This window comes from Pantoea sp. GW821-FHT03E06, assembly GCF_059420725.1.
The window spans coordinates 3156158-3213828 of record NZ_JBWKUG010000001.1; the positions used below are offsets into that span (position 1 = coordinate 3156158).

The 57671-nt window shown below is 51.6% G+C and carries 48 protein-coding genes, 7 tRNA genes, 3 rRNA genes and 1 other annotated feature (2 of these 59 running past the window's edge); of the genes, 20 read left to right on the forward strand and 38 right to left on the reverse strand.

Annotated elements, in window-relative coordinates; all coding sequences use genetic code 11:
- The 4 genes from proX to emrB form a co-directional block, all read left to right on the forward strand.
- Positions 1–554 carry the 3' portion of a glycine betaine/L-proline ABC transporter substrate-binding protein ProX gene (gene proX, locus AC07WB_RS14745; protein WP_370659793.1) on the forward strand. 448 nt of this gene lie to the left of the window's left edge, so the window shows 554 of its 1002 coding nt (coding positions 449–1002); its start codon lies beyond the left edge, outside the window; the stop codon is at positions 552–554.
- 716 nt (positions 555–1270) lie between these two features.
- Positions 1271–1801 carry a transcriptional repressor MprA gene (mprA, locus tag AC07WB_RS14750; RefSeq protein WP_400456985.1) on the forward strand — a complete coding sequence of 177 codons (531 nt, stop codon included), beginning with the start codon at positions 1271–1273 and terminating at the stop codon, positions 1799–1801.
- Positions 1802–1948: 147 nt separating this feature from the next.
- Positions 1949–3121, forward strand: coding sequence for a multidrug efflux MFS transporter periplasmic adaptor subunit EmrA (gene emrA, locus AC07WB_RS14755; protein ID WP_097096331.1), 1173 nt, complete (start codon positions 1949–1951; stop codon positions 3119–3121).
- 17 nt (positions 3122–3138) lie between these two features.
- Positions 3139–4674 carry a multidrug efflux MFS transporter permease subunit EmrB gene (gene emrB / locus AC07WB_RS14760; RefSeq protein ID WP_097096330.1) on the forward strand — a complete coding sequence of 512 codons (1536 nt, stop codon included), beginning with the start codon at positions 3139–3141 and terminating at the stop codon, positions 4672–4674.
- A gap of 36 nt (positions 4675–4710) precedes the next feature.
- Here the strand turns inward: emrB and AC07WB_RS14765 are convergent, their stop codons facing one another.
- On the reverse strand, positions 4711–5841 hold the full coding sequence (locus AC07WB_RS14765) for a tRNA/rRNA methyltransferase (RefSeq protein ID WP_097096329.1): 1131 nt from the start codon (positions 5839–5841) through the stop codon (positions 4711–4713).
- Positions 5842–5997: 156 nt separating this feature from the next.
- Between AC07WB_RS14765 and trxC the strand changes: the two genes are divergently transcribed.
- The 6 genes from trxC (at position 5998) to AC07WB_RS14795 (ending at position 12550) form a co-directional block, all read left to right on the forward strand.
- On the forward strand, positions 5998–6417 hold the full coding sequence (gene trxC, locus AC07WB_RS14770; RefSeq protein ID WP_007886387.1) for a thioredoxin TrxC: 420 nt from the start codon (positions 5998–6000) through the stop codon (positions 6415–6417).
- Between the two features lie 89 nt (positions 6418–6506).
- Complete coding sequence (locus AC07WB_RS14775; RefSeq protein WP_097096328.1) at positions 6507–7199, forward strand: tRNA-uridine aminocarboxypropyltransferase; 693 nt, start codon at positions 6507–6509, stop codon at positions 7197–7199.
- Between the two features lie 83 nt (positions 7200–7282).
- A complete protein-coding gene (locus tag AC07WB_RS14780) occupies positions 7283–8053 on the forward strand; it encodes a YaeF family permuted papain-like enzyme (RefSeq protein WP_345828614.1) in 771 nt (256 codons plus the stop codon).
- Positions 8054–8096: 43 nt separating this feature from the next.
- Complete coding sequence (locus AC07WB_RS14785; protein ID WP_494940737.1) at positions 8097–10754, forward strand: bifunctional acetate--CoA ligase family protein/GNAT family N-acetyltransferase; 2658 nt, start codon at positions 8097–8099, stop codon at positions 10752–10754.
- A 116-nt stretch (positions 10755–10870) separates the two neighbouring features.
- Positions 10871–12226, forward strand: coding sequence for a CDP-diacylglycerol--serine O-phosphatidyltransferase (gene pssA, locus AC07WB_RS14790; RefSeq protein ID WP_097096325.1), 1356 nt, complete (start codon positions 10871–10873; stop codon positions 12224–12226).
- Positions 12227–12229: 3 nt separating this feature from the next.
- Positions 12230–12550 carry a YfiM family lipoprotein gene (locus AC07WB_RS14795; RefSeq protein ID WP_494940738.1) on the forward strand — a complete coding sequence of 107 codons (321 nt, stop codon included), beginning with the start codon at positions 12230–12232 and terminating at the stop codon, positions 12548–12550.
- On the opposite strand, the gene AC07WB_RS14800 is transcribed toward AC07WB_RS14795, so the two are convergent.
- The 9 genes from AC07WB_RS14800 to rluD all read right to left on the reverse strand — a co-directional run bounded on the left by AC07WB_RS14800 (position 12551) and on the right by rluD (position 24202).
- The gene (locus AC07WB_RS14800; protein ID WP_494941078.1) at positions 12551–13855 is read right to left on the reverse strand and encodes an MFS family transporter; all 1305 of its coding nucleotides are present in this window, start codon (positions 13853–13855) and stop codon (positions 12551–12553) included.
- A gap of 231 nt (positions 13856–14086) precedes the next feature.
- A 5S ribosomal RNA gene (gene rrf / locus AC07WB_RS14805) occupies positions 14087–14202 on the reverse strand.
- A gap of 102 nt (positions 14203–14304) precedes the next feature.
- Positions 14305–17210 (reverse strand): 23S ribosomal RNA (locus AC07WB_RS14810).
- Positions 17211–17411: 201 nt separating this feature from the next.
- Positions 17412–17487 (reverse strand) — tRNA-Ala (locus tag AC07WB_RS14815).
- A gap of 143 nt (positions 17488–17630) precedes the next feature.
- Positions 17631–17707: transfer RNA gene (locus AC07WB_RS14820), tRNA-Ile, on the reverse strand.
- 73 nt (positions 17708–17780) lie between these two features.
- Positions 17781–19321, reverse strand: a 16S ribosomal RNA gene (locus tag AC07WB_RS14825).
- The 16S, 23S and 5S rRNA genes sit together here with 2 tRNA genes alongside, the layout of an rRNA operon.
- A 475-nt stretch (positions 19322–19796) precedes the next feature.
- A complete protein-coding gene (gene clpB / locus AC07WB_RS14830; protein WP_097096322.1) occupies positions 19797–22370 on the reverse strand; it encodes an ATP-dependent chaperone ClpB in 2574 nt (857 codons plus the stop codon).
- 126 nt (positions 22371–22496) lie between these two features.
- Positions 22497–23225, reverse strand: a complete 729-nt coding sequence (gene yfiH / locus AC07WB_RS14835) for a purine nucleoside phosphorylase YfiH (RefSeq protein ID WP_494940739.1) — start codon at positions 23223–23225, stop codon at positions 22497–22499.
- Positions 23222–24202: a 23S rRNA pseudouridine(1911/1915/1917) synthase RluD gene (gene rluD, locus AC07WB_RS14840; protein ID WP_097096320.1), complete on the reverse strand. Its 981-nt coding sequence runs from the start codon at positions 24200–24202 to the stop codon at positions 23222–23224. Before rluD ends, yfiH begins: the two co-directional genes overlap by 4 nt.
- 130 nt (positions 24203–24332) lie before the next feature.
- Between rluD and bamD the strand changes: the two genes are divergently transcribed.
- The 4 genes from bamD (at position 24333) to pheA (ending at position 27085) form a co-directional block, all read left to right on the forward strand.
- On the forward strand, positions 24333–25073 hold the full coding sequence (gene bamD, locus AC07WB_RS14845) for an outer membrane protein assembly factor BamD (RefSeq protein ID WP_097096319.1): 741 nt from the start codon (positions 24333–24335) through the stop codon (positions 25071–25073).
- A gap of 277 nt (positions 25074–25350) precedes the next feature.
- Positions 25351–25677, forward strand: coding sequence for a ribosome-associated translation inhibitor RaiA (raiA, locus tag AC07WB_RS14850; RefSeq protein ID WP_097096318.1), 327 nt, complete (start codon positions 25351–25353; stop codon positions 25675–25677).
- Between the two features lie 97 nt (positions 25678–25774).
- Positions 25775–25899: a sequence feature (Phe leader region), on the forward strand.
- Positions 25776–25823 carry a pheA operon leader peptide PheL gene (pheL, locus tag AC07WB_RS14855; protein ID WP_100703679.1) on the forward strand — a complete coding sequence of 16 codons (48 nt, stop codon included), beginning with the start codon at positions 25776–25778 and terminating at the stop codon, positions 25821–25823. It overlaps the preceding feature by 48 nt.
- 22 nt (positions 25900–25921) lie before the next feature.
- Positions 25922–27085 carry a bifunctional chorismate mutase/prephenate dehydratase gene (gene pheA, locus AC07WB_RS14860; RefSeq protein WP_494940740.1) on the forward strand — a complete coding sequence of 388 codons (1164 nt, stop codon included), beginning with the start codon at positions 25922–25924 and terminating at the stop codon, positions 27083–27085.
- 32 nt (positions 27086–27117) lie between these two features.
- On the opposite strand, the gene tyrA is transcribed toward pheA, so the two are convergent.
- On the reverse strand, positions 27118–28239 hold the full coding sequence (tyrA, locus tag AC07WB_RS14865; protein ID WP_097096316.1) for a bifunctional chorismate mutase/prephenate dehydrogenase: 1122 nt from the start codon (positions 28237–28239) through the stop codon (positions 27118–27120).
- Positions 28240–28245: 6 nt separating this feature from the next.
- On the reverse strand, positions 28246–29325 hold the full coding sequence (locus tag AC07WB_RS14870) for a 3-deoxy-7-phosphoheptulonate synthase (RefSeq protein ID WP_097096315.1): 1080 nt from the start codon (positions 29323–29325) through the stop codon (positions 28246–28248).
- A gap of 286 nt (positions 29326–29611) precedes the next feature.
- Here AC07WB_RS14870 and AC07WB_RS14875 point away from each other — a divergent pair, with 286 nt between their 5' ends.
- Entirely contained in the window at positions 29612–30133 is a 522-nt protein-coding gene (locus AC07WB_RS14875; RefSeq protein ID WP_494940741.1) for a GNAT family N-acetyltransferase, read from the forward strand.
- A gap of 56 nt (positions 30134–30189) precedes the next feature.
- On the opposite strand, the gene rplS is transcribed toward AC07WB_RS14875, so the two are convergent.
- The 5 genes from rplS to ffh all read right to left on the reverse strand — a co-directional run bounded on the left by rplS (position 30190) and on the right by ffh (position 33702).
- Positions 30190–30540 (reverse strand): 50S ribosomal protein L19, encoded by a 351-nt coding sequence (gene rplS / locus AC07WB_RS14880; RefSeq protein ID WP_007893316.1) that lies wholly within the window; start codon positions 30538–30540, stop codon positions 30190–30192.
- Positions 30541–30582: 42 nt separating this feature from the next.
- Complete coding sequence (trmD, locus tag AC07WB_RS14885) at positions 30583–31347, reverse strand: tRNA (guanosine(37)-N1)-methyltransferase TrmD (protein WP_494941079.1); 765 nt, start codon at positions 31345–31347, stop codon at positions 30583–30585.
- Positions 31348–31382: 35 nt separating this feature from the next.
- Positions 31383–31931, reverse strand: coding sequence for a ribosome maturation factor RimM (rimM, locus tag AC07WB_RS14890; protein WP_097096313.1), 549 nt, complete (start codon positions 31929–31931; stop codon positions 31383–31385).
- Between the two features lie 18 nt (positions 31932–31949).
- A complete protein-coding gene (gene rpsP / locus AC07WB_RS14895; RefSeq protein ID WP_007893313.1) occupies positions 31950–32198 on the reverse strand; it encodes a 30S ribosomal protein S16 in 249 nt (82 codons plus the stop codon).
- A 142-nt stretch (positions 32199–32340) separates the two neighbouring features.
- Entirely contained in the window at positions 32341–33702 is a 1362-nt protein-coding gene (gene ffh, locus AC07WB_RS14900; RefSeq protein WP_097096312.1) for a signal recognition particle protein, read from the reverse strand.
- Between the two features lie 167 nt (positions 33703–33869).
- Here ffh and AC07WB_RS14905 point away from each other — a divergent pair, with 167 nt between their 5' ends.
- Both AC07WB_RS14905 and AC07WB_RS14910 read left to right on the forward strand, forming a co-directional pair.
- A complete protein-coding gene (locus AC07WB_RS14905) occupies positions 33870–34664 on the forward strand; it encodes a cytochrome C assembly family protein (RefSeq protein ID WP_400458549.1) in 795 nt (264 codons plus the stop codon).
- A 10-nt stretch (positions 34665–34674) separates the two neighbouring features.
- A complete protein-coding gene (locus AC07WB_RS14910) occupies positions 34675–35961 on the forward strand; it encodes an HlyC/CorC family transporter (protein ID WP_345828580.1) in 1287 nt (428 codons plus the stop codon).
- Positions 35962–36025: 64 nt separating this feature from the next.
- Here AC07WB_RS14910 and luxS read toward each other — a convergent pair whose 3' ends face one another.
- The 15 genes from luxS to tam form a co-directional block, all read right to left on the reverse strand.
- Complete coding sequence (luxS, locus tag AC07WB_RS14915; protein WP_097096310.1) at positions 36026–36541, reverse strand: S-ribosylhomocysteine lyase; 516 nt, start codon at positions 36539–36541, stop codon at positions 36026–36028.
- A 150-nt stretch (positions 36542–36691) separates the two neighbouring features.
- Positions 36692–38296, reverse strand: a complete 1605-nt coding sequence (gshA, locus tag AC07WB_RS14920; protein ID WP_097096309.1) for a glutamate--cysteine ligase — start codon at positions 38294–38296, stop codon at positions 36692–36694.
- Positions 38297–38327: 31 nt separating this feature from the next.
- Positions 38328–38756, reverse strand: a complete 429-nt coding sequence (locus AC07WB_RS14925; protein WP_097096308.1) for a YqaA family protein — start codon at positions 38754–38756, stop codon at positions 38328–38330.
- Complete coding sequence (gene yqaB / locus AC07WB_RS14930; RefSeq protein ID WP_097096307.1) at positions 38753–39319, reverse strand: fructose-1-phosphate/6-phosphogluconate phosphatase; 567 nt, start codon at positions 39317–39319, stop codon at positions 38753–38755. Before yqaB ends, AC07WB_RS14925 begins: the two co-directional genes overlap by 4 nt.
- 375 nt (positions 39320–39694) lie before the next feature.
- Positions 39695–39771 (reverse strand) — tRNA-Arg (locus AC07WB_RS14935).
- 189 nt (positions 39772–39960) lie between these two features.
- A tRNA-Arg gene (locus AC07WB_RS14940) sits at positions 39961–40037 on the reverse strand.
- Between the two features lie 55 nt (positions 40038–40092).
- Positions 40093–40169 (reverse strand) — tRNA-Arg (locus AC07WB_RS14945).
- A gap of 85 nt (positions 40170–40254) precedes the next feature.
- A tRNA-Arg gene (locus AC07WB_RS14950) sits at positions 40255–40331 on the reverse strand.
- Positions 40332–40339: 8 nt separating this feature from the next.
- Positions 40340–40432: transfer RNA gene (locus AC07WB_RS14955), tRNA-Ser, on the reverse strand.
- A gap of 326 nt (positions 40433–40758) precedes the next feature.
- Positions 40759–40944, reverse strand: a complete 186-nt coding sequence (csrA, locus tag AC07WB_RS14960; protein ID WP_004155916.1) for a carbon storage regulator CsrA — start codon at positions 40942–40944, stop codon at positions 40759–40761.
- A 249-nt stretch (positions 40945–41193) separates the two neighbouring features.
- Positions 41194–43821 (reverse strand): alanine--tRNA ligase, encoded by a 2628-nt coding sequence (alaS, locus tag AC07WB_RS14965; protein ID WP_400458542.1) that lies wholly within the window; start codon positions 43819–43821, stop codon positions 41194–41196.
- 135 nt (positions 43822–43956) lie between these two features.
- A complete protein-coding gene (locus AC07WB_RS14970; protein WP_494940742.1) occupies positions 43957–44469 on the reverse strand; it encodes a regulatory protein RecX in 513 nt (170 codons plus the stop codon).
- Between the two features lie 116 nt (positions 44470–44585).
- The gene (recA, locus tag AC07WB_RS14975) at positions 44586–45656 is read right to left on the reverse strand and encodes a recombinase RecA (RefSeq protein ID WP_345828557.1); all 1071 of its coding nucleotides are present in this window, start codon (positions 45654–45656) and stop codon (positions 44586–44588) included.
- A gap of 92 nt (positions 45657–45748) precedes the next feature.
- Positions 45749–46243 (reverse strand): nicotinamide-nucleotide amidase, encoded by a 495-nt coding sequence (gene pncC, locus AC07WB_RS14980; protein WP_345828556.1) that lies wholly within the window; start codon positions 46241–46243, stop codon positions 45749–45751.
- A 102-nt stretch (positions 46244–46345) separates the two neighbouring features.
- Positions 46346–47122, reverse strand: coding sequence for a trans-aconitate 2-methyltransferase (gene tam, locus AC07WB_RS14985; protein WP_494940743.1), 777 nt, complete (start codon positions 47120–47122; stop codon positions 46346–46348).
- 164 nt (positions 47123–47286) lie between these two features.
- On the opposite strand from tam, the gene AC07WB_RS14990 reads away from it, so the two are divergent.
- A complete protein-coding gene (locus tag AC07WB_RS14990) occupies positions 47287–48174 on the forward strand; it encodes a dihydrodipicolinate synthase family protein (RefSeq protein WP_400458535.1) in 888 nt (295 codons plus the stop codon).
- A gap of 32 nt (positions 48175–48206) precedes the next feature.
- Here the strand turns inward: AC07WB_RS14990 and AC07WB_RS14995 are convergent, their stop codons facing one another.
- Together AC07WB_RS14995 and mltB are read right to left on the reverse strand one after the other, a co-directional pair.
- Entirely contained in the window at positions 48207–48542 is a 336-nt protein-coding gene (locus AC07WB_RS14995) for a zinc ribbon domain-containing protein YjdM (RefSeq protein ID WP_400458533.1), read from the reverse strand.
- An 85-nt stretch (positions 48543–48627) separates the two neighbouring features.
- Positions 48628–49710, reverse strand: a complete 1083-nt coding sequence (gene mltB, locus AC07WB_RS15000) for a lytic murein transglycosylase B (protein ID WP_400458531.1) — start codon at positions 49708–49710, stop codon at positions 48628–48630.
- A gap of 450 nt (positions 49711–50160) precedes the next feature.
- Here mltB and AC07WB_RS15005 point away from each other — a divergent pair, with 450 nt between their 5' ends.
- Complete coding sequence (locus AC07WB_RS15005) at positions 50161–51102, forward strand: fimbrial protein (RefSeq protein ID WP_494940744.1); 942 nt, start codon at positions 50161–50163, stop codon at positions 51100–51102.
- Between the two features lie 557 nt (positions 51103–51659).
- Complete coding sequence (gene mutS, locus AC07WB_RS15010) at positions 51660–54221, forward strand: DNA mismatch repair protein MutS (RefSeq protein WP_400458527.1); 2562 nt, start codon at positions 51660–51662, stop codon at positions 54219–54221.
- 108 nt (positions 54222–54329) lie between these two features.
- Here the strand turns inward: mutS and rpoS are convergent, their stop codons facing one another.
- From rpoS to surE, 4 genes are all read right to left on the reverse strand, one after another.
- Positions 54330–55328 carry an RNA polymerase sigma factor RpoS gene (gene rpoS, locus AC07WB_RS15015; RefSeq protein ID WP_097096268.1) on the reverse strand — a complete coding sequence of 333 codons (999 nt, stop codon included), beginning with the start codon at positions 55326–55328 and terminating at the stop codon, positions 54330–54332.
- Between the two features lie 48 nt (positions 55329–55376).
- Positions 55377–56492, reverse strand: coding sequence for a murein hydrolase activator NlpD (nlpD, locus tag AC07WB_RS15020; protein ID WP_097096267.1), 1116 nt, complete (start codon positions 56490–56492; stop codon positions 55377–55379).
- A gap of 172 nt (positions 56493–56664) precedes the next feature.
- Positions 56665–57291: a protein-L-isoaspartate(D-aspartate) O-methyltransferase gene (locus tag AC07WB_RS15025; RefSeq protein WP_061719940.1), complete on the reverse strand. Its 627-nt coding sequence runs from the start codon at positions 57289–57291 to the stop codon at positions 56665–56667.
- Positions 57285–57671 carry the 3' portion of a 5'/3'-nucleotidase SurE gene (surE, locus tag AC07WB_RS15030; protein WP_494940745.1) on the reverse strand. 375 nt of this gene lie beyond the right edge of the window, so only the last 387 of its 762 coding nucleotides appear in the window; its start codon lies off the right edge, out of view; the stop codon is at positions 57285–57287. Before surE ends, AC07WB_RS15025 begins: the two co-directional genes overlap by 7 nt.

Here is a 57671-nt window from a genome sequence, read left to right on the forward strand (position 1 = left end):
GCGATGGTAAAGCGGATTTGACCGGCTGTACGCCGGGCTGGGGTTGTGAAGCGGTGATTAATCACCAGATCGATGCTTATAAGCTGAGCAACACCGTTGAACATAATCAGGGTAATTATTCGGCGATGATCGCCGATACCATTACGCGCTTTAAGCAGGGTAAACCGGTGTTCTATTACACCTGGACCCCGTATTGGGTCAGCGACGTGCTGAAGCCGGGTAAAGATGTGGTGTGGCTGCAGGTGCCGTTCTCCTCTCTGCCAGGCGAGCAGAGCAAAGTGGATACTAAATTGGCCAATGGTGCCAACTACGGTTTCCCGGTGAACACCATGCACATCGTGGCCAACAAAGCCTGGACCGAGAAGAACCCGGCAGCGGCGAAATTGTTTGCAGAGATGAAGTTGCCGATTAGCGATATCAACGCTGAAAACGCAGCGATGCATGCTGGTCACGCTTCTGAAGCCGATATCAACGGCCACGTCGATGGCTGGATTAAAGGTCATCAGGCGGAATTTGATAAGTGGATTCAGGACGCGCTGGCGGCGGCTAAATAACGCATTGAAACGCCGGATTTACATTAGCGTTTGTAGTGTGGCGGCGCGATTTTTCGCGCCGTTTTTTATGAGAAAAAGGCTCCACCAGCCAAAGACTGGATAAACCGTGCCGCTACAAAGCGTGAAACCTTTCTCGTTTACCCTTCTCGATAAGCGAAGCGTGCGCTATAGCGCACTGGTACGTCCTGTTAATTAACCCATCAATGAAATAATTTTTTGGGTTACTATTACCCACAAATGATTATCTCTCTCACTTCCGCGCAATGAACGCTCCTGCTTTGACTGTTGAATTTCAGCCTGTGGATAGAACCGGGTTGCGTGGGCTTTGTTAAGAACATGTTAATCAAGCCGTTGATTTACCTGCATTCCCTGGGCAGAAAAAGTGTTTAGAAATCGTAAAGATGGGCACTATCTGATGAGCGATACTGTTCATTAATGATTGGGTTTGTTATGGTTAGCAGAGCAGTTATTCACCAGAGTTATTTTTTCGCGCGAAATTATTTATCTGCAAAAAGGTTTCCCGAAACGAATTGATGACATCATCCGTCTTATTATCCGGCGGTATGTCAGGGCCAGATGCCCAGGGTTAAGGAATAACCTGGAATGTCAGATGTTGACAATGTGATCGTGCGAACAATCACGCACGGAAAATATGACTACGCTTTATCTGTCACCATCATTACTATACCAGTTGCAACTAAGAGGTTTTTTTAAAAATGGAAAGTTCGTTTACTCCCATTGAACAGATGCTAAACATCCGTGCTAACCGCCATAAAGATTTTCCGCTGCAGGAGATCATTCTGACCCGCTTGTGTATGCATATGCAGGGTAAACTGCTGGATAATCGCAACAAAATGTTGAAGGCGCAGGGAATTAACGAAACCTTATTCATGGCGCTGATTACCCTTGATGCGCAGGAAAATCAGAGCATTCAGCCATCGGAACTTAGTTCTGCATTAGGCTCCTCCCGTACCAACGCCACACGTATCGCCGATGAGCTGGAGAAGCGTGGCTGGATTGAACGCCGTGAAAGCGAGAACGATCGTCGCTGCCTGCACCTGCACCTGACCGAAAAAGGCAATGAGTTCCTGCGTCAGCTGCTGCCACCACAGCATCAGAGCCTGCAATATCTGTGGTCTTCGCTCTCGACTCACGAGCAGGATCAGCTGGAAACCATCACCCGTAAGTTACTTAACCGTCTGGATAAAATGGACGAAGATCAGGTTATCGCCTCTCTGTCGCGCTAATAGCAAGAAGTGCGACACAATCACCTTCCGAAATCGCTATTTTAATCCCCTTTTATCCGGCCAGCGCTTCAGCGCTGGCTTTTTCGACTCGGGCATCCGTGTTGAAGGATCAACGCATCCCGACTAAATGGCAACCTGGAGAACAACATGAGTGCGACAGCGGAAGCTCAAAGCCCGCAACAGCCAGCAAATAAAAAGAAGAAGCGCAAAGGTGTGCTGATCCTGCTGGCTATCGTGTTTGTAATTATTGGTATTTCGTATCTGGCTTACTGGTATTTGGTGCTGCGTCACTTCCAGGAAACCGATGATGCCTATGTGGCGGGTAACCAGGTGCAGGTGATGGCACAGGTTTCTGGCAGCGTAAATAAAGTTTGGTTTGATAATACTGACATGGTCAAAAAAGGTGACGTGTTGGTTTCGCTGGATAAAACCGATGCGCAGCAGGCGTTTGAAAAAGCGCAGACCGCATTGGCCACCAGCGTGCGTCAAACCCATCAGCTGATGATCAATGGCAAGCAATATCAAGCCACCATCAAGCTGCAGCAAACCGCGCTGGATCAGGCCGAAGCTGACCTGAAACGCCGCGAGCCGCTGGGTGCATCAAACCTGATTGGTCGCGAAGAGCTGCAACACTCGCGTGATGCTGTCGCCACGGCGAAAGCCCAGCTGGATGTTGCGGTGCAGCAATATAACGCCAATCAGGCGATGATCCTGAATACTTCGCTGGAAAATCAGCCTGCGGTACAACAAAGTGCGGCTGAGCTGCGTGATGCCTGGCTGGCGCTGCAGCGCACCGACATCCGTAGCCCAATTGATGGCTTTATATCACGTCGTAGCGTGCAGGTTGGCTCGCAGATCTCTTCTACTACTCCGCTGCTGGCGGTAGTTCCGGCCACCAATCTATGGGTGGATGCCAACTTTAAAGAGACGCAGCTTTCTGGCGTACGTATTGGACAATCGGCCACGGTAATCAGCGATATCTACGGCGATGACGTGGAGTATCACGGTAAAGTGGTGGGGCTTGATATGGGTACCGGTAGCGCCTTCTCTCTGCTGCCGGCGCAAAACGCCACGGGTAACTGGATCAAAGTGGTTCAGCGTCTGCCGGTACGTATTGAGCTGGATGCACAACAAGTTGCCGAGCATCCGCTGCGTATTGGTCTCTCTACGCTGGTGAAAGTGGATACGCAGAACAAAGATGGCGCTACGCTGGCGAGTGTTGTACGCCCACAAGCCGCTTATGAAAGTAATGCTTTGGCAATCGACCTTGCGCCGGTTAACCAGCTGATTACTGACATCGTTCGTGCCAACGCTGACTAACGCCGCGGGAGGCTGGTATGGCACAAAAACCGCTTGAAGGTGCGCCGTTAGTCCTGATGACCATCGCCCTGTCGCTGGCGACGTTTATGCAGGTACTCGACTCCACCATCGCTAACGTGGCGATTCCGACTATCGCCGGTAATCTCGGTGCCTCGAACTCACAAGGTACGTGGGTGATTACCTCTTTCGGGGTGGCGAATGCCATCTCGATTCCTATTACCGGCTGGCTGGCGAAACGCATCGGTGAAGTGAAGCTGTTTACCTGGGCAACCATCCTGTTTGTGCTCGCGTCCTGGGCTTGTGGCATGTCCGAAAGCCTGGAAATGCTGATCTTCTTCCGCGTCATTCAGGGCGTGGTGGCCGGCCCGTTGATTCCGCTGTCGCAGAGTTTGTTGCTCAATAACTATCCCCCGGCGAAACGCAGCGTAGCGCTGTCGCTGTGGGCGATGACGGTGATTGTGGCACCGATCTGTGGCCCGATTCTCGGCGGCTGGATTAGCGACAACTATCACTGGGGCTGGATCTTCTTCATCAACGTGCCGATTGGTGTGGTCGTGGTGTTACTGACGCTGCAAACGCTGCGCGGACGTGAAACCAAAACCGAAATCCGCCCGATCGATATGATTGGTCTGGTGCTGCTGGTGGTGGGCATTGGTTCGCTGCAGGTGATGCTCGACCGCGGGAAAGAGCTCGACTGGTTTAGCTCCAGCGAAATCATTGTGCTAACGGTGGTCGCCGTGGTGGCGCTACTGGTGTTGCTGGTGTGGGAGCTCACCGACGATCACCCAATAGTCGATTTGTCGTTATTCAAGATGCGCAACTTCACCATTGGCTGCTTATCGATAAGCCTGGCGTATATGCTCTACTTCGGCTCAATCGTCTTGCTGCCGCAGCTATTGCAGGAGGTATATGGCTACACCGCCACCTGGGCCGGATTGGCGTCGGCGCCGGTTGGCATTCTGCCAGTCATCCTGTCGCCGATCATTGGTCGTTTCGCACATAAGCTGGATATGCGAAAGCTGGTGACCTTTAGCTTTATTATGTACGCCGTGTGCTTCTATTGGCGCGCCTACACGTTTGAACCGGGGATGGATTTTGGTGCATCGGCGTGGCCGCAGTTTATTCAGGGCTTCGCAGTGGCGTGCTTCTTTATGCCGCTGACCACCATTACGCTTTCGGGCTTACCGCCGGAACGTATGGCTGCAGCATCGAGCCTGTCGAACTTCGTGCGTACACTGGCGGGTTCTATCGGGACCTCGATTACCACCACCATGTGGAGCAATCGTGAATCAATGCACCACAGCTATTTGTCGGAGTCGGTGAATCCGTTCAACGTCAATTCACAGCAGATGTATGACCAGCTGGAAAGTTTGGGGATGACCCAACAGCAGGCATCGGCGTATATCGCACAGCAGATTACCAATCAGGGACTGATTATTTCGGCGAATGAGATCTTCTGGGCATCGGCGGGCGTATTTTTGATCTTGCTGGTGCTGGTGTGGTTTGCGCGCCCACCCTTTGGTGCCGGCGGCGGTGGCGGTGGTGCTCACTAAGCGATACAACAAAAACGGGCCTTGCGGCCCGTTTTTTTATGCGTTCTGACGCCACCATTCGGCGAGCAGAATACCGGTTGCCACTGAGACGTTAAGGCTTTCAACATTACCAGTGCCGCCAATTGACAGGCTGAGATCACCCTGCTGGAACGCGCTGTCCGACAGACCTTCGCTCTCCTGACCTAACACCAGCACCATTTTGGCCGGCAGCTCCGCTTTTGCCAGCGGTGTGCCTTCATGACTGGAGGTGGTGACGATGGTATAACCTGCTTTACGGAAAGCTTCCAGGCCCTCAGCGAAGCTTTCGCCGCTGATCGCCTGTACGTGCTCAGCACCACCTTCGGCGGTACGTACTGCCGCACCCGACTCCAGCAGCGAAGCATCGTTAACCAGCAATCCTTTCACACCGAAGTGCGCGCAGCTACGCATAATACCGCCGAGGTTGTGCGGGTTGCTGACATCTTCCAGCGCCAGCACGCAATCTTTAGTCGGTGCCTTGGTCAGCCACTCGCTAACCGGCATGCCCATGCGCTTCTTAATAATGAAGCACACGCCGCCGTGGTGTTCGGTACCGGATGCTTTGGTCAGTTCGGCATCGTCTACCACGTGGTAGGCTTTGCGGTTAGCCGCCAGCCAGCGCAGAGTTTCGCGGAAGCGCGGCGTCACGCTCTGGATAAACCAGGCGCGCACGATGCTTTCAGGGCGGCTCAGGAACAGTGCCTGGCAGGCATTTTCACCGTAAACGCGCGTCTCTTCCTGACGTTGGCGGCGAATTTGCTCGGGATCGATTACCGGCTTATTGCTGGCTGCATCATCCAGCTGGCTGTCATCCGCAACCGGTGGACGCGAAACGGTGCGCCACGGTGAATCACCGAAACTGCGGTTGTCACTGCCACGATCGTCACGCTGACCAAAGCTACGGCCGCGTTCACTGTTGCGTGCGTCGCGCGGGGCAGAACCACGTCCGCCGGCTTCGCTGCGTGCGCCGCTACGGCCACTCTCTTCATTACCACGTGCGCTGCGAGGACCAGAACGACGATTATCTTCCTGGCGCGCAGCAGGACGGCCGCCTTTGCCGGTACGGGGATTAGGCTTTTGACCACCCTCCTCATCACGTACATACATCACTTTTACCTTGCCGCTTTTGCCTTTAAATTCGTCGTTCATCTGTTCCTCCAGCATTGAGAGCGCGAAGATTACCTGATGTGTCGGTGCTTAGCTATCAACTATTGAACCTATTGGGCAATCCAGATTGAGCATAGCACTCAACCTTTTCATAATGTCCGGCAATCATCAGATTTACAGGTCCGGGTTGAGGTAAATATGAATACAGTCTGTGCCTCCTGTCAGGCAACTAATCGCGTGCCCGAGTCGCGCATTGCCGATGGAGCAAAATGTGGGCGTTGCGGCGGTGAGCTGTTTAACGGTGAAGTTGCCAACGCGACATCCGCCACGCTGGATAAATATCTGCAGGACGATCTGCCGGTAGTGATCGACTTCTGGGCACCGTGGTGCGGCCCGTGCGTAAACTTTGCGCCAGTGTTTAAAGATGTCGCCGACGAGCGGCGCGGCAAAGTGCGTTTTGTGAAGGTAAACACGGAAGCTGAACCAGCGTTAAGCTCGCGGTTCCGCATTCGCAGCATTCCGACCATTATGCTGTTTAAGAACGGTGAGATGGTCGACATGCTGAATGGTGCTATGCCGAAAGCGCCGTTCAATGAGTGGCTCGACGAATCGCTGTAAAGCGCTGATGGCCAGCCGCGCGCTGGCCTTCCTTATTACCTTTCCCTGCTAATTCCATTACACTGACGTTTTTTCCAGCCTGCGAATTTATGTCTGAAAATGCCGTCCTGCGCTTACGCGCGCAACGTTTAGCGCGCGCTACGCGCCCGTTTCTGGCGCGCGGTAATCGCGTGCTGCGCTGCCAACGCTGTTTGCTACCGCAGAAAAATTGTCTGTGCGCGACCATCCAGCCACAGCCAGCGCGTAGCCGCTTTTGTCTGGTGATGTTTGATACCGAGCCAATGAAGCCCAGCAATACCGGCAGGCTGATTGCCGATGTGCTGCCGGATACGCAGGCGTTCGGTTGGTCGCGCACCGAGCCAGATCCTCAGCTACTGGCCGCAGTAAAAAGCGAACATTATCAGCCGCTGGTGGTGTTTCCCGCGTCGTACGCTGATGCCGATCGTGACGTGTTAACCCGCCCGCCTCTGACCGGCAAACCGCCGCTGTTTATCCTGCTCGATGGCACCTGGACCGAAGCGCGTAAGATGTTCCGTAAAAGTCCGTGGCTCGATGCATTCCCGGTGATGTCGCTGAACGTGACCACGCCATCGCGCTATACGCTGCGTGAAGCGCACGGCGTGGGTCAACACTGCACCGCAGAAGTTGCCGCTGCGCTGCTGGAGCAGGCCGGCGATCTTGCCGCGGCTGCGGAACTACATCACTATTTCGAACGCTTCCGTCACGCTTATCTGGCGGGCAAGCCGCACCATCCCGTGCATAGCCTCGAAAATGTCCTTTAAGGATTTGCAGCTTTTGTAACCAGCCAGTTTGATTTATAGTCGCGCATCGCCACGGAGTTGGCCTTATATGCAAAGGATGCACGATGAAAACTTTCTGGCTGCTGATGCTGCTGCTCACCGGCTGCAGCACCGCCCCACAACCCGACCGCGCTTTTCCGCCGCAGCTGCAATCTGCCAGCACCCGCCCAACCGCACTGATTTCAAGCAGCGCTTTGATGCCCGGTGATTTGTTGCTCTCATCCGCCACGTCACCACAATCGTGGGGAATTCGCCTGTTTACTCTGACTGGCGTAAGCCATGCAGCGATTTATCTTGGCGATGAACAGGTTGCGGAAGCGGTTGGCAGCGGCGTTAAAATTATTCCGCTAAATCATGCTATTGATGAAAGCAATAGTCTGCTGGTGCTGCGCGTACCCGGCATGACCAGCGAGCAGATGCTGCGCTTACGGGAGTTTGCCGATTTACAGCAAGGCAAAAAATACAACTTCAAGGGCATCGTAATGTTTATGCCGTTTATGGTGTCACGCCGTCTGTGTGAACTGCCACTCGTCAATGAAGAGGTTCGCAGTGCCTGCCTTACCGCAATGGCCCGCGTGCAGTTAGCTGATGTTGACGATCCTCAAGCCAATCGCTTCTTCTGCTCCGAATTTGTATTGGCGGGCTATCGTCATGCGGGTATTGAACTGTTGCAGGGGCAGGCCAATTGGGTCAGCCCGGCAGATTTACTGCATTTACGTGACGGCGATGTCTCTGCATGGCGGGCGCAGCAGAATATGCAGTATGTCGGCCATTTAAAACGCTGGAATCTAAAAGAGATCCTCGGCCTGCGATCGGCGAATCAGCAAGCGCATTAAAAAGCGTTTACAATCATGCCAATCTTGATAGCAGGAGCGGATGATGAGCCAACGCGGACTGGAAGCGCTGTTACGACCTAAATCAATCGCGGTAGTCGGTGCCTCGATTACCCCGGGGCGCGCCGGCTACTTTATGATGCGTAATCTGCTGGCCGGCGGGTTTAGTGGTCCGGTGTTGCCGGTGACGCCGAAGTATAAAGCAGTGAGCGGCGTGCTGGCCTGGCCTGATATCGCCAGCCTGCCCTTCGCGCCCGATCTCGCCATCATCTGCACCCACGCCAAACGTAATCTCGAACTACTGCAACAGCTGGGCGAGAAAGGCTGCAAGGCGTGCATTATTCTTTCAGCACCGGCCAGTCAATTGGAAGAACTGAAAGCCTGTGCCAGCCAATGGCAAATCCGCCTGCTCGGCCCGAATAGCTTAGGTTTGCTGGCGCCATGGCAAGGGCTGAATGCTAGCTTCTCACCGGTGCCGATTGCAAAAGGACGTATTGCCTTTATTTCACAATCGGCCGCGGTCTCTAATACCATCCTGGATTGGGCGCAGCAGCGAAACCTCGGTTTCTCGTGGTTTATCGCACTGGGTGACAGCCTGGATATCGACGTCGATGACCTGTTAGATTTCCTCGCGCGCGACGGTAAAACCAGCGCCATTTTGCTCTATCTCGAACATCTGAGCGATGCGCGCCGCTTTGTTTCCGCCTCACGCAGCGCCTCACGCAATAAACCCATTCTGGTGATAAAAAGTGGCCGTAGCCATCAGGCGCAGGCAATGATCGGCACCCGTAGCGGATTGGATGCGGCCTGGGATGCGGCGATTCAACGCGCTGGTTTACTACGCGTGCAGGATACGCACGAACTCTTTACGGCGGTAGAGTCGCTCAGCCATATGCGCCCATTACGCGGCGATCGGCTGATGATTATCAGTAACGGCGCGGCACCGGCTGCGCTGGCGCTCGATGAGCTGTATGCGCGCAACGGCAAGCTGGCGACGCTGAATGAAGAGACATTACAGGCGCTGGCGACACTGCTGCCGGAAGGTGTCGGTCGTGGTAATCCGCTCGACTTAAAAGATGATGCAACACCGGCACGTTATGTGGCCTGCCTTGAACGGCTGCTGGATAGCCATGAACTTGATGCGCTGATGATCATTCATGCGCCAAGTGCCGTATCGCCTTCCAGCGAAACCGCCGAGCAGATTATCGCTGCGGTTGCCAAACATCCACGTGGCAAACAGGTCACGCTACTGACTAACTGGTGCGGCGAATACTCCTCACAGGTTGCGCGGCGCGCCTTTACGCAAGCTGGCATTCCCACCTGGCGTACGCCGGAAGGAACCATCACCGCGTTCATGCATCAGGTGGAATATCGCCGTAATCAAAAGCAACTGCGTGAAACGCCCGCACTGCCGCTCGGTTTAACCCAGAACAGCAAGCAGGCGCATCAGCTGATTCAACAGGCGCTGGATCAGGGTATTACCACGCTTGATACCCATGAAGTGCAGCCGGTGTTGCAGGCTTATGGATTAGCTACCTTGCCAACCTGGATTGCCAGTGACAGTGCTGCCGCTGGCAAAATCGCCGAACAGATTGGTTATCCGGTCGCGCTGAAACTGCGTTCGCCAGATATTCCCCATAAGTCTGAAGTACAAGGTGTCATGTTGTATCTGCGCAGCGCCGCGGAAGTGGAACAAGCGGCCGAAGCGATTTTCGATCGCGTGCGCGAAACCCATCCACAAGCACACGTTGATGGCCTGCTAGTACAGAGCATGGCGAATCGCGCTGGAGCGCAGGAATTGCGCGTGGTGGTAGAGCAAGATCCGCTGTTCGGCCCCATTATCCTGCTGGGTGAAGGCGGCGTAGAGTGGCAGCCAGATAAACAAGCCGCGGTTGCTTTACCACCGCTGAATATGACGCTGGCGCGCTATTTGGTGATTCAAGCGATGAAGAGTGGCAAGGTGCGCAGTCGTAGCGCGCTGAGGCCGTTGGATATCACCGGGCTTAGCCAACTGTTAGTGCAGGTTTCAAACCTGATAGTCGATTGCCCCGAGATTCAACGCCTGGATATTCATCCGCTGCTGGCATCGGCGAATGAATTCACGCTTCTGGATGTGACTTTGCAGCTGGCGCCTTTTAGCGGCAATAACGAAACACGCCTGGCGATCCGCCCCTATCCCCATCATCTGGAAGAGCAGGTGCAGCTAAAAGATGGCCAACATTGTTTGTTCCGCCCCATTCTGCCGGAAGATGAGCCGCAGCTGCGTGCCTTCATCGCTCAAGTAACCAAAGAAGATCTCTACTATCGCTACTTCAGCGAAATCAATGAGTTCACTCATGAAGACTTGGCAAATATGACGCAAATCGATTATGACCGTGAGATGGCGATTGTTGCAGTACGTCAGCACAATGGCGCCGACGAGATTATCGGTGTCACGCGCGCCATTTCTGATGCTGACAATATCGACGCAGAGTTCTCCGTTTTGGTCCGCTCTGATTTGAAAGGGTTAGGCATGGGGCGGCGTCTGTTGGAAAAGATGATCCGCTATACACGCGATCATGGCCTGCAACAATTGAACGGTATCACCATGCCGCACAATACCGGCATGATTACGTTGGCGAGAAAACTTAATTTTCGTGTGAATATTCAACTGGATGACGGCATTGTTAGCCTGAATTTGCCGCTTAGCGACGCCATCGGCTAACCTGTAGAGAAAGGTAAAAATCCTCCTTAACAGGCCGGTTGATGGTATTATTTAACGTTAGGATCATGATTTGATGGCAAAAGGCCATGCAATGAACAAAGAAGAAGTGCACTGTGATGTTGTCTAAATTTAAACGTAATAAACACCAACAACACCTCGCACAGCTGCCTAAACTGTCACAATCCGTGTCGGATCTGACCACGCTTTATTCGCCTGCCGAGTTTCGTGAAACCTTACTGACGAAAATTGCCGCGGCAGAAAAGCGTATCTGCATTACGGCGCTGTATCTGGAAAATGATGACGGTGGCCGGGGAATCATGCAGGCGCTATACGCGGCGCGTCAGGCAAAACCAGAGCTGGATGTCTGCATTCTGGTTGATTGGCATCGTGCCCAGCGTGGACGCATAGGTGCCGCGCGTAGTGTAACCAATGCCGATTGGTATTGTGAAATGGCTGCGCAGCATCCTGATATAGCGATTCCCGTTTACGGTATTCCGGTAAACACGCGTGAAGCGCTTGGCGTGTTACATCTGAAAGGTTTTATCATTGATGATACGTTGCTTTATAGCGGCGCAAGCCTGAACGATGTCTATTTGCATCAGCATGATAAATATCGTTATGATCGTTACCAGCTGATCCGCAATCCGCAGCTGACCGATACGATGTATGCATGGATCTGTGAGAATCTTAAAGAGTCTGAGGCGGTCAATCGACTCGATCAAAGCGAGCGTCCTTCAAGTCCTGAAATTAAGAATGAAACACGTCAGTTCCGCCAGGAGCTGCGCAGCTTTAACTATCAGTTCACGGGCAATGCGGATAATGAATCACTTACCGTAACGCCGCTGGTTGGCTTGGGTAAACGCAGCCTGCTGAACAAAACCATTTTCCATTTGATGCCGTGCGCGGAGCATAAGCTGACGCTATGCACGCCTTATTTCAACCTGCCAGCCATTCTGGTGCGCAATCTGATTCATTTACTGCGTCAGGGTAAAGAAGTGGAGATTATCATCGGTGACAAAACCGCTAATGACTTCTACATCCCGCCAGAACAGCCCTTCAAAATTATTGGGGCATTACCCTATCTTTATGAGATCAATCTACGTCGCTTCCTGAGCCGCCTCCAGTATTACGTGAATAATGGCCAGCTGACCGTGCGCTTGTGGAAAGATGGTGAAAACAGTTATCACCTAAAAGGTATCTGGGTTGATGACGAATGGATGATGATTACCGGCAACAACCTCAATCCGCGTGCATGGCGACTTGACCTGGAAAACGCGGTGTTAATTCACGATCCTCTCAATGAATTAGCGGAGCAGCGTGAAAAAGAACTGGCGCTGATTCGCCAGCACACATCGGTGGTGCAGCATTTCCGCGAACTGGAGAGCATCTCTGATTATCCGGCTAAGGTACGCAAACTGATTCGCCGCCTGCGCCGTATTCGTATTGACCGTTTGATTAGCCGTCTGCTTTAACCGATGCGTGCGCTCATCCTCTGCGTAGTTTTGCTGTGTAGTGGATGTGCGCATGTGGCCCAGGATAACTGGACGGGCAAAGATAAAGCGGAACACTTCTTTTCTTCCGCCGCTCTGGCTGCAGCAGGCAGTGAAATCTCTCAGCATCAACATCAAGGTCGCGGGCAAAGTTTGCGCTTCGGCTTTCTATTTTCCCTTAGCTTTGGTGTCGGTAAGGAGTGGTATGACAGCCGCTCAGCGGGGAGCGGCTGGAGTTGGAAAGATCTAAGCTGGGACGTCGCTGGCGCTGCCAGCGGTATTGCGTTATGGAATCTTAGCCAGTAATTACAGCGCAATCCCCTTCCCTTGACGGTGAAGCATCAGCGAGACCAGGAATGCCAATGCCCCCATTGCCGATACATACCAGAAGAAACTGGTTTCGATGCCTTCCCTCTTCAGCAGTAACGCCACATACTCCGCCGAACCGCCAAATATCGCATTCGCTACCGCATATGACAGTCCGACACCTAGCGCCCGCACTTCTGGTGGGAACATTTCTGCTTTTAAAATGCCGCTGATCGCGGTGTAGAAACTGGTGATGATGAGTGCCAGCATGATTAATGCAAATGCTAGCCAACTGCTCTGCACATTTTGCAACAGCATGAGAACGGGAACAGTACAAATTGCTGCACCAGCGCCGAAGATCATCATAGAGGCGCGACGCCCGATTTTGTCTGACAGTGCGCCAATAATCGGTTGAATCAGCATAAAGACCAATAAAGCACCGGTCATTAAACCACTGGCGTTGCGCGCATCCATGCCTGCAGTATTAACCAGGTATTTTTGCATGTATGTAGTGAAGGTATAAAAACTCAGCGAACCGCCGGCGGTAAAGCCCAGTACCATGATAAAAGCACGAGAGTGATTGCGCAGCAGCCCTATAATGCTGCCAGCATCAGAGTGTTCACGGTTTTTTTTCTCAGAAGTTTCATTGAGAGAGCGACGCAGCCACAAAGCAACAATAGCCAATGCCGCTCCCAGGAAGAAGGGGATGCGCCAGCCCCAACTCCGCAACGCTTCATCACTTAGAATTTGCTGTAAAACGACCACGGTCAGTACCGCCAGTAATTGACCACCAATTAACGTCACATATTGAAACGAAGCATAGAAACCTTTGCGCCCCTCAAGTGCTACTTCGCTCATATAAGTCGCGCTGGTGCCATATTCCCCACCGACAGACAGTCCCTGAAACATACGCGCCAACAACAAAATAACGGGTGCAGCTAATCCTATTTCGCCATAACCCGGTAGGCAGGCAATCACTAACGATCCCAAACACATCATGCATACCGAGATCAACATGGATGTTTTTCGTCCATGCCGGTCGGCAATATAGCCAAACAACCAGCCGCCAATCGGCCTCATGAGAAATCCTGCGGCAAAAACGCCTGCGGTTTGCAGTAGCTGCGTTGTGGTATCGCCACTTGGGAAGAAAATATGGGCAAAATAGAGTGAGAAGAAGGAGTAAACGTAGAAATCGAACCATTCGACTAAATTACCCGAAGATGCGCCAACGATCGCCCAGATGCGTTGTTTACTGACGGCTGCTGTTTCCGGCTGTGCCACTTTTTGTTGTAGGGAGTCTGTCATACTTACCTCATTTCCTTGCGAAGAATTAACGCCAAAGGATTGAGTAAAGCATCTATTCGCTATTTGCGGGAATTGGCTGTAATCCTGGATTACAAATTGTGACAAGAGGGGAATTTTGGAATGTAATTTACGCCTTTTTCATGCGAATTCAGCGTACTGCTTCATTACATCTTTGCAAAAAAACGTAAAAAAGCCCCGAACTTCCGTTCGGGGCTTCTTCACTTATTTAATGCCTGGCAGTTCCCTACTCTCGCATGGGGAGACCCCACACTACCATCGGCGCTACGGCGTTTCACTTCTGAGTTCGGCATGGGGTCAGGTGGGACCACCGCGCTAAAGCCGCCAGGCAAATTCTGTTTCGTTCACGAAGCCCTGTCAGGCACCGCAAACCAATCCATAAACAAGCTGAAAATCTCTGGTCTCTCTCACCAAAACGCCTCTGGCGTTGTAAGGTTAAGCCTCACGGGTCATTAGTACCGGTTAGCTCAACGCATCGCTGCGCTTACACACCCGGCCTATCAACGTCGTAGTCTTCAACGTCCCTTCAGGACTCTCAAGGAGTCAGGGAGAACTCATCTCGGGGCAAGTTTCGTGCTTAGATGCTTTCAGCACTTATCTTTTCCGCACTTAGCTACCGGGCAGTGCCATTGGCATGACAACCCGAACACCAGTGGTGCGTTCACTCCGGTCCTCTCGTACTAGGAGCAACCCCCCTCAATTCTCCAGCGCCCACGGCAGATAGGGACCGAACTGTCTCACGACGTTCTAAACCCAGCTCGCGTACCACTTTAAACGGCGAACAGCCGTACCCTTGGGACCTACTTCAGCCCCAGGATGTGATGAGCCGACATCGAGGTGCCAAACACCGCCGTCGATATGAACTCTTGGGCGGTATCAGCCTGTTATCCCCGGAGTACCTTTTATCCGTTGAGCGATGGCCCTTCCATTCAGAACCACCGGATCACTATGACCTGCTTTCGCACCTGCTCGAGCCGTCACTCTCGCAGTCAAGCTGGCTTATGCCATTGCACTAACCTCCTGATGTCCGACCAGGATTAGCCAACCTTCGTGCTCCTCCGTTACTCTTTGGGAGGAGACCGCCCCAGTCAAACTACCCACCAGACACTGTCCGCAGCCCGGATTACGGGCCTACGTTAGAACATCAAACATTAAAGGGTGGTATTTCAAGGTTGGCTCCACGCAGACTGGCGTCCACGCTTCAAAGCCTCCCACCTATCCTACACATCAAGGCTCAATGTTCAGTGTCAAGCTATAGTAAAGGTTCACGGGGTCTTTCCGTCTTGCCGCGGGTACACTGCATCTTCACAGCGATTTCAATTTCACTGAGTCTCGGGTGGAGACAGCCTGGCCATCATTACGCCATTCGTGCAGGTCGGAACTTACCCGACAAGGAATTTCGCTACCTTAGGACCGTTATAGTTACGGCCGCCGTTTACCGGGGCTTCGATCAAGAGCTTCTCCTTGCGGATAACCCCATCAATTAACCTTCCGGCACCGGGCAGGCGTCACACCGTATACGTCCACTTTCGTGTTTGCACAGTGCTGTGTTTTTAATAAACAGTTGCAGCCAGCTGGTATCTTCGACTGGCTTCAGCTCCGGGAGCAAGTCCCTTCACCTACGCGCCAGCGTGCCTTCTCCCGAAGTTACGGCACCATTTTGCCTAGTTCCTTCACCCGAGTTCTCTCAAGCGCCTTGGTATTCTCTACCTGACCACCTGTGTCGGTTTGGGGTACGATTTCGTGTTACCTGGAGCTTAGAGGCTTTTCCTGGAAGCAGGGCATCAGTTACTTCACCACCGTGGTGGCTCGTCGTCACGCCTCAGCCTTAAGACACCCCGGATTTACCAAAGGTGTCAGCCTACACGCTTAAACCGGGACAACCGTCGCCCGGATAACCTAGCCTTCTCCGTCCCCCCTTCGCAGTAACACCAAGTGCAGGAATATTAACCTGCTTCCCATCGACTACGCTTTTCAGCCTCGCCTTAGGGGTCGACTCACCCTGCTCCGATTAACGTTGAACAGGAACCCTTGGTCTTCCGGCGAGCGGGCTTTTCACCCGCTTTATCGTTACTTATGTCAGCATTCGCACTTCTGATACCTCCAGCAACCCTCACAGGCCACCTTCAACGGCTTACAGAACGCTCCCCTACCCAACAACGCATACGCGTCGCTGCCGCAGCTTCGGTGCATGGTTTAGCCCCGTTACATCTTCCGCGCAGGCCGACTCGACCAGTGAGCTATTACGCTTTCTTTAAATGATGGCTGCTTCTAAGCCAACATCCTGGCTGTCTGTGCCTTCCCACATCGTTTCCCACTTAACCATGACTTTGGGACCTTAGCTGGCGGTCTGGGTTGTTTCCCTCTTCACGACGGACGTTAGCACCCGCCGTGTGTCTCCCGTGATAACATTCCTCGGTATTCGCAGTTTGCATCGGGTTGGTAAGCCGGGATGGCCCCCTAGCCGAAACAGTGCTCTACCCCCGAGGATGAGTTCACGAGGCGCTACCTAAATAGCTTTCGGGGAGAACCAGCTATCTCCCGGTTTGATTGGCCTTTCACCCCCAGCCACAAGTCATCCGCTAATTTTTCAACATTAGTCGGTTCGGTCCTCCAGTTAGTGTTACCCAACCTTCAACCTGCCCATGGCTAGATCACCGGGTTTCGGGTCTATACCCTGCAACTTAACGCCCAGTTAAGACTCGGTTTCCCTGCGGCTCCCCTATACGGTTAACCTTGCTACAGAATATAAGTCGCTGACCCATTATACAAAAGGTACGCAGTCACCCCATAAAGAGGCTCCCACTGCTTGTACGTACACGGTTTCAGGTTCTGTTTCACTCCCCTCGCCGGGGTTCTTTTCGCCTTTCCCTCACGGTACTGGTTCACTATCGGTCAGTCAGGAGTATTTAGCCTTGGAGGATGGTCCCCCCATATTCAGACAGGATACCACGTGTCCCGCCCTACTCTTCGAACTCACAACCTGTGCACTTTCGTGTACGGGACTATCACCCGGTGTCGTGCGACTTTCCAGACGCTTCCACTAATGCACAAACTGATTCAGGTTCTGGGCTGCTCCCCGTTCGCTCGCCGCTACTGGGGGAATCTCGGTTGATTTCTTTTCCTCCGGGTACTTAGATGTTTCAGTTCCCCGGGTTCGCCTCGCAACACTATGTATTCATGTTGCGATGATGCACTGAGTGCACCGGGTTTCCCCATTCGGACATCGTCGGCTGTAGCGGTTCATATCACCTTACCGACGCTTTACGCAGATTAGCACGTCCTTCATCGCCTCTGACTGCCAGGGCATCCACCGTGTACGCTTAGTCGCTTAACCTCACAACCCACAGGCGTTTTGCAACGCTGCAGACTGTAAGCATTTGAGAGACTCGAACATGTTGTTATTCATTTCTTATTACGGAGAAATGAACCAACACGTCGTTTCAATTTTCAGCTTGTTCCGGATTGTTAAAGAGCATAATACTTCGCAGCACACCGTTTCCGGTTTGCTCTGAAGTATTGTTTTGAGTCACTGTAATGGTGGAGCTAAGCGGGATCGAACCGCTGACCTCCTGCGTGCAAGGCAGGCGCTCTCCCAGCTGAGCTATAGCCCCATACAGTTACTGCAGAGACCATCTACTACCACTCAACCGAGTACATTTCCTGAGAAATGCAATTCGTGCTCAGGCAAGGCATGTTTCCGCGAAGCATAGTGAACTATGCGAGCCGGAGACATAACGCAGCGTGAGTGCGAATTTGGTAGGCCTGAGTGGACTTGAACCACCGACCTCACCCTTATCAGGGGTGCGCTCTAACCACCTGAGCTACAAGCCTGTAGAGGTTTTTTCTGCTCGTTACTTTCTATCAGACAATCTGTGTGAGCACTTCGCGGGAAGGTATCTTCAGGTAAGGAGGTGATCCAACCGCAGGTTCCCCTACGGTTACCTTGTTACGACTTCACCCCAGTCATGAATCACAAAGTGGTAAGCGCCCTCCCGAAGGTTAAGCTACCTACTTCTTTTGCAACCCACTCCCATGGTGTGACGGGCGGTGTGTACAAGGCCCGGGAACGTATTCACCGTAGCATTCTGATCTACGATTACTAGCGATTCCGACTTCACGGAGTCGAGTTGCAGACTCCGATCCGGACTACGACGCACTTTATGAGGTCCGCTTGCTCTCGCGAGGTCGCTTCTCTTTGTATGCGCCATTGTAGCACGTGTGTAGCCCTACTCGTAAGGGCCATGATGACTTGACGTCATCCCCACCTTCCTCCAGTTTATCACTGGCAGTCTCCTTTGAGTTCCCGGCATTACCCGCTGGCAACAAAGGATAAGGGTTGCGCTCGTTGCGGGACTTAACCCAACATTTCACAACACGAGCTGACGACAGCCATGCAGCACCTGTCTCAGCGTTCCCGAAGGCACCAAAGCATCTCTGCTAAGTTCGCTGGATGTCAAGAGTAGGTAAGGTTCTTCGCGTTGCATCGAATTAAACCACATGCTCCACCGCTTGTGCGGGCCCCCGTCAATTCATTTGAGTTTTAACCTTGCGGCCGTACTCCCCAGGCGGTCGACTTAACGCGTTAGCTCCGGAAGCCACTCCTCAAGGGAACAACCTCCAAGTCGACATCGTTTACGGCGTGGACTACCAGGGTATCTAATCCTGTTTGCTCCCCACGCTTTCGCACCTGAGCGTCAGTCTTTGTCCAGGGGGCCGCCTTCGCCACCGGTATTCCTCCAGATCTCTACGCATTTCACCGCTACACCTGGAATTCTACCCCCCTCTACAAGACTCTAGCCTGCCAGTTTCGAATGCAGTTCCCAGGTTAAGCCCGGGGATTTCACATCCGACTTGACAGACCGCCTGCGTGCGCTTTACGCCCAGTAATTCCGATTAACGCTTGCACCCTCCGTATTACCGCGGCTGCTGGCACGGAGTTAGCCGGTGCTTCTTCTGCGGGTAACGTCAATCGGTAAGGTTATTAACCTCACCGCCTTCCTCCCCGCTGAAAGTACTTTACAACCCGAAGGCCTTCTTCATACACGCGGCATGGCTGCATCAGGCTTGCGCCCATTGTGCAATATTCCCCACTGCTGCCTCCCGTAGGAGTCTGGACCGTGTCTCAGTTCCAGTGTGGCTGGTCATCCTCTCAGACCAGCTAGGGATCGTCGCCTAGGTGAGCCATTACCCCACCTACTAGCTAATCCCATCTGGGCACATCCGATGGTGTGAGGCCCGAAGGTCCCCCACTTTGGTCTTGCGACGTTATGCGGTATTAGCTACCGTTTCCAGTAGTTATCCCCCTCCATCGGGCAGTTTCCCAGACATTACTCACCCGTCCGCCACTCGTCACCCGAGAGCAAGCTCTCTGTGCTACCGTCCGACTTGCATGTGTTAGGCCTGCCGCCAGCGTTCAATCTGAGCCATGATCAAACTCTTCAATTTAAGTTTGATTTGCTTAAACAAGTTAAGCGATGCTCATCTGTAAAACGTCATAATGAATTTCATTATGTGTTCACTCGTGAGGCTTTGATATTTTGTTGCGTCCGGAGACGCTGATATCAATCCTGCGAGTGCCCACACAGATTGTCTGATAAATTGTTAAAGAGCGTTGCGAACAGCGGGTTAGCCGCCTGTCGCGAGGTGGCGTATATTACGCGTTCCTCCTTCAGAGTCAAACACTTTTTTCAGCGTTTTCATCCGGCGGGATGAATTTCTTCACTCCCTGCTGAGCCGCCTGCGTTGCCGCTTTGCCGTCTCAGTGGTGGCGCATTATAGGCAGTTCATTTCAACTGACAAGTGCTAATTTGAAGTTTTTGCGCGACCGCTCACTTTCCAGGCTATACGTTGCAAAAAGCAGCGAATTCTTGCGTAAAGCGCATAAAAAACGGGCCCGCAGGCCCGTTTTAATCAGAATGGATTATTGATGCGCAACAATCACATCATCTTTAACATCCATTTCAATGGTTTTACCCGGAACTAAAGCACCAGAAAGAATCTGCTGCGCCAGCGGGTTTTCAATTTGCTGCTGGATAGCACGCTTTAATGGACGCGCACCATAAACCGGGTCATAACCATTTTCACCAAGCAATTTGAGCGCCGCATCAGAGATGTGCAGCTGGTAACCGCGCTCCTCAAGACGCTGATACAAGCGCTGCAGCTGAATCTGTGCAATAGAAGCAATGTGCTTTTCGCCCAGTGGGTGGAACACCACCATGTCATCGATACGGTTAATAAACTCCGGACGGAAATGCTGTCCAACAACCGTCATCACCACTTCTTTCATTTCCGCATAATCCAGCGCGCCGAAGCGTTCCTGAATAAGATCGGAACCAAGGTTCGAGGTCATGATCACTACGGTGTTACGGAAATCGACCGTACGCCCCTGACCATCGGTCAAACGCCCATCATCCAACACCTGCAATAAGATGTTGAATACATCGGGATGCGCCTTCTCAACCTCATCCAACAGAATTACCGAATAAGGGCGACGACGCACCGCCTCTGTCAGATAACCGCCCTCTTCATAGCCAACATAACCCGGAGGAGCACCCACGAGGCGTGACACCGAGTGTTTTTCCATAAACTCAGACATATCAATGCGCACCATCGCGTCATCGCTGTCGAACAGGAAGTTGGCCAGCGCCTTACACAATTCGGTTTTACCGACGCCGGTTGGTCCGAGGAACAAGAAGGAACCAATCGGACGGTTTGGATCCGACAAGCCGGCGCGGCTACGACGGATGGCATTCGATACTGCTTCCACCGCTTCGTTCTGTCCAATCACCCGAGCATGCAACTCTTGCTCCATGCGCAGCAGCTTCTCTCGCTCGCCTTCCATCATGCGTGCGACTGGAATTCCGGTCCAACGCGCCAGCACATCAGCGATCTCCACATCTGTTACGCGATTGCGTAACAGCTTCATGGTTTTGCCTTCAGACTGCGTAGCGATAGCTAACTGTTTTTCCAATTCCGGAATTTTGCCGTATTGCAACTCAGACATCTGGCCAAGATCGCCCATGCGACGCGCTTGCTCCATTGTCAGACGCGCCTGTTCCAGCTCCGCTTTAATATTCTGCGTACCGGTTAAGGAGGCCTTTTCCGCTTTCCATTCCTCTTCCAGCTCAGCGTATTCTCGCTCTTTCTGGTCGAGTTCGGCTTCGAGCATTTCCAGACGCTTCACGCTGGCATCATCAGATTCTTTCTTCAGCGCTTGCTGCTCAAGTTTTAACTGGATGATGCGACGCTCAAGACGATCAAGTGATTCTGGCTTCGAATCCATCTGCAGACGAATACTGGATGCCGCTTCATCAATCAGGTCAATCGCCTTATCAGGCAGCTGACGATCGGAGATATAACGATGCGACAACGTTGCCGCAGCCACAATCGCGGGATCGGTGATCTGCACATGATGATGCAACTCATAGCGTTCTTTCAGTCCGCGTAAAATGGCGATGGTATCTTCCACACTCGGCTCAGCAACAAACACTTTTTGGAAACGACGTTCCAGCGCCGCATCTTTCTCAATGAACTGGCGATACTCATTCAGCGTAGTGGCGCCAACGCAATGCAGTTCACCGCGCGCCAACGCTGGTTTCAGCATGTTGCCTGCATCCATTGCACCGTCAGCTTTACCGGCACCCACCATGGTATGCAGTTCATCGATAAACAGGATGACGTTGCCTTCCTGTTTAGCCAGATCGCTAAGCACGCCTTTCAGACGCTCTTCAAATTCGCCGCGATATTTAGCACCAGCCACCAGCGCGCCCATATCCAAAGCCAGCACGCGACGACCTTTCAGACCTTCAGGAACTTCGCCATTAATGATGCGCTGTGCTAATCCTTCGGCGATAGCCGTTTTACCAACGCCAGGTTCACCAATCAGCACCGGGTTATTTTTAGTACGGCGCTGCAACACCTGAATAGTGCGACGGATTTCTTCGTCACGACCAATTACCGGGTCGAGCTTGCCAAGTTCAGCACGCTCGGTAAGGTCGATAGTGTATTTTTTTAAAGCCTGACGCTGATCTTCAGCACCCTGATCGTTCACGTTGTCTCCTCCCCGTAATTGGTCAATGGCCTTAGAGAGTTTTTCCGCTGTCGCACCAGCCGATTTTAAAATATCAGCCAGCGAGCCACGAGAATCGAGGGCCGCCAAAATAAAGAGTTCTGATGAAATAAAGTTGTCGCCGCGCTTTTGCGCCAGCTTGTCGCACAGGTTCAGTACCCGAATTAAATCGGCGGATGGCTGCACGTCGCCATCAGTACCTTCCACCTGCGGTAGTCGATTAATCGCTTGTTCGATACTGGTACGTAAACCAGCCACATCGGCCCCTGCTGCGCTAAGCAGCGGACGTACCGATCCGCCTTCCTGATTAAGCAACGCGCTCATCAAATGAAGGGGTTCTATGAATTGATTGTCTTGCCCCAGAGCAAGGGACTGTGCATCGGCAAGTGCCAGTTGAAATTTATTAGTAAGACGATCCAGACGCATAATTCCTCCCATTACAGGTCAAAATGCTACTGGAGATTAAATGAGGTCATCCCTCAAATTTTTCAAGGTTAATGACCTGAGTTGTGAGCAAAAAATACGCTAACTGGACCGTCTTGTGGCGTAAGATTATCTCAGCCAAATCAAAGTTGCCATACGCCCAGTGATTCCGTCGCGTCGGAAGGAGAAAAAATCCTCGCGCTCATGATAAGTGCAACGCGTAGAAACGTTGATGGAACGCACCCCGGCGGTCAGTAAACGTTGGCGAGCCAGCAACCAAATATCGGCAAAGTATTTGTTACCAACCGGGCGAAAAGCCTCTTGCGCTTGCGGATCGTGAGCCATAAACGCCGTTTTGACTTCCGCTCCCACTTCAAAAGCCTGCGGACCAATTGCTGGACCAAGCCATGCATGAATGTCCTTCGTCGCACAATGGAACTGTGACAACGTCTGTTCCAGCACGCCGTTGCAGAGCCCGCGCCAGCCAGCATGTGCTGCAGCCACTTCACTGCCATCTTTGCTGCAAAACAGCACCGGCAAACAATCTGCCGTCATGACGGCGCAAACCACCCCGCTTTCACGCGTGATTGCGGCATCCGCCCTGGGTAGCCGCTCACTGGCGGGCAAACGCGCAACATCCTGACCATGAATTTGATCAAACCATTGCGGCATTACCGGTAAGGCAAGCTGCTCAGCCAGGCAGTGGCGATTATGCATTACGTGCGCCTCAACATCACCAACGTGCGTACCGAGATTCAGCGAATCCCATGGCGCAGCGCTAATACCGCCGTGACGCGTAGTGGAACATGCCCGAACACGCTGCGGTGCAGGCCAGTCCGGGATGATCCACTCACTCATAGCCAATCCATCTGATCACGGAATTCGTGCGTATCGGCTTTTAGGGCATCAATCAGATCGACCATATCCTGCGGCAACGGCGCATGCCACTCCATCTCAATACCGGTAATAGGGTGATAGAGACGTAACATCGTGGCATGCAGCGCCTGACGATCAAAACCACGCAACGTAGTAATGAAAGCTTCAGATGCGCCTTTTGGCGGACGAGGGCGACCGCCGTAAAGGGGATCGCCCACCAGCGGATGATTGATATGCGCCATGTGCACACGAATCTGGTGCGTACGACCGGTTTCCAGGCGCAAACGCAAACGCGTATGGGCACGGAAATGCTCCATGATGCGATAGTGCGTAGTAGCCGGTTTTCCCATCGGATGCACCGCCATGTGCGTACGTTTGGTAGAGTGGCGCGCCATTGGCTGATCCACGGTACCGCCTGCCGTCATGGTACCAATCGCTACGGCTTCATATTCGCGGGTAATTTCGCGCAGCTGTAGCGTTTCAACCAGGTGAGTTTGCGCAGGAACGGTTTTCGCGACTACCATCAGGCCGGTTGTGTCTTTATCAAGACGATGAACAATACCGGCACGGGGAACATCAGCAATCGGCGGGTAATGGTAAAGCAACGCGTTAAGCACTGTACCATCCGGATTACCGGCACCTGGATGCACCACTAAGCCACGAGGTTTATTGATAACCAGAATATCGTCATCTTCGTAGACGATATTCAATGGGATGTTTTGCGCTTCCCAGCGTTGCTCTTCTTCGATCTCAGCATCGATCGAGACATGCTCACCGCCAAAAACTTTTTCTTTTGGTTTATCGATGATGGTGCCATTAACGCTGACCCGGCGCTCAAGAATCCATTCTTTTATGCGAGAACGTGAATAATCAGGGAACAATTCTGCCAAAGTCTGATCTAAGCGTTGTCCAAGTTGTGCTTCGGACACCGTTGCGGTGAGTTGAACTTGTTGTGCCATATACAGCTTCTTCGTTAACGTTGGGTTTTCACGGCGATGCCGTTTAATATAATGTGCTATCGTACCTGGCCATAACCGGGAGCTATACGGACAGCTTCTGCTATAACACTTTGAGGATAATCATTTCGTCATGACGCGTATGAAACATCTGGTGGCTGCTGCCACACTGAGCCTAAGCCTGGCGCTTGTGGGTTGTTCCGGCTCATCGGATCCCGTGCCGGACAGCCCGCCGTCTGAAATTTACGCCACGGCCCAGCAAAAGCTGCAGGACGGTAACTTTAAAGCGGCAATTAAGCAACTGGAAGCACTGGATAACCGCTATCCGTTTGGCCCTTATTCGCAGCAAGTACAGCTGGATTTGATCTACGCGTATTACAAAAATGCCGATCTGCCACTGGCGCAAGCCGCTATTTCTCGCTTTATGCGTCTGAATCCAACCCATCCGAATATTGACTATGTCATCTATATGAAAGGTCTGACGGATATGGCGCTGGACGATTCTGCACTGCAGGGCTTCTTCGGTATCGATCGTTCCGATCGTGATCCGACGCACGCTCGTGATGCTTTCCGTGACTTCTCGCAGTTACTGCGCGGTTATCCAAACAGCCAATATGCTGCGGATGCGCAGAAACGTTTAGCGTTCCTGAAAGAACGTTTGGCGAAGTATGAACTCTCGGTGGCGCAATTCTATACCAAGCGTGGTGCTTATGTCGCTGTTGTTAACCGCGTTGAAAGTATGATGAAGGATTATCCTGATACTGCAGCAACTCACGAAGCGCTGCCGCTGATGGAAAATGCTTACCGCCAACTTCAGTTAACGACTGAAGCTGATAAAGTGGCAAAAATCATCGCGGCTAATAATCAGTCCTGATTTTCAAGCCCACAAAAAAGCAGCCGTATGGCTGCTTTTTTTATGTCTGCTTTAGCTGAAAGCCGGTTGAAAACGTTCTTTATCGCTGCGGTTAACCCATCAATAGTGCGCCCTTACTGCTGCTCCATCAAGCGTTTCCCACTACTTTCCCAGCCTTTCTCACAATTCGTCTTTATTGACAAAATGTGACATTTCAATGTGATCCAGATCACATAATTTCTTAATCTCCGCGGTATGCTGGTCCTACCCAGACGGAAAATGACAGAGAGGTTTAACTATGATTCTGAACATTACCAGCAAACAAATGGAAATCACCGAGGCCATTCGTAATCATGTTGAAGAGCGTCTCGCCAAGCTGGAAAAATGGCAAACACATCTGATAAACCCTCACATTGTGTTATCGAAAGAGCCGAAGGAGTTTGTGGCAGATGCCACCATCAACACACCTAACGGAACACTGGTTGCCAGTGCGAAACATGATGATATGTATACGGCCATCAATGACCTGATTGCTAAGCTGGAGCGACAACTCAACAAAGCGCAACATAAACCCGAAGCTCGTCGCGCTAACAGCAGCGTCAAAGATTTTATCCCTGCAGGATAACTACACATTTTCCAGTAACGCGCCTTAGGGCGCGTTTTTTATTGACAGCCTTAAATCAGTACGGTTACTCTCAAACCACTTTAATGTTGGAAACAAGCATGAAACATCTCCCGTTCTTCTTCGCATTCTTTTTTACCTTCCCCTGATTGGGAGGCGATTCGTCATGTGAAAATGAATGCGAAGACGAACAACAAAGCCTCCCAAATGGGAGGCTTTTTTATTGGACATTTTACAGGTGAGCCCTATGAATCCCGAAAACCCGCTGCTGGCATTACGCGACAAAATCAGCGCCGTTGATGAAAAATTATTAACGCTATTGTCGGAGCGCCGCATACTGGCCGTTGAAGTGGCGCAAGCAAAACTGGCTACGCATCGCCCAATCCGCGATATTGAACGTGAGCGTGCATTGCTGGAAAACCTGATAGCGTTAGGTAAAAAACATCAGCTGGATGCGCATTACATCACCCGTCTGTTCCAGCTGGTGATTGAAGATTCGGTTCTAACTCAGCAGGCCCTGCTGCAAAAGAATCTCAACCATCCGCATGCGCACGCACCGCGGATTGCATTTTTGGGTCCGAAAGGCTCTTACTCACATCTTGCAGCACGAAAATATGCCACACGTCATTTTGATTCGATGGTTGAGCTCGGCTGCCTAAAGTTCCACGACATTATTCATCAGGTTGAAAGTGGTCAGGCAGACTATGCAGTGATGCCTATTGAAAACACCAGTTCTGGCTCGATCAATGACGTCTACGACTTACTGCAACAAACCACGCTGTCAATTGTGGGGGAGCTCACTATTCCAATTGAGCATTGCGTACTGGTTAGCGGCAGCACTGATTTGCAGCAGATCGAAACAGTCTACAGCCATCCTCAGCCGTTCCAGCAGTGTAGCCAGTTCATCAATCGCTTCCCGCAGTGGAAAATTGAATATACCGAAAGCACGGCAGCTGCCATGGAAAAGGTGGCAGCGATGAATTCACCTAAGGTTGCCGCATTGGGTAGTGAGGCCGGTGGCGAACTGTATGGGTTACAGGTGTTAGAGCGTAATCTAGCCAATCAGCAACAGAACCACACGCGCTTCATTGTGTTGGCGCGTAAAGCGATCGAAGTTTCCAGTCAGGTACCCGCAAAAACGACATTGATCATGGCAACGGGCCAGCAAGCGGGGGCATTAGTTGAAGCACTGATGGTGCTGCGCAACCATGGTCTGATCATGAGTAAGCTGGAGAATCGCCCCATCAACGGCAATCCGTGGGAAGAGATGTTTTACATTGATGTGCAGGGTAATCTGCAATCAGAAAGTATGCAGTTGGCGTTAACTGAGTTAAGTGGTTTAACCCGTTCATTAAAAGTGCTCGGCTGTTATCCGGGCGAGAATGTGGTACCCGTCGAACCACGCCTCTAAGCAAAAAGGCATCCTTATGGATGCCTTTTATTTTACTGTCGGCTGTCGTTGGCCGATCGCAACATACTTCGGCTTTCTACGAGGAAGCGTTTAGCATAATCACCAAACCAATGCTCAACACGTTCGAAGCTATCGATAAACGCCTGCTTATCGCCCTGCTCGAGCAGTTTTATCGCATCGCCAAAACGCTGATAATAACGCTTAATCAGCGCCAGATTGCTCTCCGAGGACATGATGATGTCCGCGTAAAGCTGCGGGTCCTGGGCGAACAGACGTCCAACCATAGCCAGTTCAAGGCGATAGATTGGCGAGGACAACGCCAGCAGCTGATCGAGATTAACGTTCTCTTCTGCCAGATGCAGACCGTAAGCGAAAGTCGCAAAGTGACGCAGCGCCTGAATAAATGCCATATTCTGGTCATGCTCCACCGCACTAATGCGATGCAATCGCGCTCCCCAAACTTGGATCTGTTCCAGGAACCACTGATACGCTTCCGGCTGACGACCATCACACCAGACAACAACCTGCTTCGCCAGGCTCCCGCTGTCTGGGCCGAACATGGGGTGCAGTCCCAACACCGGTCCGGTGTGCGCAGCAAGCATTGCCTGCAGCGGACGGTTCTTCACCGACGCCAGATCGACCAGGATGCAGTCTTCTGGCAACTTCGGTAACTCACCAATGATCTGCTCTGTCAGATGGATAGGCACACTGATGATCACCATGCCTGCATCTTGCAGCAACGCGTCTGAACGATCCCAATCGCCTTTGTCCAGAATACGCACCTGATAACCAGACAGCGTGAGCATCTTTTCGAACAAACGTCCCATCTGGCCACGACCACCGACGATCACCACTGGACGCAATGTTGGGCAAAGGGTTTTGAAGCCTTTATCATTCTCATGCGCATAGGATTCGCGCATTAAACGACGCAGCACATCTTCAATCAAGTCCGGTGATACGCCGAGCGCTTCGGCTTCCTGACGGCGTGAAGCCAACATGCTGGCTTCACGCTCAGGAACATAGATTGGCAAACCGTAGCGGCTTTTAACTTCCCCGACTTCGGCTACCAGCTCCAGCCGTTTTGCCAGTAAACCCAGCAGTGCTTTATCGACTTCATCAATTTGATCGCGTAGCGCGGTCAGTTCAGCCACCATGACTCATTACACCTCGTGTGACAGACGCGCCGACAGCACTCCCTGCAGATCCTGATGGATTTCACGCAGCAAGGTTTCCGTGGTTTCCCAATCGATGCAAGCATCAGTCACGGAAACGCCATATTTCATTTCGCTACGAGGCTGTTCAGAAGACTGATTGCCTTCATGAATGTTGCTTTCCAGCATCAGGCCAATGATGGAGCGGTTTCCATCCTTAATCTGCGCGATAGCCGATTCGGCTACGCCAGGCTGACGGCGATAGTCTTTGTTAGAATTACCATGGCTGCAATCTATCATTAAGGCTGGGCGCAGTCCCGCTTTCAGCATCTCTTTTTCACACTGAGCGACATCTTCAGGACCATAGTTTGGTGCTTTCCCACCGCGCAGAATGACATGCCCATCCGGGTTGCCCTGCGTTTGCAGCAGACAAACCTGTCCTGCCTGATTGATGCCGACAAAACGGTGTGGCATCGCGGCGGCACGCATCGCATTGATGGCAGTACCAAGGCTGCCATCCGTGCCATTTTTAAAGCCAACCGGCATTGAAAGACCTGAAGCCATCTCACGGTGGGTTTGTGATTCGGTGGTGCGCGCACCAATCGCCGACCAGCTAAATAGATCGCCTAAGTATTGCGGGCTGTTTGGATCCAGCGCCTCAGTTGCCAACGGTAAACCCATTTCAACAAGATTAACCAGTAGCTGGCGCGCAATATGCAGCCCGGCTTCCATATCAAACGAGTTGTTCATATAAGGATCGTTGATTAACCCCTTCCAGCCGACGGTGGTTCGAGGTTTTTCAAAATACACGCGCATAACGATGTACAGCTGATCCTTCAACTGTGCAGAAAGAGATTGCAACTGACGGGCATATTCAAGTGCGGCTTCGGTATCGTGAATCGAACAAGGACCACAAACCACCAACAGGCGCGGATCGCGGCCTGCAATAATGTCGGCGATGGTTTGGCGAGAAGACGCAATTTGCGCTTCCTGCGTCGCAGTAAGCGGGAATTTAGCTTTCAGCTCTTGCGGGGTAATTAAAATTTGTTCGTCGGCGATATGCACATTGTTCAGCGCGTCTTTTTGCATGATTGCGATCCTTTTTACTCGTTTATGCGGTTTGGGATCCTCACTGAGGATGGGACTTACTTTACCACAACATGTACGCCATGCAATCCACAAGCGTACACTTTTATTACCACTAAAATAAAAACGCACAAGAAGCATATTTATTTTAATAAATATCAGCAACATAATTACAAATCACCCAATCCGATAGTGTAAACAATAAATTACAACCCATCGGCTTTTGATGATGACCTTAGGCAAAAAGGCAGATAACATTATGTTATTCATTTATTTTTCAGGAGAGGTCATGTCTATATCTTTAGTAAAATTACGCCCCTTCACCCGGCAGGATATCGATGAATTCACGCATGCCGTAAACGAATCTCTTAGCAGCCTTAAGCCCTGGATGGCTTGGGCACACGATGATTATCGTAGTGATGAAGCGGCCAGTTGGATCGATTTCACTGAGCTCCAACGCAGTAAAGGTGAGGCAGAAGAGTTCGCCATCGTTGATGGTAGCGATCGACTATTAGGCGGTGCCGGTATTCGCTTCGCGAGGCAGCCGGGCGAATTTAGCGCATTAGGATATTGGGTACGTAGCGATGCTCAACGGCAAGGAGTAGCAACCCGCGCGGTAGAGCAACTGGTCAAGTTTGGTTTTCAGCATCCGCACATTAATCAGTTAGAGATTCTGGCGGCGGAAAATAATCATGCTAGTCGCGCAGTGGCATTACGCAGTGGCTTTAAGTTTGTCGATTATCGCTATGGACTGATCATTTTAGAGAGCGGAGCCGTCAACACCGCGATTTATCATTTGCAGCGCCAATAAAAAAGGGGCTGGCCAAATGGCCAACCCCTTGTTTGCTATTAACTTTGAGAAGTCGCTTACGCGCCAAGACGCTCTTTGATACGAGCTGACTTACCGGTACGCTCACGCAGGTAATACAGTTTGGCTTTACGCACAGCACCACGACGTTTAACAGCAATGCTGTCAATTACTGGTGAGTGAGTCTGGAAGACACGCTCAACACCTTCGCCGTTAGAAATCTTACGAACAGTGAATGCAGAATGCAGACCGCGGTTACGAATAGCGATAACCACGCCCTCGAATGCCTGCAGACGCTTCTTAGAACCTTCTACGACCCATACTTTCACTTCCACGGAATCACCCGGACGGAATGAAGGTACGTCCTGCTTCATCTGCTCTTGTTCAAGTTGCTTGATAATGTTGCTCATAATTAAATCTCTTATCCTGGGTAAACTGATAGTGAGGGAAGATTACTCTCCCGCCTCATCGTTTTGTTGCTGCTGATGTTCACGCTGGAACTCATTTAGCAACCGTGCTTGCTCTTCAGTCAGAGCCAGGTTTTCCAGAAGTTCAGGTCTTCTTAGCCAGGTACGGCCTAACGACTGTTTCAGACGCCAGCGGCGAATATCGGCATGGTTGCCCGACAGTAAAACTGGCGGAACCTCCATCCCTTCTAACACTTCAGGTCGGGTGTAGTGCGGGCAATCCAGCAAACCATCCGAGAACGAATCCTCATCGGCTGACGCCTGTTTCCCCAACACGCCGGGAATAAACCTGGCGACCGAGTCAATTAACGTCATGGCTGGCAGCTCACCGCCACTGAGAACGTAATCACCGATTGACCATTCTTCGTCAATCTCAGTGTGAATTACGCGCTCATCTATCCCTTCGTAACGACCACAAACCAGAATCAACTTCTGATTCGTCGCCAGCTCGCAAACGCCCTGTTGGTCCAGTTTGCGTCCCTGAGGTGAAAGATAAATCACCTTAGCGCCCTCTCCCGCCGCCGCTTTCGCTGCGGAGATGGCATCCCGTAAGGGTTGCACCATCATCAACATTCCCGGTCCGCCGCCGTAAGGACGGTCGTCCACGGTACGGTGCCGGTCGTGCGTGAAGTCACGAGGACTCCAGCTTTGAATGTTGAGCAGGCCATTTTTTACTGCCCGGCCAGTTATCCCGTACTCGGTAATAGCGCGAAACATCTCTGGAAACAGGCTAATAACACCAATCCACATCGCGTTCGCCGTTACGTTACCGGATTGTCCGGAGATCAAAAACCAGGATCCCAATCTACTTCAATAAGGCCAGTAGAGAGATCGACTTTCTTGATAACCTGTTCATCAAGAAACGGAATTAACCGCTCTTGCGCACCAAATGCATCCTTCAGGTTTGCCTTAACGACGAGAACGTCGTTTGATCCGGTTTCCATCAAATCAATGACTTTGCCCATCTCATAGCCTTCGAGGTTGACTACTTTCATACCCATAAGGTCTTTCCAGTAGTAATCGCCTGCTTCCAGCGCTGGCAGCTGCGTGGAGTCAACCGTGATTTCGCAATTGGTTAACTGCGCCGCAGCGTCCCGATCGTCAATGCCTGTGACTTTGATGATCAAGTCCTGATTGTGGTGCTTCCAGCCCTCAAGTTCGACCTGCTGCCATTTACCGGCGCGCTGGATGAACCAGGGTTGGTAGTCGAAGATGCTTTCAGCGTCTTCAGTGGAGGAAAACACTTTGAGCCAACCTCGAATGCCGTAAGCCGCACCCATTTTTCCCAATACGATCGGGTTAACGGGAGGCTGCCCGGCAGGTTTAATGCTCATGCTCACCACCGTGACAGATTAAGCTGCTTTTTTTGCTTCTTTGATCAGCGCGTTAACGCGATCAGAAAGCGTTGCGCCCTGGCCAACCCAGTGCTCAATACGGTCCAGATCCAGACGCAGACCTTCAGCCTGACCAGAAGCGATCGGGTTGAAGAAACCTACGCGCTCGATGAAACGACCGTTACGCGCATTGCGGCTGTCAGTAACGACGACCTGATAGAACGGACGCTTTTTAGCGCCGTGACGTGCCAAACGAATTGTTACCATAACATCCTCATTAGTTAATAAAGCGCTCGGGCCCCATCGAGGAACGGGGCCCGAGCGCGATATAAAAAGCCCGAAAATTTTACTCATTTTGGCGCAAAAAGCAACCTGAGCGTGCTAAATTTCCGGCTTTTCGGCGGTCGCGTTAGCGACCAGGGAATCCAGGCGGCATCATACCTTTCATGCCACGCATCATTTTGGCCATGCCGCCTTTCTTCATTTTCTTCATCATGCGCTGCATATCATCGAACTGTTTCAGCAGTCGATTGACGTCTTGCACCTGCATACCTGAGCCCAGCGCAATACGACGTTTGCGCGAACCCTTGATGATTTCTGGCTTCTCACGCTCTTTACGCGTCATCGAGTTGATGATGGCTTCCATGCGAACCAGTACTTTGTCATCCATCTGCGATTTAACGTTATCAGGCAGTTGACCCATGCCCGGCAGTTTGCCCATCAGGCTCGCCATACCGCCCATGTTGCGCATCTGCTTCAGCTGCTCAAGGAAGTCGTTGAGATCGAAACCGTCGCCGGTTTTCAACTTCTTAGCCAGTTTCTCAGCCTGATCGCGGTCAACTTTGCTTTCGATATCTTCAATCAGCGACAGCACATCGCCCATGCCGAGAATGCGCGACGCGATACGGTCTGGATAGAATGCTTCCAGCGCCTCAGTCTTCTCGCCCATCCCCATGAATTTGATTGGCTTGCCGGTAATGTGGCGAATCGACAGCGCCGCACCACCGCGCGCATCACCGTCGACTTTCGTCAAGATGACACCGGTCAGCGGCAGCGCTTCATTGAAGGCTTTTGCCGTATTGGCGGCATCCTGACCCGTCATCGCATCGACCACAAACAGGGTTTCCACCGGATTAATCGCGGCGTGTACCTGTTTGATTTCATCCATCATCGCTTCATCAACGTGTAAACGACCGGCGGTATCCACCAGCAGCACATCGTAGAATTGCAGTTTGGCTTCTTTCAGCGCGTTCTGAACAATATCAACTGGCTTCTGGCTCAAATCAGATGGGCAGAAATCGACGCCAACCTGCTGTGCCAGGGTTTCTAACTGTTTGATCGCCGCGGGGCGATAAACGTCAGCAGAAACCACTAAGACTTTCTTCTTGTGCTTCTCGCGCAAGAATTTACCCAGTTTCGCCACGCTGGTCGTTTTACCGGCACCCTGCAAACCCGCCATCAGCACCACGGCCGGCGGCTGCGCATTCAGATTGAGCGCATTGTTTTCGGCGCCCATCGCCGCAACCAGTTCGTTGCGGACGATTTTGATGAACTCCTGGCCTGGCGTCAGGCTTTTGTTCACATCGTGGCCAACGGCGGCTTCTTTTACGCGATTAATAAATTCACGTACCACCGGTAGCGCAACGTCGGCTTCCAGTAGCGCCATGCGTACTTCACGCAGTGTGTCTTTGATGTTGTCTTCGGTCAGCCTTCCGCGGCCGCTGATATTGCGCAGGGTTTGCGACAAACGATCGGTTAAATTATCAAACATGCTCTCTCACTTAGAACCGTAGCGAGGCCGCCATAGGCGACACAATGCGGCGGATTATAACACGAAGATGGAGCGATCTCTGCAATTGACCGTCAGATCGTTTGGAGCCTGCTGCTGCTGGCGCTATACTGCTTTTTTCCTTATCTGACCGATACCTGAAAGGATCTATGTTCGTTTTCGCGATCGTGGCGCTGTTCGCCTACTCCCTCAGCCTTGCATTGATCATTCCCAGCCTGCTTAAACGCAATGGTGGCTGGCGTCGTTTTGCCGTACTTTCAGCCTGCGTGGCGCTGATTGCGCACGCCATTGCCTTGCAGCAGCGCATTTTTGCCGTCGATAACGGGCAAAACCTTAGCCTGCTTAATATTGGCTCGTTAGTTAGCCTGCTGATTTGCGCCATCATGACGATTGTCGCCTCGCGTAATCGCGGCTGGCTGCTGCTACCGATTGTTTACGGCTTTGCGCTGATCAATCTGGCCTTTGCCACTTTTGTGCCGAATGCCTTTATCACTCATCTGGAAACCACTCCGGGCATGATGGTGCACATCGGCCTGTCGCTGTTTGCCTATGCCACGTTAATTATTGCTGCACTTTATGCATTGCAGTTGGCGTGGATTGACTACCAGCTGAAAAATAAGAAGCTGGCTTTCACCCAGGATATGCCACCGCTGCTCAGTATTGAGCGTAAGATGTTTCACATTACGCAAATCGGCGTGGTGCTATTAACGCTGGTGCTCTGCACCGGTCTGTTCTTTATGCACAACCTGTTTAGCGCCGAGAACGTGGATAAGGCGGTTCTCTCCATCATTGCCTGGTTTGTCTATATTGTTTTGCTCTGGGGACACTATCACGAAGGCTGGCGCGGACGCCGCGTCGTATGGTTTAACTGCGGCGGTGCGCTGCTGCTGACCATGGCCTACTTTGGCAGTCGCGTGCTTCAGCACCTGCTCACATCTCACTAAGGATTTTGTGTTGGAACACGTTTCAACCACCACGCTGATCATTACGCTGGTCATCATGGTGCTGGTCTCTGCGTATTTCTCCGGTTCAGAGACCGGTATGATGACGCTCAACCGTTACAAACTGCGCCATAAAGCGAAAAGCGGTAACCGCGGCGCACGCCGTGTGGAAAAATTACTGCGTCGCCCCGATCGCCTGATCAGCCTGGTTTTAATCGGCAACAACCTCGTCAATATCCTCGCTTCCGCTCTCGGCACTATTGTTGGTATGCGCCTGTATGGCGATGCTGGCGTAGCGATTGCTACCGGTATCCTGACGTTTGTGGTGCTGGTATTTGCTGAAGTGCTGCCGAAGACGATTGCTGCGCTCTATCCAGAGAAGGTGGCCTATCCAAGCAGTGTGTTACTGGCGCCACTGCAATATGTGATGCTGCCGCTGGTGTGGCTGCTGAATACCATCACCAGGATTTTAATGCGTATGGTGGGCATTAAAACCGATGGTTCAATCAATTCAGCGCTCAGCAAAGAAGAGCTGCGCACCATTGTGCATGAGTCACGCTCGCTGATGTCGCGTCGCAATCAGGACATGCTGCTCTCAGTACTCGATCTGGAGAAAGTCAGCGTGGACGACATTATGGTGCCACGCAATGAAATCGTCGGCATCAACGTTAATGACGACTGGAAATCCATTGTGCGTCAACTTAGTCATTCGCCACATGGACGCATCGTTCTGTTCCGCGATTCACTGGACGATTGCGTCGGCATGCTGCGCGTACGTGAAGCATGGCGCATGATGACCGAGAAAAAAGAGTTCAACAAAGATCGTCTGTTGCGTGCTGCCGATGAAATTTACTATGTGCCTGAAGGCACGCCGCTTAACGTACAGCTGGTAAAATTTCAGCGTAATAAGAAGAAAGTCGGTCTTGTCGTGGATGAATATGGTGATATCAAAGGATTAGTGACCATTGAAGACATTCTGGAAGAGATCGTGGGCGATTTCACCACTTCAATGTCGCCGTCTCTCGCCGAAGAGGTGATGCCGCAGAATGACGGCTCCGTTATCATTGAAGGCAGCGCCAACGTGCGTGAAATCAATAAAGCCTTCAATTGGACATTGCCGGAAGAGGATGCCCGCACCATTAACGGCATGCTGCTGGAAGCGCTGGAAGAGATTCCGCTGGTCGATACGCGCGTTACGCTAGGTGCTTACGATATTGATATCCTCGATGTGCAGGACAACATGGTTAAGCAGATACGCATCACGCCGCATCATGCGCTGAAATCCTCCATTGGATCCTGAAGTCAGCAAACAAAAACGCCGCGATAATCGCGGCGTTTTTCATTGTGCATAAGCACCATTTCAACTAAATGTGCAGCTCTTTCAACTTCTCAGCCGGAAGCTTCAGATCTTCGTTGCGGTTCACGCCAATGTCGTGAGCCAGCACATTGCGCGCGATCTGCTGCGCTTCATCCAGTGAGTGCAGCTTGTAGCTACCGCATTGGTATTCGTTCAGTTCAGGAATCTGGCTCTGCTCTTTAACCTTCAGGACATCTTCCATCGCGCCTTTCCAGGCTTTTGCCACGCGCTGCTCGTCAGGCGTACCAATCAGGCTCATGTAGAAACCGGTGCGGCAGCCCATTGGCGAGATATCAACGATTTCTACGCCATCACCATTCAGGTGATTACGCATAAAGCCGGCAAACAGATGCTCCAGCGTATGAATGCCACGCTCAGTCAGAATGTCGATATTCGGACGGCAGAAACGCAGGTCGAAAACGGTGATGGTATCGCCATGCGGAGTCTTCATGGTTTTTGCTACGCGCACTGCGGGTGCGCCCATGATGGTGTGATCAACAGTAAAACTATCCAGTAGTGGCATACGTCACCTCCTGTTTTGGAATTTTTTTTAAAACGATGAAACTTTTCTGTTCGCCCAACGTCTGAATATATGAAAGACGCGCATTTGTTATCATCATCCCTGACAACAGAGATGTTAATTTTGGCCACATTGATGTGGCCATTTTCTTTTCTAGCCTTCGCGACCTGCAAGGTAGCTTTCGAAATCCAGCGTATCGCTCTCTTCCAGCTTCTCTTGTGCCTGTACCGATTCCCGCGCCTGACGACTAAAATCATCTTCAGTAAGAATCTCTAGCGACTCCTCGCACAACAGATGACGATATTGTTCCGCCAATGCCACGCCTGCGCCGGTCAAACCGTTTTCTTTGATGGCATGAAGGATGCGCGCCGAATAGGTTAGCTCAGGATCGTCAAATGATGCCACCAGTTGATCGCAAACCTGTTGATATTGCGTGTTGCCATGATTGCTGTCGAGGACTTCCGCCACGCGACGCAGATCGGCAAACAGAGCCTTGCCCACTTCAACCAGCGTGTGTTCTGTTTCGCTACAGCCCACAGCAATAACCTGACCCGGCTTACGCCCTTCCATCACGACGCGATTCCAGTTATTACGCGTACACAGAAGCTCATCTGAACTCATTTCTGGCGCATCGGCCAGCGTACACCAAATCAGGAACAGATCGAGGAAACGTGCCTGATCGGCATCTACACCGATTGCGGAGAATGGGTTGATATCCAGTGAGCGCACTTCTATGTATTCGATACCGCCGCGCAGCAACGCATCGGACGGTGCCTCGCCTGATCGCGTCACGCGTTTCGGACGAATCGGCGCATACAGCTCATTTTCAATCTGCAGCACATTGGTATTCAGCTGTAGCCAGTTGCCTTCGGCATCTTTGGTGCCCATCGCCGCATACTCTTCCGACGGCGTTTTAATCGCTGCTTTCAGAGCCGCTACGTAGCCTTCCAGCGAGTTGAAGGTGATGCCTAATCCGCTCTGCGATTTATTGGTGTAACCCAGATCGCTTAAGCGCAATGACGTAGCGTGAGGTAGCCACAACGTCCCCTTGCCATCAGTTTCAAACGGCAACGTACTTTCACGCCCCTGCAGGAAAGAGGAGCAGATTGCCGGTGATGCACCAAACAGATACGGAATCACCCAGCCAAAGCGATAATAGTTGCGAATTAAGCGCAGATAGCCAGCAGAGATGGTCTCTTTACCGCTTTCTGCATCTTTCACATCCGCCCATTCCTGCCAGAACGACAGCGGCAGCGAAAAGTTGTAATGCACGCCAGAGATGATCTGCATTAGCGCGCTGTAACGGTTTTTAAGCCCCTGTCGATACAACGTTTTCATTTTGCCGATATTAGAGCTGCCATACTGCGCTAGCTCAATGCTATTAACGTCATCAATGTAGCCAGGCATGCTAAACGGCCACAAACGTTCCTCGCCCAATTCACGCGCCACATGACGGTGAATATCACGCAGGAAGGCCAGCGATCGATCGATGTCCTGATCAACTGGCGTGATGAACTCCATCAGCGTTTCAGCAAAATCGGTGGTAATCCAATCGTGCTTGAGCGCGGAACCGAGTGACTCAGGATGTCCTGTCGTTGCCAGGTGACCATCGGGCTTGACGCGTAATGATTCGCGCTCAATACCACGGCCGATACCCTTTAACGCGTCAGGATGCGCTTCCAGCCAGGAAAGCGCCTTTGATACGTCCGGGATCACATTAACCTCCCGCTGTGTGAATAATTTATTTTTGTTCAGCATAATGTTAACCGTAGCCTCGAATCTGTGCGAATCAATGCCACCATTGCAAAGTTTGTAAGGTGGCAGTCGCGATAACGATATAACGCAGCGTTTTACCGATGGTGAGGAACAGCACCGAAGGCAGCCAGGCAAAGCGTAACCAACCTGCAAGCACGCAAAGTAAGTCGCCCACTACCGGCAGCCAGCTAAAAATCAGTGCTGCAGGTCCCAATCGGTGTAACCACGTCATTGCTGTGTCGTGCCATCGCCCTTGCTTTTTAAGCGGCATCAGGCGACCAAGAAGAATGTTGGTCAGGCCACCCAGCGTGTTTCCCACTGATGCGGCCAATAACAATCCATAAACCGAGCCCTTTTGAGCGATCAGCAGTGCTACCAGCACTGCTTCCGAGCTTCCCGGTAACAGGGTTGCGCTCAGAAAGCTACTGCCGAATAACGATCCATAGGTCAGGAATTCATTCACAGTAAACGGACATCAACCACGTCCATGCCTGCTGCTTTAGCGGCTTGTACGCCAAAGTCAGCATCCTCAAACACCACACAGCGCTCGGGCGCGATACCCATCAATTCGGCGCAGCGTAAAAAAGTATCCGGTTGCGGTTTATGACGCTGTACGTCATCAGCCCCGACAACCGCATCAAACAGGTGGTAAACACCTAACTCTTCAAGCAGTGCTTTCGCCAGACTGTGCTCGCTGCCGGTGCCTACCGCCATCGGACGACGACCATGATAAGCCTTGACGACGTCCATCAACGGAAGCGGGCGCACATCATCCAACAGCATTGCTTTCAGTGCAGCGGTTTTTTCCGCCGCCAGCAGATGTGGATCGTGACTGGCATTATTCTGCTCAACAATGAACTGTGCCAGTTGCCAGGTTGGCGCACCGTTGAAACCCACCATTTTTTCTTCATCCATGGTGAAACCATAGCGGCTCAACACCTGCTGCCAGGCTTTTCGATGTGTCGGCTCAGTATCGAGAATGGTGCCGTCCATATCGAAAATCAGGGCGTCATATTGGTCGTACATTGTCACTCCGTCGAGTACCACAAAATGAGCCATTACTTTAGCGTAATGCGTTCAGGTTGTCGCCAGGCGCGCTTAACCGCAAATGCTTTGAAAGCATTAGCATTTTTCGTTTTAGGAAAAAGGTCAGAGTGCAATGCCGGGGATAAACGGCGGTAATTACAGCGTTTTTTAGTGGACGTAGAGATTGATGTTGGAGGATTCAGAAACTCAGTGTCAAAAACTGAGAGATATTGAAGAAGTGATGGTGCATCCAGGAGGATTACTTGGCTATCGCTCGCCCTTCGGGCCGTTGCTGAAGCAACGTTATCCTCCTTAGTGCTTACTGAACGTTTATCACGTCATGACACACTGAGGCACTTTCCATATTCGAAAATATGGTGCATCCAGGAGGATTCGAACCTCCGACCGCTCGGTTCGTAGCCGAGTACTCTATCCAGCTGAGCTATGGATGCATTGAGGTTTTCTTACGATGGACTAACTGAAACAACCTGAGGATGATACGAAGAATGGTGCATCCAGGAGGATTACTCGGCTATCGCCTTGCCCTTCGGGCCGTTGCTAAAGCAACGTTATCCTCCTTAGTGCTTACTGAACGTTTATCACGTCATGACACACTGAGGCACTTTCCATATCCGAGAATATGGTGCATCCAGGAGGATTCGAACCTCCGACCGCTCGGTTCGTAGCCGAGTACTCTATCCAGCTGAGCTATGGATGCATTGAGGTTTTCTTACGATGGACTAACTGAAACAACCTGAGGATGATACGAAGAATGGTGCATCCAGGAGGATTCGAACCTCCGACCGCTCGGTTCGTAGCCGAGTACTCTATCCAGCTGAGCTATGGATGCATCGAATTAATTCTTGTACAACGCAGGGTGCTAACAACTCACCATGAAAGGAACTGCTCGTTCACTCTTACTTCATCTTTCCGAATGGTGCATCCAGGAGGATTCGAACCTCCGACCGCTCGGTTCGTAGCCGAGTACTCTATCCAGCTGAGCTATGGATGCATCGGAAATGGCGGTGAGGCGGGGATTCGAACCCCGGATGCAGCTTTTGACCGCATACTCCCTTAGCAGGGGAGCGCCTTCAGCCTCTCGGCCACCTCACCTTACGCGTTCTTCCGAACCGTGCTTCTGAACTTGTTTCTGCTCATCGGCACTGCGTGGCGCACATATTACTTTCCCGGACTTATAAGTCAAACATTTATTTCCAGCCATTTGTTTGATTGCACAAATGACACTCAATTCGGATGTTTTGACGACAAAAAGAGTGATTTATCAACAAAGAAAGGACGTTACAGATAATAAAATGGGAACAAAGACATTCAGGAACGCGAAAGGAAGATGAGAGAGAAAAAGAGAGAAAGAGAGAGAACAAGGCAGAAAGATAGAGGAAACCGGTAGCGCCTCGCTGATTAGCGAGGCGCTGAATCCGTTAGTAACTCGTTTGCTGAGTTTTTTCGGCTTGAATACGCTGATAGATCTCTTCGCGATGTACCGAAACTTCTTTAGGCGCGTTAACACCAATGCGGACTTGGTTACCCTTAACACCCAGCACCGTTACAGTCACCTCATCGCCAATCATGAGGGTTTCACCAACTCGACGAGTTAGAATAAGCATTCTTTGCTCCTTGAAAGATTAAAAGAGTCGGGCTTGTTCGGTCTCCCGGCCGTATCCATCATATAACGCTGAACAATGCCTATGACAAATACACCATTGTGCTTCGCCATGCCAATACATTCTGCTGATAGTTAGTTTAGCCGAAATACACTACATCAACCGGACTTTGTCATTACCTGGTGCGCACCGCGTTAAAAAAGCGCCAGAAAACGGGCTTCTGGCGCTTATCACAATGCGAAGTTTTATACGTTACAGTCGGTTACTGACCCATTCCTGCACGCCAGCCAGCGCGCCAGCCAGCGCCTGCGGATCGGTTCCGCCTGCCTGAGCCATATCTGGGCGACCACCGCCTTTACCGCCAACCTGAGAGGCCAGTTCGCCCACCAGTTCGCCAGCTTTTACGCGGTCAGTGAGATCTTTGGTCACGCCAGCAATCAGTGAAACTTTTCCTTCATCAACGGTTGCCAGCACGATAATGGCAGAACCTAACTGGTTTTTCAGATCGTCAACCATGGTACGCAACATTTTTGGCTCAACATTGCTCAGTTCTTTCACTAACAACTTAGTGCCTTTAATTTCAACTGCTTTGCTGCTCAGTGAAGCGCTTTCCTGCGCTGCTTGCTGATCGCGAAGTTGTTGTAACTCTTTTTCCAGCGCGCGGACGTGATCAACCAGACCGCGCACTTTCTCGTTGAGATTACTGCTGTTGGCCTTCACCAGCTGCGCGACATCCTGCAGCTGTTGGCTCTGCGCATTAATTTGCGCCAGTGCGCCTTCACCCGTTACGGCTTCGATACGACGTACACCGGCCGCAGTACCCGATTCAGACTGAATACGGAACAGACCGATATCACCGGTACGAAGTGCGTGGATACCACCACACAGCTCGGTAGAGAAATCGCCCATGGTCAGCACACGGACGCGCTGATCATATTTCTCGCCAAACAGCGCCATTGCGCCTTTCTGTTTCGCGTCGTCGAGGTCCATGATCTCCGTTTCAACCGCAAGGTTGCGGCGAATCTGCGCATTGACAATATCCTCAACCTGACGGATTTCCTGCGGCTTCATCGCCTCAAAATGCGAGAAGTCGAAACGCAGATACTTGTCGTTAACCAGTGAGCCTTTCTGTCCAACGTGGTCACCTAAAACCTGACGCAGCGCAGCATGCAGCAAGTGCGTGGCAGAGTGGTTCAGTCGAATGCGTGCGCGGCGAGCTTCATCAACCTGCGCATGTAAACGATCGCCAACGCGTAATTGACCGTGGCTCAGCTTACCGATATGACCAATTGCTTTACCATACTTCTGCGTATCCTGAACGCTAAATTCAGCATTCTGCCCAGTCAGCACGCCGGTATCGCCAACCTGTCCACCCGACTCGCCGTAAAATGGCGTTTCCTCGAGAACGACAACCGCATCCTGGCCTGCGTCAATCTGCTCAACTTGCTGGCCATCAACGAAAAGTGCCTGAACAACAGCATTCAGTTCCAGATGGTCATAACCTTTAAAGTTGGTCGCAGCGTCAATGCGGATAACATTGTTGTAGTCAGCACCAAAACCACTGGCTTCACGCGCGCGCTGGCGTTGTTGTTCCATTGCCGCTTCAAAGCCCGCTTCATCGATCTTCAGATTGCGTTCGCGGCACACATCAGCCGTCAGATCCGCCGGGAAGCCGAAGGTATCGTACAAACGGAAGACCGTTTCGCCGTCAAGCGTATCGCCCTGCAATTTCGCCAGTTCATCATCCAGCAGCGCCAGTCCACGCTCCAGAGTTTTAGCAAACTGCTCTTCTTCATTTTTCAGCGCATTTTCAACATGCTTCTGCTGACGCTTCAGATCTTCACCCGCTGCGCCCATCACTTCAATCAATGGCGCTACCAGCTTGTAAAAGAAGGCATCTTTCGCCCCCAGCATGTTGCCATGACGCACTGCGCGACGAATGATACGACGCAATACATAGCCGCGGTTTTCATTCGACGGGATCACACCATCGGCGATCAGGAAGGCGCAAGAGCGAATATGGTCAGCAATAACGCGCAGCGACTTATTATCCAGATCGGTCGCACCAGTCACCTGCGCAACGGATTTGATCAATTTGGCAAAAAGGTCGATTTCGTAGTTGGAGTTAACGTGCTGCAACACCGCAGCAATACGCTCCAGCCCCATACCGGTATCGACGGAAGGTTTTGGCAGCGGCTGCATGGTACCGTCGGCCTGACGGTTAAACTGCATAAAGACGATGTTCCAGATCTCGATGTAACGATCGCCATCCTCTTCCGGGCTGCCCGGAGGGCCACCCCAGATATGATCGCCATGATCGTAGAAAATCTCGGTGCACGGGCCACAAGGGCCAGTGTCGCCCATCTGCCAGAAATTATCAGATGCGTAGGCGCTGCCTTTGTTGTCACCGATACGGATAATACGCTCACGCGGTACACCAATATCGTTGGCCCAAATTTCAAAGGCTTCATCGTCAGTTTCATAGACGGTCACCCAGAGACGCTCTTTTGGCAGCTTAAACCACTGCTCACCCGTCAGCAGTTCCCATGCATAAGCGATCGCCTCTTTCTTGAAGTAATCGCCAAAGCTGAAGTTGCCCAACATTTCAAAGAAGGTGTGGTGACGCGCCGTGTAGCCCACGTTTTCTAAATCGTTATGCTTGCCACCGGCACGTACACAACGTTGGGACGTAGTTGCACGACTATAGTCGCGCTTGTCCTGCCCGAGGAAAACGTCTTTAAACTGGACCATTCCGGCATTGGTAAACAGCAATGTCGGATCGTTGTTTGGCACGAGGGAGCTACTAGCTACAACCTGATGCCCCTTGCTATGAAAAAAATCGAGAAACGCTTGACGGATCTCAGCAGTGCTCTTGCTCATAAAATTCCTGGAATCACGCTAACGAACGTTCCCTTTCGCAGACAAACCACATCCATCCGGCCTGCCGCTGATTGAGGAACAAAAAGTGGGAATAAGATAAATTTTCTTCAGTGGGAAGTAAAATCACATCGCCTTTCAGTCGTCACTATTTCTGAAAACAGCCTGAATATCTTCCATCATAAAGCCTTTTGACATTAAAAAGCGCTGCACTTTGCTTTTCTCAGCCCAGGTTTGGGGCAATGGCTCGCCAAACTTGCGCCTGGCGAGATCGGCAGCACACTGGCTCCAGTCAACCGCTGTATCAATTAGAGCCTGATTAATCTCGTCCCGGTCGATCCCTTTTTGCTGCAACTCCATCCGGACGCGCTGAGGACCATACCCCTTGCGGGCACGGCTTTGAATGAAGCGTTCAGTAAAGCGCTGGTCGTTTAACCATCCGCTTTCCTGACACCAGTCGAGAACTTTCTCCAGTAACTCTTCTGGAATCGGTATGTTTTCTTGCTGCTGTAGGTAAGCGGCGCGTTGGGAAGAGAGCTGAAGTTTACGCTTCAACTCTTCGCGGCTATGGTCACGCTGCGCAAGAATGCGCATGGCACGGTCGAGTAAACGGGAATATGTTGGTGCAGGTGCCGCTGATGATGATGACATGTGATCAACCTTGTTCTAACCGTCGTGCAGGGTCGCAGGGTAAAGCAAGAAGACGAGGAGGAAAAGCGCTGGCAGGGGAAAAGCAAAACGGGAGCATTTCTGCTCCCGTTGTTATTTTAGAAATCTTCGTTGGTTTCGCTAGCTTCTTCGCGATCCTCAGCAGAGATAGTCGCAGTCTCTGCCGCCGCGGCATCTCCGCTCAACAGCAAGTCACGTAACTTTTTGTCGATTTCATTAGCGATCGCCGGATTCTCTTTGAGGAAGTTGGTTGAGTTCGCTTTACCTTGACCAATTTTCTCACCGTTATAGCTGTACCACGCACCGGCTTTTTCAACCAGTTTGTGTTTCACGCCAAGATCCACCAATTCACCAAAGGTGTTAATACCTTCGCCGTACATGATCTGGAATTCAGCCTGCTTAAACGGTGCCGCAATTTTGTTCTTCACGACTTTCACGCGGGTTTCGCTACCCACCACTTCATCGCCCTCTTTGATCGCACCGATGCGGCGGATATCCAAGCGGACAGAGGCGTAGAATTTCAGTGCATTACCACCGGTTGTGGTTTCTGGGTTACCGAACATCACACCAATTTTCATACGAATCTGGTTGATGAAGATCAGCAGCGTGTTGGACTGCTTCAGGTTACCGGCCAGCTTACGCATCGCCTGGCTCATCATACGCGCGGCCAGACCCATGTGCGAATCACCGATCTCGCCTTCAATTTCCGCTTTAGGCGTCAGTGCTGCCACGGAGTCGACGATGATCACGTCAACCGCACCTGAGCGTGCCAGCGCATCACAGATCTCCAGCGCTTGCTCGCCGGTGTCCGGCTGCGAGCACAGCAGGTTGTCGATATCGACACCCAGTTTTTTTGCATACACGGGATCCAGCGCGTGTTCAGCATCGATAAAGGCGCAGGTTTTGCCTTTGCGCTGCGCGGCAGCAATAACCTGCAGGGTCAGCGTAGTTTTGCCTGAAGATTCTGGTCCGTAAATCTCAACGATACGTCCCATCGGCAAGCCACCCGCGCCAAGCGCGATATCCAGTGACAGTGAACCCGTAGAGATGGTTTCGACATCCATTGAGCGGTCTTCACCCAAGCGCATGATGGAGCCTTTACCAAATTGCTTCTCAATCTGGCCCAGTGCGGCAGCTAAAGCCTTCTGTTTATTCTCGTCGATCGCCATTTCTACTCCTAATCATACTGGGTGAGCCGACATCAAGTATGTCGCTCGTTCTGTTGCTGCTAATTATACTGTATGGTCATACAGTATCAAGTTTAATTTGTCAGAAATTCATCAAGCAGTGTTTGTAGCGCCCAAGCTACTGACTGACGACGTACTGCATCCCGGTCACCGGCAAAGATCTTACGCTGCGCTAATACGCGCCCCTCTGGACCCGCAATAGCAAACCAGACGGTACCCACTGGTTTATCGACAGAGCCGCCATCCGGTCCCGCAATGCCACTGACAGAAATTGCGTATTCTGCCGACGCTGCCTGTCTGGCGCCGCTTGCCATTTCACGCACAGTTTGTTCGCTAACGGCGCCATACTGCTCTAATGTCGTACGATGTACGCCCACCATCTGCTGCTTAGCTTCATTACTGTACGTCACGAAACCGCGCTCAAACCAGGCGGAGCTTCCGCTAATGTCAGTAAACACTTTGGCAATCCAGCCCCCGGTACACGATTCCGCCGCGGTTACCGTGGCCTTACGTCTCTTCAACTGCTCGCCAATGTGGCGACTTAAGTGCTGCAACTGTTCATCGTTCATTGGCTTCTCCCGGTGTGGCGCTTAACGTTAGCAGTAAATGGTGCGCCGAAAAGCCCTTTTCAACCTTGATCGACCAATTCTGCGCACTCGCTTCCAGTTACCTTAACGGGTTTTCACTGCAACCATAAACAGTCGCGGGAAAGCCAGCAAAACCCGGCCATCATTGCGAACAGGATAGGCAGGAATCAGTGCCTGATGGTAATCATGGAGAAAGGCAGCTTGCTGCGCTTCATCCAGCGCCGAGAGGAAAGGACGTAGCCCGGTGGCGCGCAACCAGGTAATGATGCCCTGCGTATCTGCCATCAGGTGATAATAGGTCGTACGCCAGATATCAACCTGACAGCCCGCATCAGTTAACAGATCGTAATAGCGATCGGTGGTGAGCAGCCGTTTGCGGTCGGCCGCCTGCGGCGAAATCAGCCCCTGCCATTTTTCACTCGCAGCGACTTCACGCATCAAGCGGTGTGATGGTTCTTCAAGATTATCGGGCATTTGAATAGCCAATACGCCACCGACGGCCAGCTGGTTCACCAGATGTGGCAGTAACGTAGGATGATCGGTTAACCACTGTAATGAAGCGTTTGCATAGATGACCTGCTGCGGTTGCTCGGCTTGCCAGGTGCGAATATCCGCCTGCTGAAAATGGCAATTTGGCAGCCGCTCACGTGCCTGCACCAACATCGCTTCAGAGCTGTCAATGCCGGTTATCTGCGCATTCGGCCAGGCGTGGCTCAACAACTCCGTACTGTTTCCAGGGCCGCAGCCGAGATCGGTAGCAAAGCGCATATCTGTGTGCGGTATACGCTCTAATAGCTCTCGCGCCGGACGCGTACGCTCAGATTCGAATTGACGATACAACTGTGGATTCCAGTCTTGCATGGCAATGCTCCTGTCTTGGCTGAAGAGGCACACACTACCTGCTTTTCTCTTCAGAATAGAAAGAGAAAAGTGCGGTGCCTCACCTTTTTGGCCCCGCCGACTGGTTAGCGTACGTAGATGACATTAAATTAAAACGACGTTTCATTTTTATGATGGAGATAGCTATGTCTGCGCAACCTGTATTAACCGGCGTATGGTGTCCATCAGTGACGCCCTTTGACAGCAACAATAATCTGGATATGGATGCGCTCGGGCGACACTTTTCACGTCTCAGTCAATCGGGTATTGATACCCTGCTGTTGATGGGCAGCATTGGCGAGTTTGCATCGCTTACTCAGCAGGAGCGGCTATTACTGATACGCGAAGCGAGACAACTTTCGCCGCTGACGATGGTGGCCAATGTCTCAAGTACCTGCATCCCGGATATGTTGCAGCTAGCAAATGCCGCCTGGCAAAGCGGGTTTGATGCTGTGATGGTGTTACCCCCCTATTATTATGGGCAGACACAGAAACAGCTGCTGAGCTATTTCAAAGCTCTGGATAAACAGTTAGGCGGCAAATGGTTTGCCTATAATTTTCCTGCACGCACCGGCTGCGATTTAACGCCTAACCTGGTGGCGGAACTGGCGGCAGAGTTGCCTAATTTTATCGGTATTAAAGACACCATGGATTGTTTGTCGCACAACCGTGCGTTAATTGAAGAAACGAAAAAGGTGCGCAGCGATTTCACCGTGCTTTCCGGCTACGACGAATATTTACTGCCCAATCTTTTAGCGGGCGGATCCGGGGTGATTTCAGGATTGAACAATATTGTGCCCGAACTGTTTGCTCGCGCGATGCAGGCCTGGCGTGCGGACGATTTAGCACAGCTCTGTGAGATCCAACAGCGCATCGGAAAACTGATGGCGATTTACAGCATTGGTGATGATTTTGTTACCACCATTAAAACTGCCGTTGCTCGCCGATTTGGCTCCATGAACGCTTACTCGCGCAATTATGGTGGCGAGCTGACAGCGGAACAGTGCGAGGACGTGGATCGTTTGCTGAGTTGAAACAGGCAGGACGGCGCAGTGCCGTCCTGTCATTAGTTCTTTTTCACAAACTCAGATTTGAGTTTCATCGGACCAAAGCCATCAATTTTGCAATCAATATTATGATCGCCTTCGACTAAGCGAATGCTTTTTACTTTGGTACCAATTTTCAGCGTGGAAGAGCTGCCTTTAACCTTAAGATCTTTGACCACGGTAACGCTATCGCCATCCACTAACAGGTTGCCATTCGCATCGCGGACCACTAAACCCTCCGCTGCATCATCGGCATTTGCGGTCCAGATATGTCCACAAGATGGGCAATTCAGGTTATCGCCATCTTGCCAGGTGTAATCAGCCTGGCAGACAGGGCAAGCAGGTAAGGTACTCATAAGCGCTCCTCAGAAGTCGGATGCGGTGAAGATGGCACCGCAAAAGGGGCGCCATCTTATACCCATACACTTTATATGGACAGCATTAAAGCATGTTGCCCTGGCGCGCTTTCGCGACGGCTTCACCTAGCTGCCACACCGCCATGGCATAGTGCGTACTGTGGTTATAGCGCGTGATGGCGTAAAAGTTAGGCAGGCCATACCAATATTGATAACTGGTGCCGAGATCTAAACGCAATAAGCTAACCTGATTGTTTCCGTCCAGGGAGCCCTGCGGCGTTAAACCACTTGCGGCTAATGTGCTTACCGGGTAGCGGGTTTTAAAACCATTCTCAAGTGCCGGAGCCTGACCGCTGGCGGGCACCGCTACGTTTTCGCCCGCACGCCAGCCATGTTCTTTGAAGTAATTAGCTACGCTGCCAATCGCATCAACCGGATCCCAAAGATTGATATGTCCGTCGCCATTAAAGTCGACGGCATACTCTTTATATGAAGACGGCATAAACTGCCCATAGCCCATCGCCCCGGCAAATGAGCCGCGTAGATCCAGCGGATCATCTTGTTCTGTGCGCGCCATCAGCAGGAAGGTCTCCAGTTCGCTGCTAAAGTAGGCCGCACGACGTGGATAGCTGAATGACAGCGTTGCTAGTGCATCTAGCAGACGCGTTTTACCCATCACCCTGCCCCAACGTGTTTCCACGCCAATAATGCCGACAATGATTTCTGGCGGTACGCCGTAAACCTGCTGGGCGCGTTGGAGCGCATCCTGATACTGATTCCAGAATGCCACGCCATTCTGCACGTTATCCGGCGTAATGAATTTATTGCGATAGCGTATCCACGCGCCATTTGGACCGGTTGGCGGCGTATAGCTCGGGGCCTGCTGATCCATCAGACGTAACACGTAATCCAATCGCTTCGCCTGGCCAATAACGGCATGCAGTTGTTCACGGTTAAAGCCATGTTTTGCCACCATTTGGTCGATAAACTGCTCGGCGGCAGGGTTACCGGCAAAATCGCCAAACATGGGTTGAACAGCATGTGAAGGCTCAAGTAAGAAACCGCCTTTTGGTGCAGGAACAACGGCGGGTTGCTGATGGGATGCAGGCTTACTGCTGCAGGCAGCGAGCAGAATAATAAGCGGGAGAAGAGCAACCTTAAAACGCATTGGATATCCATAAGCCAAGTGAAAACGTAATCACTAATGGTAATCGTTCATCGGAGAGGGATACAGAGCTATGTCTTAAAAAGGTGTCATTTTTTCGCCGTTTTAGAGGATTGCAATAATCATGTATGCCATATCCGCGATTCTTGCTACCTCGAGCAGGAAGAGCTGATTTTTTTACACTCAAAACTTAAGCATTTTCCCACGCAAACCCAGGACATCCCCCTGTTGCCGCTAAAACGGAAAAGAATTTAAACTATCTACAGCGGCAGCCTTAAAATATTACAGGCAATTATCTTCAACAGCACTCAGCGCTGATTTTAGAATGAATAGTGTAGCAATAGCAGATTTATGCGCGGCAAAAAGAATAGTATTTAATGTCACTTTTGTTTTTGGAAGTAACATTTAAAAAATCAAAAAAATGATATGTAAGAAGGATAACCAGGGAACAAAATGAAAACGAGAATCTCACTGTTCTATTTTATTCTGGTGACATTATTAATAATCTCAGACTCAGCTTTAGCCGTTTGTAAATGGATGCCCGGCCACACCGGACCGGTAAAAACCTCAGTAAATTTTGGTGATATATATGTCCCCCGCGACGCACCGGTTGGGCACATTGTTGCGTCTGAGTATGTAGCAGGTTCAAAGAATAATGTGTTTGTATGCACTACGGCGTGGATCTGGGGAGGAAGAACTGTGCTTTTCAATACGCTTAGCTCTTATGGCAATCGGGTATTCAATACTAACATTAACGGTATTGGGATCAGAATTAAGCAGTCAGGACACGATGGATGGGCATATCCTTTTGAAGAAAATGGTGAGGCAGACACTCCGTTCTATTTACAAAGTTACCTGGTTGAACTAGTCAAAACGAGTGCTAACTCGGTTGGAGCAGGTGAAATTACAACGGGGGAAATTGGTCGGGCGCTGAGTGTGACTGATCCAAGATATTACACCTCATTATCCTTAACCGGCAGTAATAAAATCATTCCTGTTGCCTGCAGCGTAAAAAACACGGTAATTGATGTCAAACTCGCTAATGTAAGTAGTTTAGACTTTAAGGGCGTTGGAACCACAGCAAAACCGAAAGGGTTTAATATTGACCTCGACTGTGATGAAAATGTCAGAGTCAGCGTTACGCTTGATGGCCCCATTGCTGGTCCAGCTAGTGTCTTAGCCTTAAATGCAGGTGAAGATCAGGCGAAAGGGATTGGCATTCAGTTATTAAAAGGTACAACACCTATAAAATTGGGTTCGCCAGTAGATTTCGGCACGGTGACTAAAGCGGGAAACTTTAGTGTGCCTTTGATTGCTCGCTATTATCAGCTCAGCGACCCTATTGATGGTGGAACCGCCAATGCCAACGCAACATTTACTATGGCCTATAATTGAGGCGACAACCCCCAAGCAAGATTAATATTCTCTCTCTTTCTTACGTTACTTGCCGGGAAAGATACAACAATTAGCCCATTTTGATAGGCATGTCATTCACCCTCTACTCCCGTTCCGAAGTGAATGCTTAGACAAGCGTGTAATCTTGCGAGCCGCCTCGCGTGCGTGACTAAAACTAGCAAAATCCGATGCATTTCCGGTGGTTACTCTGTTAACGTCTTTCCCGCTGGATATGCATTGAGAGAAGGGCCATGCCCTTTGAGTAACACATCCCTTTATCCTGAATCCCGCTGGTGAAACTCAGTTGTTGTCAGTGATAAGATACGGCTAATGGTAATCATTTCTGGTTTGATGTTAACCGGTCGCATTTTGACCGCAGTCGGCCATGATGATGATTTTCACTTATTTTTGCCTCCATCCGTTCAGCACCACCAGGCACTCTTCTGTAAAGTAACCTGGATACTTTAGAGATAGAATTTCGATTTTAGGAAGTTAAATCAAAAGCTTATGGTTAGCCATTACGTGCACCTGAAATCAATAAAACAAGTTAGGGTATTATGAAAGAGTCTATTGACAAGGATCTCGCCATCCACACGCCCATGATGCAGCAATACCTGCGCCTGAAGGCCGATCATCCTGACATTCTGCTGTTTTATCGCATGGGCGATTTCTATGAGCTGTTTTACGATGATGCGAAACGCGCCTCGCAGCTGCTGGAAATCTCGTTAACCAAACGCGGTGCATCCGCGGGTGAACCGATCCCAATGGCCGGCGTGCCTTACCATGCAGTAGAAGGTTATCTGGCAAAGCTGGTCCAGCTCGGCGAATCAGTAGCGATCTGTGAGCAGATTGGCGATCCCGCCCTGAGCAAAGGCCCGGTAGAGCGAAAAGTCGTGCGCATTGTTACGCCCGGCACCATCAGTGATGAAGCGTTGCTACAAGAGCGTCAGGATAATCTCCTCGCCGCCATCTTCCAGAGCCAGCGCGGTTTTGGCTATGCAACACTGGATATCAGTTCTGGTCGATTCCGCCTAAGTGAACCTGCCGATTTGGAAACCATGGCAGCCGAGCTGCAGCGCACTAATCCGGCCGAGTTACTCTACCCCGAAGATTTTCAGGCCATGGCGCTGATTGACCAGCGCCGCGGCCTGCGCCGCCGCCCTCTTTGGGAGTATGAAATCGATACTGCGCGCCAGCAGCTCAATCTGCAATTTGGTACCCGCGATCTCAGTGGCTTTGGCGTCGAACAGGCGCATCTTGCCCTGCGCGCCGCAGGATGCCTGCTGCAATATGTCAAAGATACGCAACGCACCTCGCTGCCGCATATCCGCTCGCTGAGTATGGAACGTCAGCAGGACAGCGTGATTATGGATGCTGCTACGCGCCGTAATCTGGAGATCACTCAGAATCTGGCAGGCGGCATCGAGAATACGCTGGCGGCGATCCTGGATAAAACAGTTACGCCAATGGGCAGCCGCATGCTGAAACGCTGGCTGCATATGCCGCTGCGCGATGTCACCACTATCGCACGCCGTCAGGAATCTATCGCTGAGTTGCAATCGCTTAGTCAGGATTTGCAGCCGGTGTTGCGGCAGGTAGGCGATCTGGAGCGTATTCTGGCGCGTCTGGCACTCCGCACCGCTCGCCCACGCGATCTAGCGCGTATGCGCCATGCTTTCCAGCAGCTCCCGGAATTAAATCAGCTGCTGGAAGGGGCTGAGGCAACTCAGCTGGTCAATCTGCGATCGCAAATGGGTGAGTTCAAGGAACTGCGCGAGCTGCTGGAGCAGGCCATCATTGAATCTCCGCCGGTACTGGTGCGCGACGGTGGCGTGATTGCACCCGGCTATAATGCAGAACTGGATGAATGGCGGGCTTTGGCGGATGGCGCGACCGATTATCTTGATCGTCTGGAGATCCGTGAGCGTGAAAAGCTGGGGCTGGACACGCTAAAAGTCGGCTTTAATGCCATCCACGGCTATTACATTCAGGTTAGTCGCGGACAAAGTCATCTGGTACCAATTCACTACGTACGCCGCCAGACGCTTAAGAATGCCGAGCGTTATATCATTCCTGAACTGAAAGAGTACGAAGACAAAGTTCTGACATCGAAAGGCAAAGCGCTGGCGCTGGAAAAAGGCCTTTATGATGAGTTATTCGATCGCTTATTGCCACATCTCGAAGCGCTGCAAATCAGCGCGGCCGCGCTATCAGAACTGGATGTGTTAGCAAACCTGGCCGAACGTGCCTGGACACTTAATTACTGCCGTCCGGTGTTACAAGAAAAAGCCGGCATTCGTATTACTGCTGGGCGCCATCCTGTGGTGGAACAGGTGCTAAAAGAGCCCTTTATCGCTAACCCGCTATCGCTCTCACCCCAGCGTCGCATGTTGATCATCACCGGGCCGAATATGGGTGGTAAAAGTACCTATATGCGCCAGACTGCATTGATTGCATTAATGGCGTGGATTGGCAGCTATGTGCCGGCGGAAGAGACGGTCATCGGCCCAATTGATCGTATTTTTACCCGCGTTGGTGCAGCCGACGATCTGGCTTCTGGTCGCTCAACCTTTATGGTAGAGATGACTGAAACCGCCAACATTCTGCATAACGCCACCGAAAATAGCCTGGTGTTGATGGATGAAATTGGTCGCGGCACTTCTACCTATGATGGGCTATCGCTGGCATGGGCGTGCGCCGAGAGTCTGGCAAATCGCATTAAGGCCATGACGCTGTTCGCCACCCACTATTTTGAGCTGACAACCCTGCCTGAGAAAATGGAAGGCGTGGTGAATGTGCACCTGGATGCCGTTGAGCATGGCGATACCATCGCCTTTATGCACAGCGTACAGGATGGTGCGGCGAGTAAAAGTTATGGTCTTGCTGTCGCAGCGTTGGCGGGCGTACCTAAAGAGGTGATTAAGCGCGCGCGTAACAAGCTTAAAGAGCTGGAAGCGTTATCTGGCAGTTCTGCTGCATCAACGGTTGAAGGATCGCAAATGCAGCTTTTGGTCGCTGAAACCTCCCCGGCGGTCGACGCTCTTGAGGCGCTGGATCCCGATAGTCTAACGCCAAAACAAGCGCTGGAATGGATTTACCGGCTCAAAACGCTGGTCTAGCATTAGCTGGGGATAACAATCAGTGCATTGCGTATCCTCATAATCGTCTGAATTCAGGACAAAAAAAAGGTGACCTTTAGGTCACCTTTTTTACTGGTTAGTTAACGCTTATTCACGAAACAGTGCTTCAATGTTCAGGCCCTGTGTCTGCAGGATTTCGCGCAGACGACGCAGCCCTTCCACCTGAATCTGACGGACACGTTCACGGGTCAACCCGATTTCACGGCCCACATCTTCCAGCGTTGCCGCTTCATAGCCTAATAGGCCGAAACGACGCGCCAACACTTCACGCTGCTTGGCATTCAGTTCAAACAACCACTTAACGATGCTTTGTTTCATATCATCGTCCTGCGTGGTGTCTTCCGGGCCGTTGTCTTTTTCATCGGCCAGGATATCCAGCAGCGCTTTTTCGGAATCGCCACCTAAAGGTGTATCAACCGAGGTGATGCGCTCGTTGAGACGCAGCATACGGCTGACATCATCAACTGGCTTGTCTAACTGCTCGGCAATCTCTTCAGCACTTGGCTCATGATCAAGCTTGTGCGAAAGTTCACGCGCGGTACGCAGATAAACATTCAGCTCTTTAACAATGTGAATCGGCAGACGGATAGTACGGGTTTGATTCATGATCGCCCGTTCAATTGTCTGACGAATCCACCAGGTGGCGTATGTTGAGAAACGGAACCCACGTTCTGGGTCAAACTTCTCTACAGCGCGAATCAGGCCAAGATTACCCTCTTCAATCAGATCCAGCAGAGCCAGACCACGATTGCTATAACGGCGGGCAATCTTTACCACCAAGCGTAAGTTACTTTCAATCATGCGGCGGCGAGAAGGAATATCACCCCGCAGTGCACGGCGCGCAAAGAAGACTTCTTCTTCTGCCGTCAGCAGTGGTGAGTAACCAATCTCTCCGAGGTAAAGCTGCGTCGCATCCAAAACGCGTTGCGTCGCACCCTGTGACAACAGCTCTTCTTCCGCTACGTCGTTGTTATCACTAGGTTCGTTCTCAACGAGAGCCTTCTCATCAAAAACCTCAGCTCCGTTGTTTTCCTCGAATTCCGCATCTTCATTTAAATCGGTAACTTTCAGCGTATTCTGGTTCATTAGCGGCTCCTACCCGTGATCCAAGGGCAGAACCAAGGTTCTGCCGGATTATCGCTGCGGTAAATAACGCAACGGGTTTACGGATTTCCCCTTGTAACGAATTTCAAAGTGCAATCTTACTGAACTGGTACCGGTGCTACCCATGGTAGCGATTTTTTGCCCCGCCTTAACTTCCTGTTGTTCCCGGACCAGCATAGAGTCGTTGTGGGCGTAGGCACTCAGGTAGTCATCATTGTGTTTGATGATGATTAAATTGCCATACCCGCGGAGCGCGTTACCTGCGTACACCACTCTTCCCGAAGCTGTGGCGACAACAGGTTGTCCACGCGAACCGGCGATATCGATTCCTTTGTTTCCGCCTTCCGCAGCGGAGAAGTTATCGATGATCTTCCCATCAGTCGGCCAACGCCAGCTTCCCACTGGAGTTGTGCTATTTGTCGTGCTGCTGACTGTAGGTGGTGCGACAACCGGAGCTGTGGTCGTTGCCACATTATTTGCTCCTTTCGACGGCAGCAATTTGCTACCCGACGAATTACCCGAATCATCAGAATACGTAATAACAGGTTGCTGTGCAACAGGGGTCGATTTAATTTGCGTCTGGTTTGGCGTTGCAGGTACGCCCCCCTGGGTTGCATCCGCTACGGTTATCGCATTGCCGCCGGTAATCGTCTGGCCATTCGCGTTTCCTACCTGCAGCGTTTGGCCTGCGGTCAAGCCATACGGGGCTGCAATGTTATTGCGCTGAGCCAGATCGCGAAAATCGTTGCCGGTAATCCAGGCAATATAGAAAAGGGTATCACCGCGTTTTACGGTATAAGTCTCGCCACCGTAGCTACCTTTCGGAATATTCCCATAATTTCGATTGTACACAATATGACCATTTTCTGTGGTCACATTATTATTATCACTAACCATTGCACCAGAGGTTGGCGCTGAAGAAGTACCGCCACTTAACATTCCACCACGCGGCATCGCTGGCACACCGCTGTTTTGCGAGGAGATCATGCCACCACTTGGGGCTGAAGCCATACCGCTGTCGCCGCCGTTACTGCCTACCTGGCTAATGGGTGCCTGAGTATTATCGCCTGAGCTACAGCCCGCCAGCCAAAAACCTACCAAAGAAAGTGCCGCCAAACGGCGTAATTGAAATACTGTGCTTCCCATGCTCACTGATCCCCCGTGATGGCAACCCTGAATATTAATGTGTAACGACTGAAACCGCATTATTCACTGCGCGTAACGTCAAAAACGGTTTTTAGCATTGATAAACAAGGATAGTAACAATATCAACTGTGCCGTGCCATGTAACAGTTGTGAAGAATTGCGTAATAACGGCTCAGGCCAGATCGCCCTGCACCAGCGGTACAAACCGGACAGGTTCTATGATTTCTTCAATCAGTTCTCCGCCCTGGCGACGTAAACGCTTCAACACTTGCTGGTCCTCGCCCACCGGCAGCACCATTTTGCCGCCTTCGCCCAATTGCGCTATCAGCAAAGTCGGAATTTCAGGTGGCGCTGCAGTCACGATAATGGCATCGAACGGACCGCGCGCTGCCCAGCCCTGCCAGCCATCACCATGCCGCGTTGATATGTTATGCAGATCGAGTTGCTTGAGGCGGCGCTTAGCCTGCCACTGCAACCCTTTAATTCGTTCTACGGAGTAAACATGATTGACCAGATGCGCCAGAATCGCGGTCTGATAACCCGAACCGGTGCCGATTTCCAACACGCGCGATTCCGGTGTGAGTTCGAGCAGTGCGGTCATCCGCGCCACCATATAAGGCTGTGAGATGGTCTGACCGCTGCCAATGGGCAGGGCAACGTTTTCCCACGCTTTATGCTCAAATGCCTCATCGATAAAACGCTCACGAGGCACTTCAGCAATGGCTTTCAGCAGGTTTTCATCATGAATGCCCTGCGCGCGCAGTTGCTCCAAAAGCGTTTCGATGCGCCGATTCACCATGCCAGCTTTACCTCGGCTTGCAGCAGCCAGTCGCTCAATACCTCTTGCGCAGCATGTGCAGTCAGATCCACATGTAGCGCGGTAAGCGATACATAGCCCGCATCGACGGCGGCAAAATCCGTATCCGGACCAGCATCCAGCTTCTCACCCGGCGGACCAATCCAGTACAGTGGCTGGCCGCGCGGATCCTCGGTACAGATCACCTGATCGGCCGGATGGCGGCTACCACAGCGTGTGACGCGAAAACCTTTGATTTCGGCTAACGGTAGATCGGGGACATTGATATTGAGAATGCGGCCGGTACGTAATGGCGCCCGCGAGAGCGCGCGCAGCAGAGTGCAGGTTACGCTTGCAGCGGTAGCATAGTGCTGATGTCCATT

Bases quoted from the DNA above. Each gene is read 5' to 3' on its own strand.
- mprA (WP_400456985.1), top strand. From the start codon at position 1,271: ATGGAAAGTTCGTTTACTCCCATTGAACAGATGCTAAACATCCGTGCT.
- emrA (WP_097096331.1), top strand. From the start codon at position 1,949: ATGAGTGCGACAGCGGAAGCTCAAAGCCCGCAACAGCCAGCAAATAAA.
- emrB (WP_097096330.1), top strand. From the start codon at position 3,139: ATGGCACAAAAACCGCTTGAAGGTGCGCCGTTAGTCCTGATGACCATC.
- AC07WB_RS14765 (WP_097096329.1), bottom strand. From the start codon at position 5,841: ATGAACGACGAATTTAAAGGCAAAAGCGGCAAGGTAAAAGTGATGTAT.
- trxC (WP_007886387.1), top strand. From the start codon at position 5,998: ATGAATACAGTCTGTGCCTCCTGTCAGGCAACTAATCGCGTGCCCGAG.
- AC07WB_RS14775 (WP_097096328.1), top strand. From the start codon at position 6,507: ATGTCTGAAAATGCCGTCCTGCGCTTACGCGCGCAACGTTTAGCGCGC.
- AC07WB_RS14780 (WP_345828614.1), top strand. From the start codon at position 7,283: ATGAAAACTTTCTGGCTGCTGATGCTGCTGCTCACCGGCTGCAGCACC.
- AC07WB_RS14785 (WP_494940737.1), top strand. From the start codon at position 8,097: ATGAGCCAACGCGGACTGGAAGCGCTGTTACGACCTAAATCAATCGCG.
- pssA (WP_097096325.1), top strand. From the start codon at position 10,871: ATGTTGTCTAAATTTAAACGTAATAAACACCAACAACACCTCGCACAG.
- AC07WB_RS14795 (WP_494940738.1), top strand. From the start codon at position 12,230: ATGCGTGCGCTCATCCTCTGCGTAGTTTTGCTGTGTAGTGGATGTGCG.
- AC07WB_RS14800 (WP_494941078.1), bottom strand. From the start codon at position 13,855: ATGACAGACTCCCTACAACAAAAAGTGGCACAGCCGGAAACAGCAGCC.
- clpB (WP_097096322.1), bottom strand. From the start codon at position 22,370: ATGCGTCTGGATCGTCTTACTAATAAATTTCAACTGGCACTTGCCGAT.
- yfiH (WP_494940739.1), bottom strand. From the start codon at position 23,225: ATGAGTGAGTGGATCATCCCGGACTGGCCTGCACCGCAGCGTGTTCGG.
- rluD (WP_097096320.1), bottom strand. From the start codon at position 24,202: ATGGCACAACAAGTTCAACTCACCGCAACGGTGTCCGAAGCACAACTT.
- bamD (WP_097096319.1), top strand. From the start codon at position 24,333: ATGACGCGTATGAAACATCTGGTGGCTGCTGCCACACTGAGCCTAAGC.
- raiA (WP_097096318.1), top strand. From the start codon at position 25,351: ATGATTCTGAACATTACCAGCAAACAAATGGAAATCACCGAGGCCATT.
- pheA (WP_494940740.1), top strand. From the start codon at position 25,922: ATGAATCCCGAAAACCCGCTGCTGGCATTACGCGACAAAATCAGCGCC.
- tyrA (WP_097096316.1), bottom strand. From the start codon at position 28,239: ATGGTGGCTGAACTGACCGCGCTACGCGATCAAATTGATGAAGTCGAT.
- AC07WB_RS14870 (WP_097096315.1), bottom strand. From the start codon at position 29,325: ATGCAAAAAGACGCGCTGAACAATGTGCATATCGCCGACGAACAAATT.
- AC07WB_RS14875 (WP_494940741.1), top strand. From the start codon at position 29,612: ATGTCTATATCTTTAGTAAAATTACGCCCCTTCACCCGGCAGGATATC.
- rplS (WP_007893316.1), bottom strand. From the start codon at position 30,540: ATGAGCAACATTATCAAGCAACTTGAACAAGAGCAGATGAAGCAGGAC.
- trmD (WP_494941079.1), bottom strand. From the start codon at position 31,347: ATGTGGATTGGTGTTATTAGCCTGTTTCCAGAGATGTTTCGCGCTATT.
- rimM (WP_097096313.1), bottom strand. From the start codon at position 31,931: ATGAGCATTAAACCTGCCGGGCAGCCTCCCGTTAACCCGATCGTATTG.
- rpsP (WP_007893313.1), bottom strand. From the start codon at position 32,198: ATGGTAACAATTCGTTTGGCACGTCACGGCGCTAAAAAGCGTCCGTTC.
- ffh (WP_097096312.1), bottom strand. From the start codon at position 33,702: ATGTTTGATAATTTAACCGATCGTTTGTCGCAAACCCTGCGCAATATC.
- AC07WB_RS14905 (WP_400458549.1), top strand. From the start codon at position 33,870: ATGTTCGTTTTCGCGATCGTGGCGCTGTTCGCCTACTCCCTCAGCCTT.
- luxS (WP_097096310.1), bottom strand. From the start codon at position 36,541: ATGCCACTACTGGATAGTTTTACTGTTGATCACACCATCATGGGCGCA.
- gshA (WP_097096309.1), bottom strand. From the start codon at position 38,296: ATGCTGAACAAAAATAAATTATTCACACAGCGGGAGGTTAATGTGATC.
- yqaB (WP_097096307.1), bottom strand. From the start codon at position 39,319: ATGTACGACCAATATGACGCCCTGATTTTCGATATGGACGGCACCATT.
- csrA (WP_004155916.1), bottom strand. From the start codon at position 40,944: ATGCTTATTCTAACTCGTCGAGTTGGTGAAACCCTCATGATTGGCGAT.
- alaS (WP_400458542.1), bottom strand. From the start codon at position 43,821: ATGAGCAAGAGCACTGCTGAGATCCGTCAAGCGTTTCTCGATTTTTTT.
- AC07WB_RS14970 (WP_494940742.1), bottom strand. From the start codon at position 44,469: ATGTCATCATCATCAGCGGCACCTGCACCAACATATTCCCGTTTACTC.
- recA (WP_345828557.1), bottom strand. From the start codon at position 45,656: ATGGCGATCGACGAGAATAAACAGAAGGCTTTAGCTGCCGCACTGGGC.
- pncC (WP_345828556.1), bottom strand. From the start codon at position 46,243: ATGAACGATGAACAGTTGCAGCACTTAAGTCGCCACATTGGCGAGCAG.
- tam (WP_494940743.1), bottom strand. From the start codon at position 47,122: ATGCAAGACTGGAATCCACAGTTGTATCGTCAATTCGAATCTGAGCGT.
- AC07WB_RS14990 (WP_400458535.1), top strand. From the start codon at position 47,287: ATGTCTGCGCAACCTGTATTAACCGGCGTATGGTGTCCATCAGTGACG.
- AC07WB_RS14995 (WP_400458533.1), bottom strand. From the start codon at position 48,542: ATGAGTACCTTACCTGCTTGCCCTGTCTGCCAGGCTGATTACACCTGG.
- mltB (WP_400458531.1), bottom strand. From the start codon at position 49,710: ATGCGTTTTAAGGTTGCTCTTCTCCCGCTTATTATTCTGCTCGCTGCC.
- AC07WB_RS15005 (WP_494940744.1), top strand. From the start codon at position 50,161: ATGAAAACGAGAATCTCACTGTTCTATTTTATTCTGGTGACATTATTA.
- mutS (WP_400458527.1), top strand. From the start codon at position 51,660: ATGAAAGAGTCTATTGACAAGGATCTCGCCATCCACACGCCCATGATG.
- rpoS (WP_097096268.1), bottom strand. From the start codon at position 55,328: ATGAACCAGAATACGCTGAAAGTTACCGATTTAAATGAAGATGCGGAA.
- nlpD (WP_097096267.1), bottom strand. From the start codon at position 56,492: ATGGGAAGCACAGTATTTCAATTACGCCGTTTGGCGGCACTTTCTTTG.
- AC07WB_RS15025 (WP_061719940.1), bottom strand. From the start codon at position 57,291: ATGGTGAATCGGCGCATCGAAACGCTTTTGGAGCAACTGCGCGCGCAG.